This is a genomic window from Hamadaea tsunoensis DSM 44101 (assembly GCF_000428945.1).
Classification (GTDB): domain Bacteria; phylum Actinomycetota; class Actinomycetes; order Mycobacteriales; family Micromonosporaceae; genus Hamadaea; species Hamadaea tsunoensis.
Genome location: NZ_AUAX01000045.1, coordinates 1 through 40,853 on the forward strand (window position 1 = coordinate 1; position 40,853 = coordinate 40,853).

Annotated in this window: 35 protein-coding genes and 1 pseudogene; 18 read left to right on the forward strand and 18 right to left on the reverse strand. The window is 71.1% G+C overall.

Features of this window, described 5'->3' with window-relative positions; genetic code table 11:
• On the forward strand, positions 1–349 hold a 349-nt coding region (locus G401_RS0137190; RefSeq protein ID WP_027346475.1), incomplete at its 5' end, for an IS30 family transposase.
• Between the two features lie 80 nt (positions 350–429).
• On the opposite strand, the gene G401_RS0137195 is transcribed toward G401_RS0137190, so the two are convergent.
• From G401_RS0137195 to G401_RS0137210, 4 genes are all read right to left on the reverse strand, one after another.
• The gene (locus G401_RS0137195; protein WP_027346476.1) at positions 430–2,355 is read right to left on the reverse strand and encodes a M48 family metallopeptidase; all 1,926 of its coding nucleotides are present in this window, start codon (positions 2,353–2,355) and stop codon (positions 430–432) included.
• A 3-nt stretch (positions 2,356–2,358) separates the two neighbouring features.
• Entirely contained in the window at positions 2,359–2,955 is a 597-nt protein-coding gene (locus G401_RS0137200; RefSeq protein WP_211240955.1) for a LemA family protein, read from the reverse strand.
• 75 nt (positions 2,956–3,030) lie between these two features.
• Entirely contained in the window at positions 3,031–3,639 is a 609-nt protein-coding gene (locus tag G401_RS0137205) for a malonic semialdehyde reductase (RefSeq protein WP_027346478.1), read from the reverse strand.
• The gene (locus G401_RS0137210; RefSeq protein WP_027346479.1) at positions 3,636–4,166 is read right to left on the reverse strand and encodes a flavin reductase family protein; all 531 of its coding nucleotides are present in this window, start codon (positions 4,164–4,166) and stop codon (positions 3,636–3,638) included. The genes G401_RS0137205 and G401_RS0137210 overlap by 4 nt, the downstream gene beginning before the upstream one ends.
• 168 nt (positions 4,167–4,334) lie before the next feature.
• On the opposite strand from G401_RS0137210, the gene G401_RS0137215 reads away from it, so the two are divergent.
• Positions 4,335–4,733 (forward strand): VOC family protein, encoded by a 399-nt coding sequence (locus G401_RS0137215; protein ID WP_027346480.1) that lies wholly within the window; start codon positions 4,335–4,337, stop codon positions 4,731–4,733.
• An 802-nt stretch (positions 4,734–5,535) separates the two neighbouring features.
• On the opposite strand, the gene G401_RS0137220 is transcribed toward G401_RS0137215, so the two are convergent.
• The 3 genes from G401_RS0137220 to G401_RS0137230 form a co-directional block, all read right to left on the reverse strand.
• Positions 5,536–8,235: an AAA family ATPase gene (locus G401_RS0137220; RefSeq protein WP_034594292.1), complete on the reverse strand. Its 2,700-nt coding sequence runs from the start codon at positions 8,233–8,235 to the stop codon at positions 5,536–5,538.
• A 73-nt stretch (positions 8,236–8,308) separates the two neighbouring features.
• A complete protein-coding gene (locus G401_RS0137225) occupies positions 8,309–10,498 on the reverse strand; it encodes a M4 family metallopeptidase (protein ID WP_027346482.1) in 2,190 nt (729 codons plus the stop codon).
• Between the two features lie 144 nt (positions 10,499–10,642).
• Entirely contained in the window at positions 10,643–11,635 is a 993-nt protein-coding gene (locus tag G401_RS0137230) for a DUF4037 domain-containing protein (protein ID WP_027346483.1), read from the reverse strand.
• 104 nt (positions 11,636–11,739) lie between these two features.
• On the opposite strand from G401_RS0137230, the gene G401_RS0137235 reads away from it, so the two are divergent.
• Complete coding sequence (locus G401_RS0137235) at positions 11,740–12,777, forward strand: serine hydrolase (RefSeq protein ID WP_027346484.1); 1,038 nt, start codon at positions 11,740–11,742, stop codon at positions 12,775–12,777.
• A gap of 217 nt (positions 12,778–12,994) precedes the next feature.
• Here G401_RS0137235 and G401_RS51080 read toward each other — a convergent pair whose 3' ends face one another.
• Positions 12,995–14,284: a lysylphosphatidylglycerol synthase transmembrane domain-containing protein gene (locus G401_RS51080; protein ID WP_157546745.1), complete on the reverse strand. Its 1,290-nt coding sequence runs from the start codon at positions 14,282–14,284 to the stop codon at positions 12,995–12,997.
• Positions 14,285–14,400: 116 nt separating this feature from the next.
• On the opposite strand from G401_RS51080, the gene G401_RS0137245 reads away from it, so the two are divergent.
• A complete protein-coding gene (locus tag G401_RS0137245; protein WP_034594283.1) occupies positions 14,401–14,667 on the forward strand; it encodes a DUF2630 family protein in 267 nt (88 codons plus the stop codon).
• Here G401_RS0137245 and G401_RS0137250 read toward each other — a convergent pair.
• Complete coding sequence (locus G401_RS0137250; protein WP_027346486.1) at positions 14,655–14,876, reverse strand: DUF2277 family protein; 222 nt, start codon at positions 14,874–14,876, stop codon at positions 14,655–14,657. The genes G401_RS0137245 and G401_RS0137250 overlap by 13 nt on opposite strands.
• Before the next feature lie 17 nt (positions 14,877–14,893).
• On the opposite strand from G401_RS0137250, the gene G401_RS51085 reads away from it, so the two are divergent.
• From G401_RS51085 to G401_RS53840, 3 genes are all read left to right on the forward strand, one after another.
• A complete protein-coding gene (locus tag G401_RS51085) occupies positions 14,894–16,324 on the forward strand; it encodes a beta-N-acetylhexosaminidase (protein ID WP_051367817.1) in 1,431 nt (476 codons plus the stop codon).
• Positions 16,325–16,360: 36 nt separating this feature from the next.
• Positions 16,361–16,735, forward strand: a complete 375-nt coding sequence (locus G401_RS0137260) for a DUF2784 domain-containing protein (protein ID WP_027346487.1) — start codon at positions 16,361–16,363, stop codon at positions 16,733–16,735.
• 189 nt (positions 16,736–16,924) lie between these two features.
• Positions 16,925–18,904: a hypothetical protein gene (locus G401_RS53840; protein WP_051367819.1), complete on the forward strand. Its 1,980-nt coding sequence runs from the start codon at positions 16,925–16,927 to the stop codon at positions 18,902–18,904.
• Between the two features lies 1 nt (position 18,905).
• Here G401_RS53840 and G401_RS0137270 read toward each other — a convergent pair whose 3' ends face one another.
• The 4 genes from G401_RS0137270 to sigK form a co-directional block, all read right to left on the reverse strand.
• On the reverse strand, positions 18,906–20,600 hold the full coding sequence (locus G401_RS0137270) for a molybdopterin-dependent oxidoreductase (protein ID WP_034594286.1): 1,695 nt from the start codon (positions 20,598–20,600) through the stop codon (positions 18,906–18,908).
• Positions 20,597–21,217 (reverse strand): fasciclin domain-containing protein, encoded by a 621-nt coding sequence (locus G401_RS0137275; protein WP_027346489.1) that lies wholly within the window; start codon positions 21,215–21,217, stop codon positions 20,597–20,599. The genes G401_RS0137270 and G401_RS0137275 overlap by 4 nt, the downstream gene beginning before the upstream one ends.
• Positions 21,218–21,313: 96 nt before the next feature.
• Complete coding sequence (locus G401_RS0137280) at positions 21,314–22,012, reverse strand: anti-sigma factor (RefSeq protein WP_027346490.1); 699 nt, start codon at positions 22,010–22,012, stop codon at positions 21,314–21,316.
• On the reverse strand, positions 22,009–22,581 hold the full coding sequence (sigK, locus tag G401_RS0137285) for an ECF RNA polymerase sigma factor SigK (RefSeq protein WP_027346491.1): 573 nt from the start codon (positions 22,579–22,581) through the stop codon (positions 22,009–22,011). The genes G401_RS0137280 and sigK overlap by 4 nt, the downstream gene beginning before the upstream one ends.
• Before the next feature lie 146 nt (positions 22,582–22,727).
• Here sigK and yaaA point away from each other — a divergent pair, with 146 nt between their 5' ends.
• From yaaA to thrS, 8 genes and pseudogenes are all read left to right on the forward strand, one after another.
• Positions 22,728–23,474 (forward strand): peroxide stress protein YaaA, encoded by a 747-nt coding sequence (yaaA, locus tag G401_RS0137290; RefSeq protein ID WP_027346492.1) that lies wholly within the window; start codon positions 22,728–22,730, stop codon positions 23,472–23,474.
• Between the two features lie 650 nt (positions 23,475–24,124).
• Entirely contained in the window at positions 24,125–24,535 is a 411-nt protein-coding gene (locus G401_RS0137295; RefSeq protein ID WP_027346493.1) for an RlpA-like double-psi beta-barrel domain-containing protein, read from the forward strand.
• A 1-nt stretch (position 24,536) separates the two neighbouring features.
• Complete coding sequence (locus G401_RS0137300) at positions 24,537–25,115, forward strand: cell wall protein (protein ID WP_245602051.1); 579 nt, start codon at positions 24,537–24,539, stop codon at positions 25,113–25,115.
• 48 nt (positions 25,116–25,163) lie between these two features.
• Positions 25,164–25,964 (forward strand): MauE/DoxX family redox-associated membrane protein, encoded by an 801-nt coding sequence (locus G401_RS51095; RefSeq protein ID WP_051367821.1) that lies wholly within the window; start codon positions 25,164–25,166, stop codon positions 25,962–25,964.
• Positions 25,965–26,219: 255 nt separating this feature from the next.
• Positions 26,220–28,523, forward strand: coding sequence for a sensor histidine kinase (locus G401_RS51100; protein WP_084558053.1), 2,304 nt, complete (start codon positions 26,220–26,222; stop codon positions 28,521–28,523).
• A gap of 84 nt (positions 28,524–28,607) precedes the next feature.
• A complete protein-coding gene (locus G401_RS0137315; RefSeq protein WP_051367824.1) occupies positions 28,608–29,033 on the forward strand; it encodes a roadblock/LC7 domain-containing protein in 426 nt (141 codons plus the stop codon).
• Positions 29,030–29,989 carry a TAXI family TRAP transporter solute-binding subunit gene (locus tag G401_RS0137320; RefSeq protein WP_027346496.1) on the forward strand — a complete coding sequence of 320 codons (960 nt, stop codon included), beginning with the start codon at positions 29,030–29,032 and terminating at the stop codon, positions 29,987–29,989. The genes G401_RS0137315 and G401_RS0137320 overlap by 4 nt, the downstream gene beginning before the upstream one ends.
• 164 nt (positions 29,990–30,153) lie before the next feature.
• Positions 30,154–31,383: pseudogene (thrS, locus tag G401_RS0137325) on the forward strand (threonine--tRNA ligase); the annotation flags it as partial.
• A gap of 106 nt (positions 31,384–31,489) precedes the next feature.
• Here thrS and G401_RS53845 read toward each other — a convergent pair.
• The 3 genes from G401_RS53845 to G401_RS0137340 are packed head-to-tail and all read right to left on the reverse strand — an operon-like array spanning position 31,490 to position 34,047.
• Complete coding sequence (locus G401_RS53845; protein WP_051367828.1) at positions 31,490–32,194, reverse strand: hypothetical protein; 705 nt, start codon at positions 32,192–32,194, stop codon at positions 31,490–31,492.
• Positions 32,191–33,201 (reverse strand): lactonase family protein, encoded by a 1,011-nt coding sequence (locus G401_RS0137335; protein WP_027346498.1) that lies wholly within the window; start codon positions 33,199–33,201, stop codon positions 32,191–32,193. The genes G401_RS53845 and G401_RS0137335 overlap by 4 nt, the downstream gene beginning before the upstream one ends.
• Before the next feature lie 9 nt (positions 33,202–33,210).
• Positions 33,211–34,047 (reverse strand): helix-turn-helix transcriptional regulator, encoded by an 837-nt coding sequence (locus G401_RS0137340; protein ID WP_027346499.1) that lies wholly within the window; start codon positions 34,045–34,047, stop codon positions 33,211–33,213.
• Between the two features lie 102 nt (positions 34,048–34,149).
• Here G401_RS0137340 and G401_RS0137345 point away from each other — a divergent pair, with 102 nt between their 5' ends.
• A complete protein-coding gene (locus G401_RS0137345; protein ID WP_027346500.1) occupies positions 34,150–34,914 on the forward strand; it encodes an SDR family oxidoreductase in 765 nt (254 codons plus the stop codon).
• Between the two features lie 174 nt (positions 34,915–35,088).
• Here the strand turns inward: G401_RS0137345 and G401_RS0137350 are convergent, their stop codons facing one another.
• Positions 35,089–36,483: a chitinase gene (locus G401_RS0137350; protein WP_157546746.1), complete on the reverse strand. Its 1,395-nt coding sequence runs from the start codon at positions 36,481–36,483 to the stop codon at positions 35,089–35,091.
• A gap of 364 nt (positions 36,484–36,847) precedes the next feature.
• On the opposite strand from G401_RS0137350, the gene G401_RS51110 reads away from it, so the two are divergent.
• Positions 36,848–38,074, forward strand: coding sequence for an ROK family protein (locus G401_RS51110; RefSeq protein WP_245602053.1), 1,227 nt, complete (start codon positions 36,848–36,850; stop codon positions 38,072–38,074).
• Between the two features lie 107 nt (positions 38,075–38,181).
• Here the strand turns inward: G401_RS51110 and G401_RS0137360 are convergent, their stop codons facing one another.
• Positions 38,182–40,032, reverse strand: coding sequence for a ricin-type beta-trefoil lectin domain protein (locus tag G401_RS0137360; protein WP_027346502.1), 1,851 nt, complete (start codon positions 40,030–40,032; stop codon positions 38,182–38,184).
• 299 nt (positions 40,033–40,331) lie between these two features.
• On the opposite strand from G401_RS0137360, the gene G401_RS0137365 reads away from it, so the two are divergent.
• A partial coding sequence (locus tag G401_RS0137365; RefSeq protein WP_027346503.1) for an extracellular solute-binding protein occupies positions 40,332–40,853 on the forward strand: 522 nt, incomplete at its 3' end.

The window sequence follows — 40,853 nt, forward strand, 5'->3', positions numbered from 1 at the left end:
AGTCCTCACCGTCATCCGCGACCTGTTCCGCCGCCTGCCCGAACACCTGACCAAAACAGTGACCTGGGACCAAGGCGTCGAAATGGCCGAACACCACCACATCCAACTCGCCACCGACTGCCGGGTCTACATCTGCGACCCGCACTCACCCTGGCAACGCGGCACCAACGAAAACACCAACGGCCTACTACGCGACTACTTCCCCCGCGGCCGCTTCGACTTCCGCACCATCGACCAAGCCGGCCTCGACGTGGTCGCCGACCAACTCAACCGGCGACCACGCCAAACCCTCGACTGGGACACCCCCACCGAACGCCTCAACCAACTCCTACTTGCACCCACCGGTTGAAACCACCGGGGCAATTGCCCGGAATGCCAGTACATTCGCGCAAGATCGTCGAGAAGTGGGGGTCGAAAAAGTGGGAAGGGTCAGGAGGGGGAGAGGGCGGTCAGGGGTGGGAGCGGCGCGTGCAGGAGCGAGCAGACCGTGCGGAGGAGTTCCGACTCGGCCACCGTCAACCGGCCGTCCTGGCCGATGACCGCCACCGCCGCCTGGACGACCAGCGACTTCTCCGCCGGGGCGAGGGCGTCGAGCCGGTCCCAGACCGCTTCGAGTTCCACGACACCACGCGGCGGCGTGTAGGCGGCGGGCTGTCCGGGCAGCGCCACGGCGGCACCGGCGGCGTACGCGGCCGACGCGTCCTCGGCGGACGAAGCGCCCTCGGCCGCCAGCACGGCGAGGAGGGTCGAGACGGCCGGCACGGACTCCGCGATCGAGCGGGATCCCATGCGCCACTGCGACTTCGGGCGTACGGCGTCCTGCAGGTCCGACAGCAGCAGCCGGGACAGGCAGTACTCGAAGGCGGTGATCCGGCCGTCGGCGTGGATCATCGCGAAGACGTTCTGCAGGAACGCCTCCTGCTGTTCGCGGGGCAGCCCGCGCAGAGCCGGGAAGGCGATCTGCGCCAGCGGCAGCCGCAGTTGCGGGTCGAGCGCGGCGAGGACGCCGCCCTCGTGCCAGGCCGCTTCGGCCAGCCGCTGACCGGCGTGCTGGGCGAGCACCGCGTGCTGCGCCGCGCGCGCCTCGGGGTCGGCCGCCAGCATCAGGCCGAGCAGCACCGGCGCCGCCGTCGCGGTGGACCGCGCCCGGTCCAGCACCGCGTCCGGAATCTCGCCCAGGATCTCCGACGCCCGCTGGTACGCCTCGTTCGTCGGCGCCGCGATCTGGCCGACGACGCCGGCCGAGTCGACGCGTACCGGGCGGGGCTGGGCGGGGACGGGCTGGGCCGGCGCGGACGCGAAGCCGAGCGCCACGTCCTCGGCCAGGCCCGACGGCGGGCTCGCGGCCCACTGCCGGGACAGGTTGTCCAGCTGGCCCGGGTCGAACGACGGTTCGAGCACCTTGATCCGGTCCAGCAGCGGCGGGTGCGTGGCGAACAGCGAGCTCGCCTTGTGGCCGGAGCCGAAGAGCATGTGGCCGACCTCGTCCCGGCGGGCGCTCTTGATCTGCGAGCCCTCGGTGAGGCCGGCGATCTTCTTCAACGCGCCGGCGATGCCGGCGGTCTGCCGGGTGAACTGCACGGCCGAGGCGTCGGCGAGGTACTCGCGCTGCCGTGACACCGACGCCTGGATGATCTGCCCGGCGATGACGCCGATGAATCCGGCGACCAGGAGCGCGATGCCGATGAACGGCAACGGGTTGCCGCCGCCGTCCTTGTTGTCGCGGTTGCGGTTGCCGCCGCTCAGGAAGCCGAACTGGAGCATCCAGCGGCCGACGACGGTCAGGAACAGGATGCCGAACAGCAGGCCCATGAGCCGGATGTTCAGGCGCATGTCGCCGTTGACGACGTGGCTGAACTCGTGGGCGATCACGCCCTGCAGTTCGTCGCGGTTGAGCCGCTCCAGGGTGCCGCGGGTGACCGCGACCGCCGCGTCTGACGGCGACCAGCCGGCCGCGAAGGCGTTGATGCCGTCCTCGTTGGGCAGCAGGTACACCTCGGGTACCGCGACGCCGGAGGCGATCGCGATCTCCTCGACCACATTGCGCAGCCGGCGCAGCTGCGGGTCCGTCGTGTCCTGGGGCACGAGCACGCCGCCGAGCTCCAGGGCGACCTTCCCGCCGCCGCCGCGCAGGCTCGCGGTCCGGAAGAGGCTGGCCAGCCCGATCGCCGCGGCGGTCAGCACGCTCACGGTGACGGCGGTGCCCGCCAGTTGCGCAGGATCGTCGTACGCGCGGAAGGCCACGACGGCGACGATGTCCACGACCAGGACGATGCCGATGACGGCGGCGACGAAGAGCAGCACGAGCCGCGCCGACATCCGGCGTACGCGCTGCTGGCGTGCGAAGAAATCCATCGCTTAGAACTGGACCTTCGGCGCCTGGCGGGCGGCCGGGTCCTCGGTCTCGAACAGGGCGGCCGGCGTGAAGCCGAACATCCCGGCGACCATGCTGGACGGGAACACCTCGCGCTTGTTGTTGTAGCCCATGACCGAGTCGTTGTACGCCTGCCGCGCGAACGCGACGCGGTTCTCGGTCGAGGTGAGCTCCTCCGACAGCTGCATCATGTTCTGGTTCGCCTTGAGGTCGGGGTACGCCTCGGCGACGGCGAACAGTCGGCCCAGGGTCTGCGTCAGCATGTTCTCGGCCCCGCCGAGCTGCTGCATCGCGGCCGGGTCGCCCGGATTCGCGGTCGCGGCGGCCTGCGCGGTGACCGCACCCGTACGCGCGGCGATCACTGCTTCCAGCGTCTCGCGCTCGTGCTTGATGTAACCCTTGGCCGTCTCGACGAGGTTCGGGATCAGGTCGTGGCGCCGGGTCAGCTGCACGTCGATCTGCGCGAACGCGTTCTTGTACCCGTTGCGCGCCCGGACGAGCCCGTTGTAGATCGAGACCAGCCAGCCGACGATGACGACCAGGATCAGAACCAGACAAACGGCACCGATCGCATATTTCATGAGCACTTCCTCAGCTCGGGGCCCGGTCTTCCGACCAGAACTCGGGTCCTAAGCCTAGGCTGCCACGTCCAGCCGTCATACTTCAGCGACTACATCGGCGTACTCCCAGCGTGGGAGGCGTTCGCTCCAGGCGTCCGGTCCCGGCCGGCCGATGTTGACGACCAGCAGGGACCGCCAGCCCGACTCGGCGAAGAACTCGCCGTCCACCCCGGCGTTGTCGAATCCGGCCATCGGTCCCGCGGCCAGCCCGGCAGCGCGTACGCCGAGAATGAAGTAGCCGGCCTGGAGTGTGGCGTTGAAGCGGGCCTGGGCCTCGGCCACCGACTGCTCGGTGTAGTAGTCCTTGACCCAGGGCTTGTGCGGGAACAGGGTGGGAAGCTCGGCGGGGAAGCCCGGATCGGCGGCGAGGATCGCGACGAGCGGCGCGGTCGCGGTCTTGTCGCGGTTGCCGCTGGACAGGTGCGGCAGCAACCGGGTCCGCGCGGCCGCGCTGCGGACGAGCAGAACCCGCAGCGGCTGGCTGTTGTACGCCGTCGGCCCCGAGCGGATCAGGTCGTGGATCGCCTGGACGTGTTCGGGCCCGACGGGCTCGTCGGTGAAGCTGTTGGCCGTACGCGCGGCCCGGAACAGCAGGTCCTGGGCCGCGGTGTCGAGGGCGAGCGCGGCCGCGACGGCACTGGTCACGCGTCGGCCTCGCCGATCCGGTGGTAGCCGCCGTCGTGGTAGAGCAGCGGCGCGGCGTTCGTGTGGTGGCCGGTGATCGGCCGGGCGAGCACGATCGCGTGGTCGCCGACATGGACCCGGTCGATCACCTCGGCCACCAGCGTGGCCGCGACCCCTTGCAGCAGCGGCATTCCGTACGGGCCACGGCGCCACGTGGCGGTGTCGGCGAACCGGTCGATCCCGCGGGTCGCGAAGTTGCGCGCCAGCGCCCGCTGCCCGGCGGCGAGGACGTGCACGGCGACGTGCGGCGCCCGCTCCACCGTCGGCCAGCTGGTCGAGTCGCGGTCGAGGCAGAAGGAGACGATCTGCGGCCGCAGCGACACGGAGGTGAAGGAGGTCGCCGTGAAGCCCACCTGCGGCAGCCCGGCGGTGGGTGGCGCGGTGACGACGGTGACGGCGCTCGCGTGCCGCCGCAGCAGGTTCAGAAAGAGGTGAGGGTCGATGCCTGCCGGGCTGAGCCCGGCGTCAGGTTCGGCCGTGAGGGTCATGAGACCAACGCCTCCTCGTTAGGGGTACTTCCGACCCTAGCAGGGCGAGCGCTCAATGTCACCATATCCTATGGGAGTACTAGGATATGGGATTCTCTCCTTACCTATCTTCGATGGATGTCGGTCTCCCGGGAACCCCTGAATCCGCGGCGGCCTACCGTGGTGACCATGACATCGCGCGTACGCCAGCTCCGCCTCGTCGTCACCGCCGACGATTACGACGCCGCCCTCCGCTTCTACCGGGACGTCCTGGGTCTGGAAGAGGAGGCCGCGTTCAGCTCCGAGGGCGGCCACGTCACGATCCTGGACGCCGGCCGGGCCACGTTGGAGATCGCCGACCGCCGGCACGCGGACTACATCGACTCCGTCGAGGTAGGACGGAGGGTCGCGGGCCCGATCCGGGTCTGCTTCGAGGTCGCCGACGCCGAGGCGGTCACCGACTCCCTCGCGGACGAGGGCGCGACCGTGGTCGCCGCGCCGGTGGAGACGCCGTGGAAGTCGCTGAACGCGCGGCTCGACGGCCCGGCCGGACTGCACCTCACGATCTTCCAAGAGCTCGAGCAGTGAAGGCGCATTAAAGATCCTTTTTAAGATCTTTTGTCCTGGGTTCGTCGATCTCACCTCCGCTCCTCCCGCGGGAGACCGCTCCGGCCCCTCCGCTGCGCTCCGAGGCCTCCACTGCCAGGTTTCGCGGGCGACGCATCCTTCGCCGTCGCCCGGTCACCGTCCACGAGGGACTGTTGCGACGATCTTGCGCGTATGTCCCGAATTTCGTACGTTGTATCTGGAATGCCCGAACATTCGGCTCTTCACCCGTATGTGTGGGTGCTCCGTCGCGGACGCGTACCGCCGCGATGATCGAGGTGGGTTTCTGGTCGTGCGGCGAAGATCGAGGTGGCGTTCCGGCTGTCCTGGCGACCAGAACCCCGCCTCGATCTTCGTATCACGACCGGCAACCCACCTCGATCATGCAGCCAGACCCTGAAGGCCAAGGGCCGTGGGACACCGTTTCATCCGGGCGACGGTAGACGGCAGTGCATGGCACGAATCGCCGGCGCATAAGCGTGCGGTGTTCGCCGCCGACCGGCAGCGGGCAGTGCCCACCAGCCTTGATCATGTCACTTATATATGTCGAAATCCGGTCGCCGCAACATATATGAGTGACATGATCACGGCCGAGCGGTCCACTTCGACATATACGCGCGACATGATCAAGGCCGGCGGGGCGATCGGCCGATCTACCCCCGGAACTGCCAGGCGTACGCGGACCGCCCGGCCGACGCGACCCACACAAGCCACCGGAGTGCCGAACATTCGCGCAAGATCGCCGGAAGTGGCGGGCGCGGGCAGGGCGGGGGAGGGGGATCGGTCAGGGTTCGCGTTGGGCCAGTTCGGCGCGGCCGCTGACCCCGAACCGGCGGTACAGGCGGGTCAGGTTCGCCTCGACGGCCTTCACCGACAGGTGCAGCGACGTCGCGATGGTCCGGTTGCTGGCGCCGTCGCGGAGGAGTTCGAGGAGGCGGCGGTCGAGGTCGCCGATCGGACCGTCGGCGGGGTCGAGCTGGTCGAGCGCCTCCTGCGTGTGGACCAGCCAGGGCGCGCACCCCGCGTCCTCGAAGATCCGGACCGCGTCGGCGAGCGCGGCCCGGGCGGCGGCGCGGCGGCGGGCCCGGCGTTCCAGGGCGGCCAGCGTCAGCCCGCACCGCGCGATCTCCAACGGGTACGCGTGCCCCGGCGCCATCAGCGTACGGAGGCGTTCGGCGGCTGCCCGCGGATCGCCGGTGGTCCCGTCCAGCAGCGTCTGTACGCGTTCCAGCCCCAGCGTGACGATGTGCCGCCCGTGCCGTTCGGCTTCCCGGCGGCCGTCGGACAGGACGGCGGCGGCGGACGCGTACTCGCCGGACAGGACGAGGGCTTCGGCGAGGTCGGCGTGGAACAGGATCATCGCCGGATCCAGGTAGCCCAGGTCGCGCAGGAGGTCCCGGCCGAGGGCCAGCCGCCGGGCGGCTTCGGCGGGGCGGCGGCGGATCAGCTCGACGCGGCCGAACAGGATGTGCGCGTACGCCTCCCATTCCGGGTCCTGTGTGGACTCGGCGGTGGCGGCGGCCGTTTCCAGGGCCTCGATGGCGACGTCGAGCGTGCCGGTGTTGAGGGCGGCGGCCCCGCGCAACGTGAGGCCCGCGGCGGGCGGCAGGTCGATGTCGGCCCACAGCATGGCGGCCAGCGCCCCGGCGTCGGCGGCGTCCCGGCAGCGGCCCGCGCGCTCGTAGGTGGACGCGGCGATGTAGAGCACCCGGCCGAGGTCGCGCGTACGCCCCGCCCGTTCGACGTCGGCCCGCAGCTGCTGGATGGTGGCGATCGCACCGGCCGTGTCGCCCCGGCGGAGCAGGACGACGGTCTGCGCCTGGCGTACCCAGACGATGGCGTCGCTCAGCGGGCGGCCCTCGGCCAGCCGGGCGGCCTCCGCGAGCGCGGACAGCGTGCCGCCGGTGTCGCTCTGCATCTCGTTGGGCACCAGCACGCCCAGCGTCTCGATGAGCACGTCCACGTCGCCGCAGGCGCGGGCCAGCCGCAGCGCCTCGTCCATCTCGGCGACCGCCGCGTGGAAGCCGCCGACCCGCGCGATCGTCTCGACGCGTACCCGGGCCACGCGGGCGGTCAGGACCAGGTCGCCGGCCGCGTCCACCGACGCCGCGTCCAGCAGCTCGTACACCGCCTGCGGGCCGGCCCCCTCCAGGTCCGCGAGCAGCAGCCGGGCGCGTACCCGGGCGGCCGGGTCCGCCGTGCGCAGGATCGCGGCGCAGTCGGCCCGGGCCGCCGCGCCCAACCCCGCCGACACGGCGTACGTCGCCGCCTCCAGCAGGCGCTGCACGGCCAGAGCCTCATCCGTCGTACGCGCTGCCGCGAGCCTGCTGAGCGTCGCGGCCGTGCCGGGGGCGCCCCGGCCGGCGGCCAGCTCGGCGGCGTGGGCGATCTCGTCGGCCAGGGCCGGATCCCGTTTCGTGGTCGCGAGTGCCTGATGCCGGGCGCGTTCCACCGGATCGGCGACCAGCCCGGCGAGGCGGGCGTGGGCGGCCTGCCGGGCGCGGGGCGGCGCGTCGCCGTAGACCAGCTCGGCCAGCAGCGGGTGGCGGAAACGCAGGCCGCCGTCGGGCTCGCCGACGAGGATGCCCGAGGCCAGCGCGGCGGACAGGCCCGGATCGCGTTCGCGGAACAGCTCCCGGCCCGGTCTCGCCGCCGCGGCGACCTGCAGCAGCACCGGGCGGGTGGCGGCCGGCAGCTCGCCCAGCCGCTCGGCGAGCAGGCCGCGCAGCCGGTGCGGGACGGGCAGCGGGTCGAGGTCGTCGACGCCGCCGGTCGGCCGGCTGGCCCGCGCGAGTTCCAGGGCGAACAGCGGGTTGCCGCCGCTGGCCGCGCAGATCCGGTCGAGCACCGCGTTCACCGGCGGCTCCGGTACGCGCGCCCGCACGACCTGGGCCACGGCCGAGGCCGACAGTCCACTCAGGACGATCTCGTCGACCGGTGCCGGGATCAGTCCGGCCCGGTCGTCGCCGGACTCGGGCTCGTTGACCGACAGCTGGGTGGCGATGACGCGTACCCGGGAGTTTTCCAGGCGGCGGGCGGCGAAGGCGAGAACCGCGGCGCTGGCCGGATCGACCAGCTGGGCGTCGTCGATGACCAGCAGGACCGGCCGGCGGGCCGCGAGCCCGCGCAGCAGCTCGACCACGGCGACGCGGATCGCGAGCTCGTCGGTGGCGGTGGCCGGGGTGACCCGCAGGAGCGCGCTGTCGAGGGCCTGGCGCAGGTGGTCGGGGAGCAGCTCGGCGGGCTCGGTGGACAGCGGGCCGAGCAGGTCGAGAAGGGCGAGATAGGGCAGGCCCGCCTCGGCGGCGGTCGGCTGCGTCCGCAGGACCAGGTCGCCGGCGGCCGCGGCGTGCTGGGCGATCGCCGCGAGCAGGGTGGACTTGCCGATGCCGGCCGGCCCGCGCAGCAGGACACCGCCACCTTCGGCGATGCGCCGCAGGCCACGGCGCAGCTCGTCCTCCCGCCCGACGAAGATCGATGCCACCGGCAAAGTCTGCCGCGAATCGCGCCCGCGCGCGACCACCTTACGGGTCGCGCGCGGGCCTCGACGGCGTCGATCAGCCGAGAGAAACGTCATCGAGCAGGAAATCGGTCGCGAGGTACTGGTCCTCGGTGCCGAGGAACTTGACGGTGACGGTCTGGCCGGCGTACGCGGACAGGTCCAGCGAGCGCAGGACGTAGCCGCCACCGGCGTTGGCGTTGCTCCAGGTCTGCTTGGTGACCCCGTTGACCTGGACCTTGAGGGTGTCGTACGCGGTCGAGCCGGACTCCGCGGTGGTCACCGAGAGGTAGTACCGCAGGGTCCCGCCGGCCGGCACGGTGACGGTCTGGGAGATGGACTCCGAGTACGCGTACCCGTAACCCAGCAAGTAGGCGAAGTAGCTGCCGCCGTGCGCGGTGCCGCCGTAGCTGCCGTTGGAAATCGTGTAGGTGTTGCCGGTCCAGCCGGTCGTCCCCGACTCGAAGCCGCCGTTGACGATCGCGTTGCCGCTCGGCGGCGGGCTGCTCGTCGGGCTCGTGGTCGGGCTGCTCGTCGGGCTGGTGCTCGGGCTGGTGCTCGGCTGCGGGCTGGCCGACGGGCTCGTGCTCGGCTGCGCGCTGCCGGTCGGGGACGGCAGGGCCGAGCCGACGCTGACCGCCGCCCACGCAACCGAGACCTGCCAGTACTCGACGCTGCTCGCGCCGTACAGGTCCTTGGCCGCGTTGAGGGTGGCCGTACGCGCGCTCGCGTAGTTGGTCGTCGACGTCATGTAGACCGTCAGCGCCCGGTACTCGATCGCGGCCGCCTTGTCCCGGCCGATGCCGGCGACGGTGGAGCTGTTGCAGGTGACGCCGTTGTGCGAGCGGCCGCCGATCGTCTTCGCGCCGCTGCCCTCGGACAGCAGGTAGAAGAAGTGGTTGCCGATGCCCGACGAGTAGTGCACGTCGAGGTTGCCGACGCCCGAGTACCAGCAGCCCTTGGAGGCGCCGTCGAGGGTCGGGTCGTCCATCCGCCGCAGCGCGCCGGCGTTGCCCACCGACCAGTTGATCTTCTCGCCGATGTAGTAGTCACCGGGGTCGGCCGAGTTGTTCGCGTAGAACTCCACGACCGTGCCGAAGATGTCGCTCATGGACTCGTTGAGGCCGCCGGACTCGCCGGAGTACTGCAGCCCGGCCGTGTTCGACGTGACACCGTGGGTCAGCTCGTGGCCGGTCACGTCCAGCGACACCACCGGGGTGCTGCTGTTGGACGAGTTGCCGTCGCCGAACACCATGCAGAAGCAGCTGTCCTGCCAGTACGCGTTGAGCAGGTTGCTGCCCACGTGCGCGTACGCGGTGGCGCCCACGCCGTCGCCCCGGATGCCGGAGCGGCCGAACGTGGCCTTGTAGTAGTCCCAGGTCTTCGACAGGCCGTAGTTCACGTCCACGCCGGCCGTCGCCCGGTCGGTCTTCGCGCCGTTGCCCCACACGTTGTCGGAGTCCGTGTACAGGGTCGCCCCCGACGACGGGCTGTTCTCCGAGGCGCCGTGCGAGTCGTAGATCTTCGTGTTGCCGCGTACCGGGTCGGTCATGGTGTAGGAGCCGCCCGACTGGGTGGTGTCGAGCGAGACCTGGCCGACCAGCAGGCTGTTGCCGGTGCCGGTGACCTCGTGGATGAGCTCGTAGTTGTCGATCACCGAGCCGCTGTCCGCGTCGGTCACGACCATCTCCCGGGTCAGGTGCCCGGTCGCGTCGCTACCGTCGACAGTGGACCGGTACGCCAGCCGCGGCACGCCGGTCACGGCGTACACGACCAGGTCGGCCTGGGTTCCGCGGTGCTTCTGGCCGTGCCGGGCGTGGCCAGGAGCGGCGGCCAGGGCCTGCTGGCGCGTGATCTTCGGCGTCTCCGAGGCGAGATTGATCGACCCGGCGTACGCCCAGTCGCTCGTGCGGATCGAGCCGTCGGCCCCGCGGTGCACGACGAGATCGCCGCCCACCACCGGGATGCCCGCGTAGGTGCGGTCGTAGCGAACGTGGCGGCTGCCGTCCGAGTCGACGGTCACGTCCTTGGCCACCAGGCGTTCCCGGGAACCGAGCCCCAGCGCCTTCGCGACCTGCGCCGCCTCGCTCCCGGCCACCCGCAGCGCCTCCCCGCGCTGCTGGACGGACAGGAAGCGGGGCGCGACGGTCGCCTCCCGCGCGGCGGTCGTGGTGGCCTGCGCCAGCCCCACCCCGCCGAGTGTCAGCACAGCGGTCGCGGCGACCGCGACCACGGCTCTGCGTGACATGTCGTGTTCCTCTTCCGGGCCCGGGTCAGGGGGTTGGCGTCCACGTCTGTGAACGGCCGGTGTACGGGCCCGGAAGGAACGTAGAACCGTATCGACGGTTGTCAGAAGCAGGGCAAGGGGCGGTCAAGGGTCCCGCAGGGGAGATCACCTATCGGCGGTAGGGGAACCCCACGACGCGTACGCGGCGCGCAGCGCGGCCCGGTTCTCGGGCTGGCTGAGCACGTTGTCGCTGTCGGCCCACTGGTCGATGGGGCCGAGGTCCACCGGCAGGCTGCGCAGCCGGGGATCGCGGATGCCGGCCCGGTGCCGCTGGACCAGATCGGCCCGGATCGTCCGGACCGGACGGTCGAAGAAGGGTTCCGTCGCCGGGGCGCCGTTCAGCCGGTCGGCCACCGCGCAGATCGCGGCCTCCCGGTCCCGCCAGTCGTCGGCGAACACGCCGCTCAGGTCGAGTTCGACCGGCAGCAGCTTCTCGCGCCACTTGGCGTACGGCGGCCATTTCCGGTGCAGCAGGTACGCCAGCCGCATCAGATCGCCGCCGATCCGCGCGCTGATCAGGCGCGACTGCGTCTCCTGCCCGGTCGTCGCGCTCCGCCCGAGCATCGGCAGCCGCCCGCCGATCCGGGCCCACGCCGAAGCGACCACGTAACACTCGACCTCGGCGGGGTACCAGGCGAGCCGCTCGCGCAGCGGGGCCAGCCCCTGGGTGGCGTCGACGAAGACGGTCCCGGCGGTCACCTCCAGCACGGCCTGCCCGGTCAGCATCAGCCAGTCGATCGGCCCCCACGGCGTACGCGGATCCAGGGTGAGCCGGTCCCGCGCGAAATCGTCCACTGTGTCCACGGACACCCGGTGGGACTCCGACTGGTCCCACGTGACCGGGAAGCGTACGGGGTGGCCGTCGAACTCGTCGGGCAGCCGCTCGTCGAGCAGCGCCCGGATCTCGGCCACGGCATCGGGTTCGTCGACGAGGATGGTGAGCCGGCAGCCCCAGTCGTGATCCCGGCTGCGGTCGTCGTCCGTGCCCAGCACGTCCGAGCCGGACCCCAGGCGGCCGGCCGCGTACGCGTACCGCTCGATGATCGGGGCGACGACCTGGTCGTGGAAGGCTTGCGCCAGTTCGGTTCCGTTACGCACGCACCAGTATGCAACGTTTCCCGGCCGGGGGGCGTCATGACTATGGCGGGCTGGATCATGCCCGGTCCGCCGCCTCACGGGGTTCACAACCAAAGGAGAAGCGCGTGACCGCTCAGTTGAGCCGCCGGACAGCCCTCGCGTTGGGTAGCGTCGCAGCCGGAGCCGCCGTCGTCGGGACGGCCTCACCCGCTCTGGCAGAGGAGGGCACCGTGCCCGCTGGGACGACCACCACCCCTGTCCCGTCGACCAACAAAGTCACCACTGCCATCGGCCGGGCGTACCGGACCGCCGCCACGGCCGCCGGGGGCACCTGGAACTCCTTCATCACCGTCGCCGGGTCGGACGGGGTCGTGCGGACCGCCGTGGACACCGCGGCCGACGTGGTGGTGGAGGCGTACAGCGTCAACAAGATCGCGGTCGCCACCGCGGTACTGGACAAAGTGGACCGGGGCCTGCTCAGCCTCGACCAGCAGATCGAGGTCAGCTCGGCCATCGTCATCCCGGGCGGCGACGGCATCTTCTCGCTCGACGGCGCGTACCCGAGCCTGGTGACGGTCGGCCACGCCCTCGCGGCCCTGCTCACCGTCTCCGACGACACGGCCGTACGCCTCTGCGGACTGGTCGCGCCCGCGCTGGAGATCAACCAGATCCTGGTCGACAAGGGCTTCCCGCTGACGCAGGTGCAGCCGGTGGCCAACCCGAACCGCTTCTACCTGGGCACGTCGACCGCGCGCTCGACCCACGGCATCCTGCAGGCCCTCGCCGCCGGTACGCTCCTCAGCCCCTCGTCGACCGAGTACCTGCTCACCGTGCTGCGCTCGCCGATCGCGTTCACGGACGGCATCCGCCGGACGATGTCGGGCGACGAGCGGGCCCGGATCGCCACCAAGGCGGGCTGGTTCGACGACGGCGGCCGGGGCGAGGCGGGCATCGTGTTCGACGCGTCGGGTGCGCCGTCGCTGACCTACGCGATGTTCTCGTTCGGCCAGGCGGACCCGGCGAACTTCGGTGCCACGCACCCGGCCGTGCAGGCCCGGGCCACGATGGGCCGCCAGTTCCTGGACATCCTCGGTGCCGCCGCCGGTACGCCGCTCGCGATCAAGCGGAAGGCGCCGGTCCGCCGCCTCACGAACGGCAACTGACCGTCCCCCTCCCCTCGATCGGACGCCGTCCGATCGTCCGGGGTGCGCCCGTCAAGGTGCGACGATCTTGCGCGAATGTCCCAAAATTCGCGGCTTATGCCGGAATAGCCCGGACATTCGCGCAAGATCGTACGAGAAGGCCGGGGCCCCGGGGCGGGGCGGGGGCGTGGCGAGTGGGGGCGTGGCGAGAGGGGGCGGGGCGGGAGAGGGCGGGGCGTCAGGGGCGGCGGCGGCGGCAGGTGCGCGCCGGGGTGCGGACGTGTTCCGGGCCGGTGGGCGGGATCGGGAACGTCGGCAGGACCGCCGCCATCGAGAACGCCGCCGGGGTCGCGAACATCTGGGTCACCCACACCGAGGGCTCGTGCCGGGCCGCACCGAGGCCGGCGACCTCGGCGGACGGGGCTTCCGTGGTGGTGGCCGCGGCCAGGCCCAGGGCGGCCGGCCGGCGGTCGACCGTGAGGACCGGTCCGTCCGGGACGGGGGCCGCGCCCAGCCCGGCGCCGACGCCCAGCACGTCCTCGGCTGCTCCGTCCTCGCCCGGTGCGTCCACGGTCGTCTCGGCGGTGGCCGGACCGGGGGCCGCGGATCTGGTGAGGCGGCGCATGCCCGCCCAGGCCACGAGGCCGATCGGGATGATCAGCCAGCACGACAGGACGCGGTACCCGAGCACCGCCACGGCCGCCGAGGCGTTGCTGGCCCCGGCGCCGACGAGACCCGCGAGCAGGCCGGTCTCGATGACGCCGATGCCGCCCGGGGTCAGCGGGATCTGCCGGATGACCTGCACGGCGAGGTAGGTCGCGGCGACGGCCGTCACCGGCAGCGAGACGTGGAACGCGTGCAGCACCGCCACCAGGCAGATCAGGTCGAACAGCCAGTTGACGATCGCGAAGTACAGCGCCGCGAGCCAGTGCCGCGGTGCGATCTGGTGGGCCGCGGTGACGAGCGGTTCGAGACGCGTACCGGGGCGGGGCCGCCACAGGCGCCACACGAGCGCGACGACGACCGCGGCGGCCAGCGTGGTCCCGGCCAGCAGCTTGATCGGCACGACCCCGGAGACCGCGCCGCCGATCAGGTAGAGCACGCCGAGACCGACGAACGACATGAGCCCCGAGAGGATCATGACCGCCATCGCGACCGGCTTGCTCGCGCCCTTGGCCCGGAACTGCTGGAACGCCCAGCCGGCCGAGACCGCCGAACCCGCGGGCAGGCTGATCGCGATGGCCGAGCGGCTGACCGTGAGGGCCATCGAGAACGGCATCGACATGCGTACGCCGAACGCCTTCAGCAACCGCCGCTGCTGGCGGGCGAACATGCCCAGGGAGGCGAGTTCGGCGAGGGCGGCGACGGCCATCCAGCCGGTCGAGGCGGAGTGCGCGGCGAGCACGACATCGCCGAGATCGGGAACTTTGCCCCGGAGTACGAAGTACACGAGTGCGGCTGCGGCGAAGTAGAACGCCCACCGCAGGTATTTGCGGACCGGGCGTGCCGCCACGGCCGCCTCACTCACCACGCCAGCGTCCTCCGCCCCCCGGCCCGCTCGCAAGATCGGATGACGCGAAACACATCCCCTGGCAGACTGAGCAGCGTGGCGGGACCACGCTGAGAACGCGACAGGAGTGCCTGATGGCCGAGAGCCCGAAGCAGATGACCGACGACCAGATCCTCGCCCACATCAACGAGCTGGAGGCCGAGGAGCGCCTGCTGCGCCAGAACCTGGGCGCGGGCCGGCTGAGCGTCGAGGAGGAGCAGGCCCGGCTGGCCGCCCTCGAGGTCGAGCTCGACCGCAGCTGGGACCTGCTGCGCCAGCGCCGGGCCAAGGCCTCGGCGCACCAGAACCCCGACGACGCGCAGGAGCGCCCGGCCGTCCAGGTCGAGAACTACGAGGGCTGACGACCGGCGCGTACCTGCAGGGAACCCAGGAGTTCGGCGGTGGCCCGGGTCACCGCCGCAACGGCGGCGTCGAACGCCTCGGCGTTGTGGGCGGCCGGCGCGCGGAAGCCCGAGATCTTGCGGACGTACTGCAGGGCCGCTGCCCGGATGTCCTCCTCGGTCACGAGCTCCTGGAACGGCGGGCGCAGGGTCTTGATGCTTCGGCACATGCCCCGATTATCTGCCTATGATCACGCGCATGCTGCCCCGCGCGCTGCTGCCCGCCCCCACCCGCGTCACCTGGCTGGAGGGCAGCTGCGCCCTCACCGGCGTCACCGCCCCGCCCGCGATCGCCGAACTCGCGTACGAGCTGCTCGGGCTGTCGTCCGGGCCCGGCCTCACCGCCCGGATCGTCGACGATCCGAGCCTCGGGGACGAGGGCTACCGGCTCAGCGCCCGGCCCGAGGGCATCATCGCTGAAGCCGCCGCGGAAGCCGGCCTGCGCTGGTCCCTGCAGACCGTGCGCCAGCTGCTCTCCCCCGGGGAGTACGCCATCCCCGCGGTCGAGATCGAGGACATCCCGAGAATGGGCTGGCGGGGGGCGTTGCTCGACGTCGCCCGGTGGTGCCATCCGATCGAGTTCGTGCACAAGTTCGTCGACGAGATGGCGATGCACAAGCTGAACACGCTGCATCTGCACCTGACCGACGATCAGGGCTGGCGGTTCGAGGTCAAGGCGTACCCGCGGCTGACCGAGGCCGGCGCCTGGCGTCGCGAATCGAGCCTCGGCCCCGGCCGGGACGGGAAGTTCGACGGTCGTCCGCACGGCGGCTTCTACACCCAGGAACAGCTGCGCGACCTGGTCGCCTATGCGGCCCGGCGAGGCGTACGCGTCCTGCCGGAGATCGATCTTCCCGGGCACATGCAGGCGGCCGTCTGCGCGTACCCCTGGCTGGGAAACCTGGACGAGCAGCTGGAGGTACGCACGGCCTGGGGCATCTCGGAGCACGTTCTGAACACCGACGACGCGACGCTCGACTTCGCGCGGACGGTGCTGGACGAGGTCGTGTCGGTGTTCCCGTTCGAGTACGTGCACCTGGGCGGGGACGAGGTGCCGCTGACCGAGTGGCGGGCGAACCCGCGGGCCCTGGCCCGGGTCGCGGCCGAAGGGCTCGGCGGCGTGCACGAGCTGCTCGGCTGGTGGACGGCCCGGATGGGCGAGCACCTGGCCACCCACGGCCGCAGGATCGCCGGCTGGGACGAGCTCGTGGACGCGGCTCCGCCGGCCGACACGCTGATCTTCGCCTGGCGCGGCGCCGAGCGTGTCGACGCGGCCCTCGCGGCGGGGCATCAGGTGATCGCGGTTCCGCAGGAATACGTCTACCTGGACTGGCCGCAGACCGACGATCCGCGCGAGCCGCTGGCCATCAGCCAGCCGCCGACCCCGCTGGAGCGCGTCTACGGGTTCGATCCGCTGCGTCCGGGCGTCCTCGGTACGCAGGGAATGCTCTGGAGCGAGTACACGCCAACCCCCGACCTGGTCGAATGGCGGGCCTGGCCCCGGCTGGCGGCGCTCGCCGAGGTGGCGTGGTCCGGGCGTTCAGCGGATTTCGAGGAGCGGCTCGCCGCCCATCTGCCCCGCCTCGCCGCCATGGGCGTCAATTATCACCGATTCTGATCACCCGTACGCCGCCGGGCGCTTTACGCTGATCACGTGGCGTACCGGCTGCTGGCCGAGGCGACGATGGTGGTGCACTTCGTCGTCCTGGTCTACCTGCTGATCGGCGGCTTCCTGGTCTGGGTCTGGCCGTGGGCCATCGTCCCGCACCTCGCCATGGTCACGTGGGGCGTGAGCAGCACGGCTCTTGGCTGGCACTGTCCACTCACGATGCTGGAGGACTGGGCGCGACGGCAGTCGGGCGGTCCCGGGCTCACCACCGGCTTCATCGACCACTACATCACCGGCGTGCTGTACCCCCAGCGATATGTGGCCTTGGTGCAGATCTTCATCGGCCTCGTCGTCGCGTTCTCCTGGGCCGGCGCCTACGTTCGGTGGCGTCGCGTACACGCACCGTCCTCACTCGTTTGAGGGATGAATTCGCCCAGCTCATAGGGTTTTGGCCGCCCCGATGTGCCAGGGTTATCAGCATTGATGGCGATTTGCTTGGTTATGCCGCCGCAACTCTGTGATGTGGATCACCAAGAGAAGCTGGGCAGTCGCGTTTCCCCTGGTTAAGTTCGACCGATGCGCCCCCAGCATGACCCCCAGGATTCATCCGTGTCGTCATGGCTCGACGCGTTGCGTACGCCGTCGCCCCGCGAATCGGAGTGGGCCGACGTCCCGTTCTGGGAGCCGCCGGCAACCGCGCCGGATCCGGCGGAGATCATCGACTCGACGGCTGAGGACCTGCCCAGCGTGGGCAGCGGCTGGGAAGAGCCCGCGGCCGGCCCGCTCGACAGCACCGAGCCGGTGGTGGCGTTCGTCGAACCGGGCACCGCCGCGGAGTCCGGCGTCGAGTCGCGGGGAGCTGCCGGCGGCACCGGGCCGGTGTCCGAGCCTGCTTCCTCCGTCGAGCCGTCCGGGATGTCGGCTGGGGCGCGCCGGTCGCGCTCGGCGGACGCGACCGTGGTGTTCGACCGGGTCGGGCGGCTGCCGGCGCAGCGGCCCGCGGGCAAGCCGGGCCAGCACCGGCTAGCCAAGGGAACCGCCGCCGAGAGCGCTCCTTCCCCGGAGCCGGTCAAGGGCGCTTCCCCGAAGGGGGCAGCCCAGGAATCCGCCAAGAGTGCTGGGGGCAAGGACTCCGCCAAAGGTGCTTCCGGCAAGGGTGCTTCCGGCAGGGAGAAGGACGGCAAGGGGCGCGCGAGTCTGCCGTCCGTGTCGCTGCTCTCGCCGTCCGGGTTCTTCACGACGCTGCCGCCGGGCGTGATCCCCCCGGTGCCGGCGAAGCCCAAGCCGACCGCGAAGAAGGCGGCCCCGCAACCAGCCTCCCAACCGGCCCCCCAGCCGGCGAAGGACGCCCCACAGGCGATCACCGCGCCGGAGAAGCACGCCGAACTGCCGTCCGCCGAGCGGCCCGCACTGACCGCCGGAGACGCGCTGCGCCGCACGACCGGCGCGCACCGGGCGGTCACCGGGGACGCGCGGCGGTCGCGCTCACTGGCCGACACCGGGCCGCGGCGGGCGATCGAGGCGGCCCCCGGCGTGCCGGACCGGCCGGCGATCGAGGCAGCGGGCGCGCCTGCGGCCATCGAGAGCACCGGTGCGGCCGTCGAGAGCGCGGGGGCGCGCCGGGCCGTCGAGGCGGCGCGTGAGCGTACCGGGTCGCATCGGGCCATCGGCTCGTCCACGTCCTCGTGGCAGGCACCGGAGAAGAAGAACCGCGCCAAGGGCCCGGGCCGGCACTCCGTCGAGGCGCTGAGCTTCACCGCCGAATTCGAGGCGATCGCCCGCGAGACCACCCGCGAGTTCGAGGAGACCGCCGAGCGGATGGGCGTCGAGCCGACCCGGCACCTGCGCGCGGCCGGCCCGCTCACCCCGGGCCTCGCTCCGCTGCGGGCCGTACGCGGCTCGGCGAAGATCGGCCGGCTCGTGGCGCTCGGGCTCGTGGCCCTGCTGGGCGTGGGCGCGTTCGCCGCCCGGCCGAAGCACGAGGATCCCGACGTGGCCGCCCGGCTGGCCGCCGACCGCAGCGCCGCCACGGCCGCGGACCGGTCGCTCGACCGGACGCCGGCGTCGGCGAGCGCCAACCCGATGTCGACCGCGGCCGCCACGACCAAGCCGTCCGCGTCCGCGTCCGCCTCGCCGAAGGCCGGCCCGACCAAGGCTCCGCTCGTCGCCGGGCTCGACCGGATGCAGATGGACAACGCGCAGACGATCGTCCAGGTGGGACAGAAGCTCGGCATCCCGAAGAGGGGCCTGATCGTCGCCATCGCGACGGCGATCCAGGAGAGCAACCTCTACAACCAGGCCAGCTCGGCGGTGCCGGAGTCGCTCAACTACCCGCATCAGTACTCGTCGGTCGACTACGACTCGGTCGGGCTGTTCCAGCAGCGTACGAGCATGGGCTGGGGGACCGTGAAGCAGATCATGGACCCGGTCTACTCGGCGACCAAGTTCTACAACGCGCTGAAGCAGGTCTCCGGCTGGCAGGGCATGGCGATCACCGTCGCCGCCCAGACCGTGCAGGGCTCGGCGTTCCCCGACGCGTACGCCCAGCACGAAGGGGTCGCGACGACGGTCGTGAACGCCCTGACCTGATTCAGGACACCATCACCGAGAGGGTGTGCCAGCCGGTCGCCCCGTCGGGGAAGGGCGTCTGGCGCTTCTCCGGCTGGACCGCGCCGGTCGTGTCGGTCGCGCGTACGCGCAGGCTGTGGCCGCCGGTCCGGGCCTGCCAGGTCAGCCGCCACTGCACCCAGGTGTCGGTGGACGGGACGGGCAGCAGTTCGGCCGGCATCCACGGGCCGTCGTCGGCCTGCACCTCGACGGCGCGGACACCCCGGTGCTGCGCCCACGCGACCCCGGCGACGGTGACCGGCCCGGCGGTCAGCCCGGTCGCGAACGGAGCGGGCTTGTCGATCCGGGAGCCCGTCTTGACCGGGGCCCGCCGTGCCCAACCCCGCTTCACCCAGTACGCGTCGTAAGCGTCGAATGTGGACAGTTCCAATTCCGTCACCCACTTGCAGGATCCGGCGTACCCGTAGAGGCCGGGGGTGAGCATGCGTACCGGGTAGCCGTGCTCGGGCGGGAGCGGCCGCCCGTCCATCGCCACGGCGAGCATGCCGTCGCGGCCGTCGAGAAGGACCTCGGTGGGCGTACCGATGGTCATGCCGTCCACGGACCGGGCGACGACCTGGTCGGCGCCGGCCCGCACGCCCACGGCCCGCAGCAGCCCCGCCACCGGTACGCCCAGCCAGCGGGTCGTGCCGATGTACGGCCCGCCGACCTCGTTGGAGACGCAGTTCAGGGTGATGTCGCGCTCGATCAGGCCGCGGTCGAGCAACTGTCCGAAGTCGAGGGTCGTCGGGTGGTCGACCAGGCCGTGAACGGTCAGCCGCCAGCGGTCGACGTCGATCTGCGGGACGGTGAGCGCGGTGTCGACACGGTAGAACTTCCCGGCCGGCGTGTAGAAGTCCGGCGTCGTGACGCGCGGGCCGGCCGGTTCCTTCGGCGCCGGAAGCGCGAGGTTCTCCCGCGAACGGGCCGCGGCGCCGCCCTTCGCCCGCTGGATGACCCCGGCCGCGCCGCCCGCGACGACCGCGGCTCCGCCCACGACCCCGGCCGCCACCAGAAACCCCCGCCGCGACCCGCCGCCCTTGACCCCGCCGCCCTTGACCCCGTCGCCCGCGGCCCCGTCGCCTGCGGGCGCCCCGTCCTTGATCCCGTTTGGATCAGGGAAATCACCCGAATCTTGGCCCAAGATTACGTGCGAATCCCTGATCCAAACGGGATCTTGGGGACCGGGACCGGGGGCGGGGGCGGGACCGGGGGCGGGGGCGGCGGGAGCGGGGGGAGCCGGTAGGCGGGGGCGGAGGTAGGCGAGGGCGGCTACCGCGACCACGCCGGCCACCAGTGCGGGAACCACGTCGAAGGGCTGGGCCGCCGGGCGGGTCAGCGCCGCGAACACGCCGACCGCGCCCAGCAGCCCCATCGCGCACAGCCCCGCGAGTGGCCGGCGCGACGCGAGCATCCCGGCGAGCATCGCCAGGATCACGAGCACGATCCCGATTCCCAGGAGCAGCAACGGTTTGTCGCGCGTACCGACGGTGCGGACGGCGTACTCCTTGACCGGGGTCGGGGTCGCGTCGATGATCGTGCCGCCGATCGTGACCAGCGGCGACGACTCCGGACGGACGATCGCCGCCACGAGCAGCGCCGACGCGAGCCCGAGTCCGGCGGCGAGGAGACCGCTCAGGGCGGCGTACGCGCCCCGAGCGGTCGGGATCAGTCTCATGACGGCATCAGGACGCCGTCGACGATGTAGACGATCGCGTTCTGCGTCTGGACGTTGCCGCAGACGACCGTCGCCGTACCGTTGACCTTGAAGTTCTCGCCGCTGCCCGTGACCGTCAGGTTCTGGCCTTCGAGCGTCTTGTGCGTACCGGCGAGCTGGTCGGGCGTGATCTTCCCGGCCACCACGTGGTAGGTGAGGATCTTCTTCAGGGTGGCCTGGTCGGCCAGGACCTTGTCGAGATCCGCCTTCGGGATCTTGGCGAAGGCGTCGTTGGTCGGCGCGAAGACCGTCAGCTCGGGCGCGCTGTTCAGCGTGTCACCGAGGTTGGCCTTGCCGACGGCAGTGACCAGGGTGGACAGCGCGGGATTGCCCGAGGCGGCGGTCGCGACCGGTACCTTGGCCATCGCGTCGAAGCTGCCCGGGTTGGACGCGTCGGTCGGCACCGAGGAACACGCCGGGCCGAACGGCTCGCTCATGGAGCTGGAAGCCGACGCCGACATGGCGGGCGCGGCGCTCGAGCCGGTGGCCTCCGTGGCGGCGTTGGAGCTGCACGCGGCCAGGGCCACGGCGGCCGCACCGGTGGCGAGTACGGCGGCGAACTTGCGCTTCGTGTTCATGGATCGGTCCCCTCTGGTGCTGTGATCGTGCTGACACCAGGTATTCGGGACCGATCCAGGAAAGGCTGGGTGCAAATCCCAGCAATCTCCAAAAAATCAGGTCATAGGCACTTGAGCCACCATGGGCAGCGTCGGCTTCGCCGAGCCCCCCGCCGGCTCCACGGTCATCCCCAGCACGTCCGTCCCGCGTATCCCGTCCAGATAGCGCGTGGTCGAGGTCGCCCCGGCCGCCATCGTCAGCGCAGGCTGCTGGTGCTCACCCTGGATCATCCACAGCTCGTACGCCTTGCCGGTGCCCGGATCCGTAGCGTCGCTCACGACCACGACGGCCGCGTCGTTGGCCGGGGACATCACCACCGTCATCTTCCCGCCGCCGGTGATGGCGCTGACGCGTACCGTCGCGTCCGGTGCGGACAGGACCTTCTCGATGCGCTCGGCCGGGCGTACGCGGAAATCTTGAATGGCCCAGGTGACACCCGCGGTGAGCAGGACGAGGACCGCGGCGGCGGCGGCGAGCATGGCAGTGGTGCGATGCCGCCAGCGCGGCGCGGGCGGGCGGCGCGGCGGGGTCTGACGGGTCTGCCGGACGCGGGACAGCACGTGCGCGCGCAACCGCGGCGGCGGCACGGACCAGGTGTCGTCGGCCAGCCGGGCGGCGGCCTCGCGCAGCTCGGCGACCTCGGCGGCGCAGCTGGCGCAGGTGGCGAGGTGGCGGTCGAACACCGCACGGTCGGCGTCGTCCAGCGCGTCCAGCACGTACGCCCCCGTGAGCAGGTGGATGTCGTCGGTGGTCATCGCGCCACCTCCACTCCGAGGCAGTCACGCAACCGGATCAGCCCGTCCCGCATGCGTGTCTTGATCGTGGGCAGGCCGGCGTCGAGCAGCTGGGCGACCTCCCGGTAGGTGTACCCGCGGTAGTACGCCAGCGTGATCGCCTCGCGCTGCAGATCGGTGAGCGTACGCAGGCAGCGCCGGACCAGTTGCCGTTCGAGCCGCCCGTCGACCTCGTCGGCCACCTCGTCGGCAGGGGTGGCGGCGGGCGGCGGGGCCAGCTTCTGCACGCGGTCCGCGGCGGCCTGCTCGGCGCGTACACGGTCGACGGCGCGGCGGTGCGTGATCGTGAAGATCCATGCCGTCGCGGAACCCTTGCCGGCGTCGAACCGGCTGGCGGTCCGCCACACCTCGACGAGCACCTCCTGCGCCACCTCCTCGGCCTGGGCCGGATCGCGCAGTACGCGTCTGGCCAGCCCGAACACGCGGGGGGAGATCAGATCGTAGAGGCGGGCGAAGGCGTCCTCGTCCCCCCGTGCGACCAGGCGCAGCAGGGCCGCCGGATCACCCGGGGCCGTCGCGTCGGCCCCCACCGGCGCGGAGTCGTACGCGGACTCGTACGCCCCCGTCGCGGGCTCATGCGCCACCCGGAGTCGTCGTTTCTCACTCGGCATACCTCGTATTCGGCGCGGCCGGTCGCCCGGATGGGTCCGCGGGACCTCCGGACTAAGCTGCTGACGTGCTCGTTCTCCTGCCACCTTCGGAGGGCAAGGCCGCCGTTGCGACCGGACCCGCCCTCGACCTCGCCGGACTGAGCTTCCCGGAGCTGAACCGGGCGCGGACGCGTACGCTCACCGCGCTGGTCAAGCTGTGCGCCCGCAAGCGGCCCGGCCCGGCCCTCGAAGCGCTCGGGCTCTCGTCGGGCCAGACCGGCGAGGTGGAGAAGAACGCCGGACTCAAGGACGCGCCGACGATGACGGCGGCGGAGCTCTACACCGGCGTCCTCTACGACGCCCTCGAACTCGCCACGCTCCCGCCCGACGCGTCGGCCGCCGCCGCCGACGCGATCGTCATCTCCTCCGGCCTCTGGGGCGGCGTACGCCTCACCGACCGCATCCCGTCCTACCGCTGCTCGATCGGGGCGAACCTGCCGCCGCTGGGCGGGCTGGCCGCCTTCTGGCGCAAGCACCTCTCGCTGCCGGCCGACGGCCTCGTCCTCGACCTGCGCTCCTCCGCGTACGCGGCCATGTGGACACCGCCGGCCGACCGGACCGCGACCGTGCGGGTGCTCCACGAGCGGGCCGGAAAGCGTACGGTCGTCAGCCACTTCAACAAGGCGACCAAGGGCCGGCTCCTCCGCGACCTGCTGATCGCCGGAGTACGGCCGTCGACCCCGGCGGAACTGGCCGGGGCGCTGCGCGACCTCAAGTACACGGTCGAGGAGGCGCGGCCGGGCGCCCTGGACGTCATCGTCCACGAACTCTGACCGTCACGGGCCTGCTCGAAGGCCTGCTCGAAGGCCTGCTCGGGGGCATGATCATGAGGAGCGCCTTGATCATGTCGCGTCCAATCGGCAAGGAAGCGCTCTCCCGCCGAATGGACGTTACTTGATCACGTCGAGGCGCCCTCCTGCGCCGGAATGGCGCGACATCATCATGGGGAACCTCGCCGAGTAGCTGTGGGCGGGGTGGCCGGCGGTGATCGAGTACCCGGAAGCTGTAGAAGTGGATCTCCATTGCTTGATCAAGAGCCGGGGATCTGCAAAAACGGGCCGTTTCTGACAGTATCCGGGTACTTGATCAAGCCGACGCCCCGCGCGCGCCCACAACCGCCCCCAAGATCCCGCTTGGATCAGGGATCTCCACGTAATCATGGCCCAAGATTCGGGTGATTTCCCTGATCCAAGCGGGATCTTGGGGCCGGGGCCGGGGCCGGGGCCGGGGCCGGCGCTGGGGCGGGGGCCGGGGCCGGCGCTGGGGCGGGTGTGGTCGTGAAACATGGGTGAAACGTTTGAACGGGGGGAGAAAGTTCCCCGTGAATCATTGACGAACTAGGATCTTATACTCATCATTATGGACAAGTGTCGATGGGCCTATCGCACCCCTTCCTGATCCCCCGTCCGGAAAGGAGTAGCCCATGACCGGGGTCTACGGAGAAGTGTCCTGGTTCTGCTGCGGCAGCTCGTGGGGCCCGTGCGGCACCGCCGGCCACGGCGCCTGCGGCACCTGCAACTCGGGCAGCTACCAGCACGCCTGGCCGAACACGTCGGACGCCTGCCACGCCATCACGAACCCCGAGGCGTGCGGCACCAGCCTGTCGCGGCGCGGCTGCGGCTTCAAGCACTACACCACCAACCGCTGCACGGGCGCCAAGATCGGTACGACGATCGCCGACTGCGGGCCGCAGACGGACCTGTTCTGCGGCGAGACGTCGTGCTGCGGTTCGGTGTGCGGGTCGAATCGGCTGATCGACCTCACTCCCGCCGCCTTCAGCGCCATCGCGAGCCTGTCCAACGGGCTGCGGCCGGCGTACGTGGATGTGGTGTGAGATGGACCGTCGCGCTCTGCTCACCTCGGCCGTCCTGGCCGGCGCCACCGCGTTCGGCTCGCTCGCACCGGAGACGGCGTTCGCGCAGGCCGCCGCGCAGCCGGTCCAACCGGGCGAGAAGGACCCGAACTTCGCCGAGGGCCGGGTCACCGGCCTCGTCGACACGATGCTGATGGTCACCGGCTCGGACAACACGTTGTGGCGCATCAGGATCACGCAGGGGACGAGCATCTGGAAGCTGCGTCCGACCACATTGGACAAAGTCGCCGTCGGGGACGGGCTCTACGCCCGCGGCGCGCGGCTCGCCGACGGCACGCTCGCCGCCGACGCGGTCTGGGTGAACATCGTCAACCTCCAGGTGCACATCGCCGCCCTCAGCCGCAACACCATCCACTTCGACCACCGCGGCAAGCGCGTCGTCGGGCACGTCGTACCCGGCACGTCCGCGGCGGTCTACAACGGGACGCCCGCCATCGGCGACATGTCGATGGTCCAGGTCGGCAAGCACGCCCAGGTCATCGGCGCGTGGCTGCCCGACACCAACGAGATCGAGATCGCCACCCTGCACACTTCCGCCTAGGCACCCGGCCGGGTGCGGCCGGCCGGTCCGCTCACTCGAGGACGGACCATGACTTCGCTGCAACCCATCCTGCTCGCCGCGGTCCTGCTCTGGTCCGCGCGGCTCAAGACTTTCAGCAAGTACGCCGAGTCCAGCGCCCGGCGTTCGCCCCTGGCCCGGCTGCTCGGCGACCGGCGGGCCGTGCCGGCGTACCGGGGCGTGGGGGTGATCGAGGCGGCGGTCGCGGTGCTGCTGCTCGTCCGGCCGTCGATCGGCACCTGGGCGTGCGCCGCTCTCGGCGTCGGCTTCGTCGCGTACCTGGCGTACGGGCGGCTGTTCGCGAAGGAGGCGTCCTGCGGCTGCATGTCGGCCCAGCCGTCGCCGATCCGGGCGCGCAGCTTCCTGCGGGCGTTCCTGGTGATCGCCCTGGCGCTGGTCCCGGTCCCGGTCTCGCTCGCGGGCGCCGGCCTGGTCGTCGCCGAGGCGCTGCTGTTCGCCGCCCTGTCGACCGAACTGGACCGGCACTGGCTGGTGCCGCTGCGCCGGCTCAAGGCCCGGTGGACGCATCCGCTCGCGTCGCCCGGCGACTTCCCCGTTCCCGTCGCGTCGTCCGTGGAACAGCTCCAGCGCAGTTCGGCGTACCGGGAGCTCGCCCCGAGCCTGCGCTCGGACCTGCGTGAGCATTGGGACGAGGGGGAGTGGCGGCTGCTGCTCTATTCGGTGACCCACGCGGGCGTGCCGGCGTCGGTGGTGTTCGCGGTGCCGCGGCTGCGGTACGCGCCCACGGACGTACGCGCGGCCGTCGTGGCGGAGTCGGGGGAGACCCTGGCCACCCTCCACTCCGCCGCCCAACCCGAGTACGCGATCTGAGGTGGAATTCCTTGCGGCCGGCCCCGCGCGGATGTTGACGAGGCGTGACGAAGCCATCGTCCGTTCGTGCGGGGCGGCCTGCCGGAGTGGGTGGACAGAGGTGGACGAGCCGGAATCAATCCGTGGAATGTGTCGGGTATTTGAACGGCCGATGGCGTGACCGTGCCCCGATGGGGGGTTGTGAAGCTCACCGCTCGGCGCGACTCTCGTGGATGGCCGTGTATCGCGTGGCCACGGGGCCGGGGGGAGGGTGCAATGGCTCGCAGCTCCGCCGGGCCCGGTGCCGCCCGGGCGGATGTGCCGGGACACGCCCGGCGCAACCTGTTCCGCTCGATCCGCATCCAGCTCATGCTGCCCGTCGTCATCGCGACCCTGGCGCTGTGGGCGTTCGGCCTGGTCGAGACCCGTCAAGCCGTCGCGACCTCGCGGGCGGCCGGCAATTCCCGGATCCTCGCCGGCGCCCTGACCGCCACCGTGCGGCTCAACCACCAGCTCGAGCAGGAGGTCGCCGAGACCTCGGACCTGTTGCTGCGCAACGGAAAGGGCGAGCAGCTCCTGGTCGCCCAGCAGGCGCGGACCGACGCGGCCCTGGCGGCGTACCAGTCGGCGAGCGAGGCCGCGTCCCGGGTGTCGTCGACCGTGGCGGCCGCCTTCGACCGGGCCCGCAACGAACTCGCCGGCCTCGCCCGCATCCGGGACAACGCGCTGCATCCCCCGGCCAGCCTGGCCAATCCGGACGGCAACTCGCCCGAGGTGGTCTACGACGAGCTGACCCAGTCGCTGGTCTCGGTGGCGGAGAGCATCTCGATCGAACCGGTGTCGCCGGAGCTGATCGCGAACGCGCGGGTGGTCGCGATGCTGGCGGCGGCCGAGCACCGCGGCGCCCAGGAGCGGGCGCTGCTGCGCGACGTCTTCGCCCGCGACCGGTTCATGACCGGCGAACTCGCCCGGCTCGGCCAGCTGCGCGGGTCCGAACTGGACCGCCTGGCCCAGATGCGCAGCATCGCCGACCAGCCGGTCAACGCCCGCTACATCGAGCTCGTCAGCGGCACCGACGTCGACCAGGCCCGGATCATCCTCGATGCCGCGCTGCAGGCCGACTCGAAGCCGTCGGCCCTCGACGTCGACCCGGACACGTGGTACATCGCCCAGACCAACGCCCTGCGCCGGCTCTTCCTGTTCCAGATGGAGATCATCACCACGCTGGAGAACGACGCCGCCCGGATCGAGGCGAGCGCGCGCAACCAGTCGGTGCTCACCTCGGCGCTCACCGCGACGGCGGTGTCGGTCACCTTCACGGCCGCCGTGCTGCTGGTGTCGCGTACCAGCCGGCGGCTGCGCAGCCTGCGGCACACGGCCCAGACCGTCACCGCGGCCGAACTCCCGGCGGCCATCGCGGCGGTCACGGCGGCCCCGAGCCCCGACACGGTACGCGCGGTCGCCAGCGCCTCGGCCGACCGGGCCGACGCGGAGCTGGCCGCCGGCCGGGACGAGATCGGCGAGCTGGCCGGGGCCGTCGGCGCCCTGCACCGCCAGGCCGTACGCCTCGCGGCCGACCAGGCCCTGCTGCGCCTCGACGTGGCCCGGATCTTCGTCGCGCTGTCCCGGCGCGGCCAGACCCTGGTGCACCGGCAGTTGCAGCTGCTGGACGAGTTCGAGCGGATCGAGACCGACCCGGACACGCTCGGCCGCCTCTTCCAGCTCGACCACCTGGCCGCGCGTATGCGCCGCAACGAGGAGAACCTGCTCGTGCTGGCCGGCGCCGACCCGGGGCGTACGTTCGCCGCGCCGCAGCTGCTCAGCGACATCGTGATGGCGGCGGCCTCCGAGATCGAGGAGTACGACCGGATCGACGCGTCCGCGGTCACCGAGGCGTGGGTCGACGCGTACGCGGTCAGCGATCTGGTGCACCTGCTGGCCGAGCTGCTCGAGAACGCCGCGATCTTCTCGCCGCCGTCGACCCGTGTCCAGGTGTCCACGCACCGGACGATCGACGCGCTGACCCTCACCATCTACGACCACGGCATCGGTATCCCTGCCGAGCAGCTGAACCGGATCAACGAGCAGCTGGTCCAGCCCGTGACCCTGACCAGCGAGCTCGCGAGCCGGATGGGCCTGCTCGTGGTCGCCCGGCTCGCCCAGCGCCTCCAACTGCGCGTCGAGCTGCGCAGCGGGGCCAGCACCGGCACCGCCGCCGTGGTCAGCCTGCCGCCACGACTGCTGGCGCCCGCGCACATCGTGCGCCAGCGGCTGGCGGACAAGCAGCAAGCCGAGTCCCGGACGGCCGCGGAGATCCCGCTGCCCTCGATCGGCACCGTCTCCACCCTGCGTACGACCCCGGTCCGGGGTCGCGCTCCGGTCGCGATCGCCGAATCCGGTCTGCCGCAACGGTCACCGGGTGGCGCGCTCGCGCCCGACCTGACCGAGTCCGGCCCGCCGGCCCGGCCGTCCCTGGCGCCCGGCGTACTGGATCCGGAACTGGCCCGGGCCCGGCTGTCCAGCCTGGCCTCCGGCCTTGCCGCAGCCCAGCGGCAGGTCGTTCCGCCGCCCTGGCCCTGAGGCGGCCTCCACCCCGCACCGATCCCCACCATCGCCCGCAGCCGGCCCCGGCCGCGCGGGTGACGCACAGATTGCGAATGACTGATGTCCGAACTGACCGACCGCATCGCCCCCACCGATCCGGCCAACCTCGACTGGTTGCTGACCTCGTTCGCCCGCCGGGTCCCGCACGTCGTGTACGCGCTGGCCGTCTCCGTCGACGGGCTGACCCTCGCCAGCACCGAGGGCCTGCCGCCGGACGAGGCCGACCAGCTCTCCGCCATCACCAGCGGCCTCGTCAGCCTCGTCGTCGGGGCGGCCCGGTGCCTGAAGACCGAACGCGTCCGGCAGACCGTCGTCGACATGGATGGCGGCGTCCTGCTCGTCATGGCGGTCGGCGACCGGGCGCAGCTGGCCGTGCTCGCCTCGCCCGGCTGCGACCTCGGCCAGACCGGCTACGAGACGGCCCTGCTCGCCCAGCGGGTCGCCGCCGCCCTCGAACCCGGCGCGCGCGTACCGGGCCAGCTATGAGAACTCGTCTCGCCGCCCTGCTCGCCGTGGTGCTGTTCGCCGCGGGCGGGTGTGCCCAGGCCAAGCTGGCGCCGCAGCGCTGGCACGGCGGCGAGATCACGATCGGCACCGGGCCGACCAACGGCGTCTTCAACCAGCTGGGCGGCGGGTACGCCGACGTCATCAACCGGCACATGACCGGCTTCGAGGCGACGGCGGTGCCGACGAACGGGGCGGGGGAGAACCTGACCCGGCTGACCAAGGGCGACGTGGACGTGGCGTTCACGTTCGCCGACGTGGCCGCCGACGCCGTGAGCGGCACGGGCGCGTACGCGGGGACGCCATTGCAGATCCGGGCGCTGGGCCGGGTCTTCAACAGCTACACCCACCTCGTGGTACGCAGGAACGCCGGGATCACGAAGATCGAGGACCTCCGCGGGAAGCGCGTCGGTACGGGACCGGCCGGCTCCGGTACCGAGGAGGTGGCGCTGCGGGTGATGGCGGCCGGGAAGGTCGGCCTCGGCGACATCACGCGTACGTCGGCGTCGCTGAACGGGATGACCGACCTCATGCAGCAGAACAAGCTCGACGCGATGTTCTACTCGGCCGGCCTGCCGACCGTCGGCATCACCGCGATGATGAGCCGGCTGCCGGGCCAGCTCGCGCTGCTGCCGCTCGACGGCATCCTGCCCGCCCTGCAGAAGGCCCATCCGGGCGTCTACACGGCCGGTGTGATCCCCAAGGCGGCCTACAACCTGCCGGCCGACGTCGCCACGATCGCGGTGCCGAACATGATCGTGGTGGCCGCCTCGCTGCCGGACGACATCGCGTACCAGCTGACGAAGATGCTCTTCGAGTACACCGACGAGCTGGAGGCGGTGCATCCCGAGGGGAAGAACATCCACAAGGACGTCGGCGCTCAGACCGACCCGGTGCTGCTGCACCCGGGCGCGAAAATCTATTTCGCGGGCGGCTGAGATCGCGTTATGGTGGTGGCATGAATCCTCAGCAGAGCACGACGACGCCGGACCTCCCGGCGTTGTGTTGATCTGCTGACCATGGCTTTCAACGGCTCCGGGCCTTCGCCCGGAGCCGTTCGGCTTTCCGGAACGGGCCCGCGCCGCCCGCATCCAAGGAGAGCGTCATGTCCGACCACCGGCGGCTCGGCCGCGAACTCGAACTCTTCCACTCCGACCCGCTCGTCGGCGCCGGCCTGCCGATCTGGCTGCCCGCCGGGGCCGCCGCGCGGCACGCGGTCGAGGAGTACATCCGCGAGGCCGAGCGTCTCGCCGGCTATCAGCACGTCTACTCGCCGCCCCTGGCCAAACGCGAGATGTACGCGCGCAGCGGGCATCTGGCGAAGTTCGGCGACGACATGTTCCCGCCGTTGTCCAGCGGCTCCGATATGGACGATCACGACGAGGGTGAGCCGCTGATGCTGCGGCCGAGCCTGTGCCCGCATCACGCCATGGTCTTCGCCAGCCGGGGCCGCTCCTACCGCGAACTGCCTCTGCGGATCGCCGAGATCGGCGGCATGTACCGGGCCGAGCGCTCCGGCGTCCTGGGCGGGCTGTCCCGCGTACGCGCGATCTCGCTCAACGACGCGCACGTGTTCTGCCGGCCCGAGCAGGTCGGCGACGAGGTGGCCCTGGTACTGGGGATGATCCGCGAAGCCCAGTCCGTGCTGGGCTTCGCCGCCGACGGCTACCGCCTCTCGCTGCGCGGGGACTCGTTCCTCGGCGAGCCCGAGGTGTGGGACGAGGCCGAAGGGCTGCTCCGCGACGCGCTCGACGCCTGCGGCCTCGCCTTCGAGGAGGCGCCCGGCGAGGCGGCCTTCTACGGACCGAAGATCGACGTCCAGATCTCGGACGCGGCCGGGCGGCCGTTCACCCTCGCCACCATCCAGGTCGACTTCGCGCAGCCGGAGCGGTTCGATCTCGCGTACACCGACAGTGACGGAGTCAAGCGGCGGCCGGTCATGGTGCATCGCAGCGTGATCGGGAGCCTGGAGCGGTTGTTCGCCCACCTGATCGAGGTCCACTCGGGAGCCTTCCCCGCGTGGTACGCCCCGGTGCAGCTCGCGGTGGCGCCGGTGGGCTCCGACCAGGCGTCGGTCGCGCACGCCTTCGCTTCCGGCGCCCTGCGCGCGGGGTTGCGGGTGGAGGTGGTGGAGGACGGATCGCTGGGATCGCGTATCCGGGGGGCCGTGCAGCGGAAGATCCCCTACGTCGCGGTGATCGGGGCGCAGGAGGCGGCCGACGGCTCGGTGTCGTTGCGCCTGCGGGACGGGCGGTCGGTACCGGCCCAGCCGGCGGCCTCGGCGCTGTCCCACATCCTCGACGTGGTCGCCACCCGCTCCCTATCCCTCTGACCCCGCCTTTCCGACGATCTTGCGCGAATGTCCGGACTTTTCGGGCATTCGCCGCGATTTTTGGGACATTCGCGCAAGATCGTCGGAAAGGCGGCTCGGGAGCGGGTCAGCGGGAGGAGAGGTAGCGGAGTCCTTTGCGGAGGTACGCGCGCGGGTTCGTGTCGACGTGGCTCGACCACGCCACGGGGTCGTCGCGCAGATGTGCGTGGTACGCCAGCCCGTACCCGAACATCGGCTCGGTCAGGTAGCCGAGCCGGGACGCCTGCCACCCGGACGATCCGGCGCCGAACTGCAGGGCCGCGTTGGCCGCGAAGATGCCGAAGCCGAAGAAGATCGTCGCGAGATCCGTCAGCGGCTCGTGGTCCCGGCGGTCGGGCGCGATCCGGCCCTCGCCGAGCAGCCGGTGGTGGCAGAACTCGTGCGCGATCGTGGCGACGAGGGCCATCGGCCGGGCGAGCTGGCGTATGTCGATGCTGATGACGCCGAGGCCGTTCTGGATCCGGTACTCGCCCGCGGCGCTGCGGCTCGTGCGGTACGCCCCTGGCAGCCCGGGCGCGGGGTCGTCCGGTTCGGACAGTTCCACCGCGAACGTGGTCGGGTCGACGCCCATGCGGCGCCGGACGAACTCGACGACCCGGCGCAGATCGTCGACCGAACCCGTGTACGTGCCCGGGAAGAAGTCATCGGTGGGCAGGATCAGCTGGCCCCGCAGGGCGGGTTCGCCGAATTCGCGTACCAGCCAGTCGAGGGACTCCTCGATCCAGACCTGCTCCTGCGGGCGTACCGGGCAGCGGGCCGGGAACAGCCTCATGACAGCGCGGGCAGGATGCACGCCGCGCCGGGCACCTCCGCCACGACCGCCGGCGACCGCGGGATTCCGGTCGCCGGGTCGATCCGCAGGGCGGTCACGGTGTTCGAGTCCTGGTTCGCGACGTAGACGAAGTCACCGACGATCTCGAAGTGCCGGGGCCACGCGCCGCCGGTCGGGACGTCGGCCAGCGGGGTCAGCGTCTCCCCGGTCACGGCGAACACCGTGAGGCAGTCGGCGCCCCGGTTTCCCATGTAGACGAACCGGCCGTCGGCCGAGCACCGGATGTGGCTGGGATAGTTCGTCTCCACCGCCGTCACCGTCCCCGGTACGCTGCCCAGCTCGGACAGCCCGCCGGGCCTGACCCGGCAGACGCGTACGCTGGAATCGAGCTCGCCGGCGACGTAGGCGAGACCGTTCGACGGGTGGAAGGCGATGTGCCGCGGGCCGCAGCCGGGCGTGAGCGGGCTGGCGCCGAGCGGCTGGACGGCGCCGTCGGAGCTCAGCGCGTACTCGTGGACGGTGTCGGAGCCGAGGTCGCTGACGAAGAAGGAGCCGCGCTCGGGCCGGTACGCGATCTGGTGCGCGTGCGGGCCGGCCTGCCGCTCCGGGTGGGGGCCGCTGCCGCGCAGGGTGAGCAGGTCGCGGCGGGCGGCCAGGGAGCCGTCGGCGGCGATCGGGTGCACCGAGACGCTGCCGCTGGTGTAGTTGGCGATGATCAGGAATGATCCACTGGGGTCGACCACGAGATGGCACGGGTCCACGCCGCCGGTCCACTCCTCGCCCAGCGCCACCAGCCCCGTCTCGGTACGCGCGAACGCCAGCGCGCCCCCTGTGGACTCGCTCACGGCGTAGAGGCGGTCGCCGGCGGGATTCCACGCGAGGAACGAGGGATCGACTGCCGTCGTCCTCGTGAACGTCTCGACGAGCGCGCCGGTGATCGGGTCTGCATCGAAGACGGCGATTCCCTCGCCGGGTTCGGACGTGTAGCCGCCCACGTAGATCAGCATGCGGCCAGCTTAGTGGGCGACGGTGTCCGGCGCCGTGGCGGTCCAGCTGGCCAGCAGGCCGAGCCGCTCCGCGCTCGCCGATCCGGCCGCCGCCGTGAACACCACCAGCATCTGCTCCGCGTCGCCCGCCGGTGCGAGCGTCTCGTAGGCCAGGTCGAGGTCGCCGACGATCGGATGCCGTAGGAGCTTGCGCCCGAACGTCTTCTCCTTGACCTCGTGGCGCGCCCACAGCTCGCGGAAGAGATCATCCTTCATGGACAGCTCGCCGACGAGCGCCGCGAGCTGCGGATCGTCCGGCCTGCGCCCCGCCGACAGCCGCAGGACCGCGACCGTCTCGGCCGCGACCCGCGGCCACTCGCGGTAGAACCCGCGCGCCGCCGGGTCGAGGAACGCCTGGTAGGCGGCGTTGCGCCGGGTCCACGTCGAGAAACCCAGCACCGCGTCCGCGAGATCGTTCCAGGCCAGCACGTCCATCCGGTGCCCGAGCACGAAGGCCGGCGCGTGCGTCATCAGCTCCACGACCCTGTGCAGACCTTGGCGTACGCGTTGCGGGCCGGCCTTGATCCGAGGACTCTTCACCGGGCGTACCAGGTTGCGCAGGTGGGCCCGTTCGGTGTCGTCCAGCCGCAGGGCTCTCGCGATCGCGTCCAGGACCGCGTCCGACGCGCTGGGGCTGCGGCCCTGCTCCAGGCGTACGTAGTAGTCGACGCTGACCCCGGCGAGCTGCGCGACCTCCTCCCGCCGCAGTCCCGGTACGCGTCGCCGGCCGTATTCGGGCAGCCCCGCCTCGGCCGGGTTCAACCGGGCGCGGCGCGTACGCAAGAACTCTCCGATTTCCTGATCCACCTGATCAGTGTGCCCGGTCGCCCGCGGCTGAACCTGGTACTGCCAGACCTAGGTTGAGTTCGGCCCTGGGTACACCCTGGGAACCGGCAGATGCTTCTCGGCATGACGAACTACGAGAACCTCAGCGGCCGCGTCGCGGTCGTCACCGGCGCGGCGAGCGGCATGGGTGCCGCCACGGCCGACCTGCTCGGCGCCGCGGGCGCGAACGTCGTGCTGCTGGCGCGCCGGGCCGCGGTCATCGCCGAGCGGGCCGAGAAGATCGTGGCGGACGGCGGCCGGGCGCTGGCCGTGGCCACCGACGTCACCTCGCCCGAGGCGGTCGCGTCCGCCGCCGAGCGGATCCGCGCCGAGTTCGGCCGGGTCGACCTGGTGGTCAACAGCGCCGGGGTCATGCTGCCCAACCCGATCGAGGACGGCCGGTCCGACGAGTGGCAGCGGATGATCGACACCAACTTCACCGGCGTCCTCAACGTGATCCGGGCTTTCACGCCCGACCTGCTCGCGGCAGCGGCCGACGGGAAGCCGGCCGATCTGGTGAACATCTCGTCGATCGGGGCGCACGTCGCCTTCCCCACGTTCGCCGTCTACGGCGCCACCAAGGCGGCGCTGACGCACCTGTCGGCCACTCTGCGGACGGAGCTGGGGCCGCGCGGCGTACGCGTGACGAACCTGGAGCCGGGGCTCACGGACACGGAGCTGTCCGACCACATCTCGAACCCGGAGATCTCCGGAATGGTGGGGCAGATGTTCGACGCGCTCGGCGGCCTGTCGGCGGCGGAGATCGCGGACCTGGTCGGCTACATCGTCAGCCGCCCGAAGCACGTCAACCTCCGCCAGGTCATCGTCCTCCCGACGGCGCAGGCCTAGTGAGTGGCCGACGACAGCAGGTCCCGCTCACGCCGGGCCGCGTGAGGCGGAAAGCCGTGACCCGCGGTGTTCGGCAGTGCAAGATCTGCAAGCGCTTGCGCTTGAGGATCTCTGCGCTGACGGGCACCGCATAAGGGGTCGCGGCTTTCCGCCTCACCCGGCAACTCGGCCTAACTACCCTTGGTACTTCGCGATGACTCGGGTGAAGTCCCAGGCGTTCTGGCCGATGCCGCTGCACGTGTCGTCGTTCGGGTAGCCGCCGCCGGCGCAGGGCCGGTCGCGGTTGGCCGACCAGAACGTGAAGCGGGCGAGGTGGTGCTGCTGCGCGTACGCGAGCATGGTGTTGAAATCGGCGACCGTGACGGTCTCGTTGGCGTCGGTGATCCCGTTCATCGACGAGATTCCGGAGTGCCGGTACGCCTGGTCGTCGGTGTAGCCGTAGCCGTTCTTGACGGCGTTCTTGAGGCCCTCGGCGGCCTGGACCGTCAGCGAGCCCATGTTCTGGCCGGCCGCGCCGAAGTCGAACGGCATGATGGTCCAGCCGTCGACGGTCAGGCCGGACGCGTGCGCCCTGTTGATCATCGACGTGTCCGGGCCGGTGCGGTCGCTCGGGAAGGTCACGTACACCGTCAGGTTGGGGTTGTTGGTCTTCACGGTCTTCAGCGCGTCGATCGTGCGCTGCTGGAGCGTGGCGTTGTTGTAGACCGTGCCCTCGATGTCGATGTCGATCGCCTTGAGCGAGTACGCGTTGATCACCTGCTGGTACGCGCTCGCCAGCGCCGAGGCGCTGCTGCACGTCTGTTCCAGCCACGGTCCGCTGGCGCCGCCGAAGCTGATGGCGACGTCACCGCCGGCGCCCCGGATGTTGTTGATCGTGGTCTGGTCGGCGCCGCCGGTGAGCGGCCGGGAACCGTCCCACAGCGGCGTACAGGCGCCGTTGGACAGCATGAACGCCATCGTGAACCACTTGACCCCGGTGGCGGTCATGATCGTGCGGGGGTCGGGCAGGTTGCCCCAGCCCAGGTACGCGTACGGAGCCGCACCCATGGCCGGGTTGCCGGTCGGCGGCGGGGTGGTGGTGCCACCCGGCAGGGTCCACTGCTGGTTGGCGCTGCCGGCGCAGTCCCAGATCTGCAGCCGCGTCCCGTCGGCCGAGCTGGGCCCGGTCGCGTCGAGGCAGCGGCCGGAGCCGGTGTTGACGAGCTGCGTACCCGACTGGGTCCATTTCTGGGCGTTGGTGCCGTTGCAGTCCCAGAGCTGGATCTTCGTGCCGTTGGCCGTGCCCGCGCTGGTCACGTCCATGCACTTGCCGAGCGCCCGGAGCGTGCCGTCCGTGCCGGTGGTCCACGACTGGGCGGCGGTCCCGTTGCAGGTGTACAGCTGGATGGCGGTGCCGTTGGCGGTGCTCGCCGCGGCGACGTCCACGCACTTGCCGCCGTAGCCGGTGATGGCTCCGGTGGCGGCGGACGCCGGGGTGGCCACCGTGAGCAGCGCGCCGGCCATGGCGACCGCGAGCACGGGTAAGGCCACCCGCCGGCGGATACGGGCCGCCGGTAGTTTGTCGTTCATGAGGATGCTCCCAGGGGGCGGTGTGGGGGAAACCGATTTCGATGAGCGCTCGCGCGAAGAGCGGGAGTGCGGTCGGTTGAGCGCTCGCGCGAAGAGCGGGAGTGCGGTCGGTTGAGCACTCGCGCGAAGAGCGGGAGTGCGGTCGGTCGCTCGACGGGCCGGCCGGGCAGTGCCGGTACGCGAGCGAGGGTGCAACTTCGCGGGGAGCCTGGCCCGCCGGGCGAGGTGACCGTCGGCAGAACATCCACGCGCCTCTACTTCGAGACTTATTTCATACCATAAACTCGAAGTGTTCGGGCATCCTGATCTTCCAGGGCTGGTAAGGAGTGCGCACATGGTGGCAAGACGCGCGACGGTGAGGGACATGCGCCGGTCCAATCGCGCCGTGCTGCTCTCGAAGATCTACCTCGACGGCCCGCTGAGCAGGCACGAGCTGACCCAGCTGACGGCCCTCTCGCCGGCCAGCGTCAGTACGCTCGTCGCGGAGTTCCTCGACGAGGGCATCGTCGAGGAGGCCGGCTCGGTCGAGTCCGACGGCGGGCGGCCGCGCGTACTGCTGCAGGTGGCGCCGACCTTCGGGCACGTCATCGGGGTGGACGTCGGCGAGACCCGGGTGACCGTCGAGCTGTTCGACATGTCGATGGCCGCGCTCGCCAAGGCCGACTACCCGATCGAGCGAGCCTCACTGGCCCCGCAGACCACGGTCAAGCACATCCTCGACGGCATCGCGGCGGTCTCCGCCCAGGCCGGCGTCGACCCCGGCGACATCCTCGGCGTGGGCGTCGCCGTCTCCGGCGTCGTGGACTCCGGCGACGACGGTCTCGTCCACGCGCAGACGCTGGGCTGGGACGGCGTACCGCTGCGGTCGATGCTGCGGGCCGGCACCGACATCCCGATCCACATCGACAACGGCGCCAAGACGCTCGGCCAGGCCGAGATGTGGTTCGGCGCCGGCCGGGGCGTCCAGCACGCCGTCATCGCGCTCGTCGGCTCCGGCGTCGGCGCGGCCGTCGTCGCGGGCGGTGCCAGCTACCGCGGCTCGCGGAGCTCCGCCGGCGAATGGGGGCACACGACGATCGCGTACGGCGGCCGCCAATGCCGTTGCGGTGCCAAGGGGTGCCTGGAGGCGTACGTCGGCGCCGAGGGGATCCTGGACCGCTTCCGGGACGCCAACTCCGGCCGGGTCGCCGAGGGCATCGACGAGGAGTCCGCGATCGGTGCGATCATCGCGGCCGCGGAGTCGTCGCGTACGGCGGAGAAGGTGCTGACCGAGACGGTGGGCTACCTGGGCGCGGGCATCGCCACGCTGGTGAATCTCTTCAACCCGGAGCGGATCGTGCTCGGCGGGTGGGCCGGGCTCGCGCTGGGCTCGCGCTGGCTGCCGGAGATCCGCGCGGCGGCGGGGGAGCACGCGCTGCGGCGGCCGTTCTCGCAGACCGAGATCACGCTCTGCCAGCTGGGCCCGGACGCGGTGGCGCTGGGCGCGGCGACCCTGCCGGTGGCGAAGCTGCTGTCCGACGGCGGCGTCCGCGCCGCCCGCGGTGACCTCGACCCCGTCCGCGGCCCCCGCGTCCGCCTCATCACCGCATAACCCCAGCGCGGCCCCCTCCTAGCGACGATCTTGCGCGAATGTCCGGGCATTCCGGGCGTACGCCGCAGAATGCGGGACATTAGCGCAAGATCGTCGGGATCAGGGTGTTACGGGGTGGTCCACTTCTGGTTGGCGGCCACGGTGCAGTCCCAGATCTGCAGCGGCGTGCCGTCCGCGGAGCTGGGGCCGGTGGCGTCGAGGCATTTGCCCAGCGCGCGGATCGTGCCGTCGGTGCCGACCGTCCAGGATTGGGCGCCGGTGCCGTTGCAGTCGTAGATCTGGACCTTCGTGCCGTTGGCACTGCTGCCCGAGGCCACGTCGAGGCACTTGCCCAGCGCGCGGATCGTGCCGTCGGTGCCGACCGTCCAGGTCTGCGCGGTGGAGCCGTTGCAGGTGTAGAGCTGCACCTGCGTGCCGTTGGCGCTGTTCGCGCCGGCCACGTCGACGCACTTGCCGCCGTAGCCGCTGATCGCGCCGACGTGCGAACCGCCGCCGCCGCCCGAGCCCGGCGTACCGGCCCAGGTGAAGGTCGCCGACGTCTTCGTGGGCAGCGAGTAGGTGAAGGACTGGTTGCCCCAGTTCACCTTGATCGACTGCGTGCTCCCCGTGCTGTTGTACGCGATCAGAGCCTTGCTGCCGTCCGGGTTCTTCCACGCCACGTTGGGTACCGAGGTGTTGGCGGTGGAGTCGATGCGTACCGCGCCGGGCTTCACGAACTTGGTGAGGTGGCCCATCGTGTAGTACTCGATGGTGTAGTCCACCTGCCCGCTGCGTGAATCTCCGTTGTGGACGGTGACGAGGCCGGTGCAGGTGCCGCAGCCGCCGTTGTGCGGGCCCATGTTCTGGTCCACGGCGAGGCTCCACTTGATCCAGCTACGGCCCCAGTTGCGGGTGTAGTCGATCAGGTTGCGCATGTCCTCGTCCTGCTGGTTGGCGATCCACGTGCCGCCCGAGTGCTCGGTGTCGTACGCGTTGATCCCGTTCTGGTTGTGCACCGTCGTCTGCTCGGTGACGTTGCCGCCGTAGCCGTGCCACGCGATGCCGCCGAAGTTCGGGTCGTTGCGGATGGCCGTGTCGTTGACGAGCGGGGCGACCCACGTGTCGTAGGTGTCCCAGTTCCAGTCGCCGACCAGCACCTTCGTGTCCAGCCCGTTGCTGTGCAGGGCCGGGAAGAGGCCGTTCTTGAGGAAGTACTGGATGCCGGCCGTGTTCCACTGCATCGACGGGTAGCCGGCGCAGCAGGTCGGCTCGTTCTGCGGGGTCACGTAGTCCACGTGCACGCCCTGTGCGGCGTACCCCTGGATGTACTTCGCGAAGTACTGGCCGTACATCGTGTAGTACTGCGACTGCAGCCAGCCCTGGCTGAAGTTGTTGTTGTCCTTCATCCACGCGGGCGCGGACCACGGCGAGGCCATGACCTTCAGCTGCGGGTTGAGGCTCTTCGCCTGCTTCGTCAGGGCGATCACGTCGACGTCCCGGTTGAGCGAGAAGTCGTTGATGTCGCAGCACGTGTCGTCGTACGAGTAGCTCGACCGGGCCAGGTCCGACGAGCCGAGGACGTTGCGGGTGAAGCTGACGCCGATGCCGTTCGTCGGGCTGTAGAGCTTGGTCATGACGTCGTTCTGAGCCGACTGCGACAAGGCGCCGCTGCCGTGGATGAGCCACGCGGCGGTGTCCGTGAACGAGGCGCCGGCGCCTTCGAACTGCTGGTAGGTGGTGCCCTCGTTGACCGTGATCGTCTGGTTCGCCGAGCCGCTCGTGGCCGCGAAGGCGATCGGCGTCTGCTGCTGCAGGCCCCGGGTGACGGTCCGGCCGCCGGAGTCCGAGGTCGTGGTGAGCCAGATGTTGACCGCTTCGCCGGCCGCGTACGCACCGGGCGGGGGTGCGAACGCCACGGCGGCGAAAACGATGAGGAGCGCCGCACCGAACGGGCGAGCCCCTCTTCTCCGGAAGGACATGCGAGTATGCCTTTCTTCGGGATGGGCCAGTGCCGTCCCACGCCGTTCCGGCCGGCGTCTTGGCGTCGGCGATGGGGCGTACCTCGCGGGAAACCCGCAGCTCGCGGGCACGTCACTGGGTCGGCCGTCGATCGCCCTGCCCGGCGTACATCAACGGCAGTCAACTGATGGCGAAACTGTAAACACGGTGTTCTGAACAAGTCAACGCTTGACAGCCAGGTTGATCAGAACTTAAATCGCATCACGAAATAAGCCCTGACACGTCCCCGTCCCCGGGCTGCCCCTGAAGGGAAGTATTGATGCGCACCATGCATAAGGTCGGCATCGCGGTGATCGCCACCGCACTGGCCGCCACCACCGCCGCGTGCGGTTCGAGCAACGACTCCGGATCCAGCTCCGGTGGCAAGATCAAGCTGACTATTTCGACGTTCGGTGAGTTCGGGTACAAGGATTTGTACACCGAGTATCAGGCGTCGCACCCGAACATTGAGATCGTGGAGCGGGTCACGAAGACCGAGGATGCGCAGAAGAATCTGGCGGCGCATCTGGCGACGGGTTCGGGGGCCGCGGATATCGAGGCGATCGAGGAGGGCTGGATCGGTCAGTTCACCGCGCAGCCGTCGAAGTTCTATAACTGGGCTGATTATGGTGGCTCGGAGATCAAGTCGCAGTGGCCGGCGTGGAAGTGGCAGCAGGCGACGGCGGCGTCGGGTGAGACGATCGGTCTGGGTACGGATGTCGGTGGTATGGCGATGTGCTACCGGCGGGATCTGTTCCAGCAGGCGGGTCTGCCGGCGGATCGGGATGCGGTGTCGAAGTTG

What these genes read in the sequence shown, in the direction of transcription:
- G401_RS0137195 (WP_027346476.1), bottom strand. Translation starts at nt 2,355, where the DNA reads ATGGATTTCTTCGCACGCCAGCAGCGCGTACGCCGGATGTCGGCGCGG.
- G401_RS0137200 (WP_211240955.1), bottom strand. Translation starts at nt 2,955, where the DNA reads ATGAAATATGCGATCGGTGCCGTTTGTCTGGTTCTGATCCTGGTCGTC.
- G401_RS0137210 (WP_027346479.1), bottom strand. Translation starts at nt 4,166, where the DNA reads ATGACCCTCACGGCCGAACCTGACGCCGGGCTCAGCCCGGCAGGCATC.
- G401_RS0137215 (WP_027346480.1), top strand. Translation starts at nt 4,335, where the DNA reads ATGACATCGCGCGTACGCCAGCTCCGCCTCGTCGTCACCGCCGACGAT.
- G401_RS0137225 (WP_027346482.1), bottom strand. Translation starts at nt 10,498, where the DNA reads ATGTCACGCAGAGCCGTGGTCGCGGTCGCCGCGACCGCTGTGCTGACA.
- G401_RS0137245 (WP_034594283.1), top strand. Translation starts at nt 14,401, where the DNA reads ATGGCCGAGAGCCCGAAGCAGATGACCGACGACCAGATCCTCGCCCAC.
- G401_RS0137250 (WP_027346486.1), bottom strand. Translation starts at nt 14,876, where the DNA reads ATGTGCCGAAGCATCAAGACCCTGCGCCCGCCGTTCCAGGAGCTCGTG.
- G401_RS51085 (WP_051367817.1), top strand. Translation starts at nt 14,894, where the DNA reads ATGATCACGCGCATGCTGCCCCGCGCGCTGCTGCCCGCCCCCACCCGC.
- G401_RS0137270 (WP_034594286.1), bottom strand. Translation starts at nt 20,600, where the DNA reads ATGAGACTGATCCCGACCGCTCGGGGCGCGTACGCCGCCCTGAGCGGT.
- G401_RS0137275 (WP_027346489.1), bottom strand. Translation starts at nt 21,217, where the DNA reads ATGAACACGAAGCGCAAGTTCGCCGCCGTACTCGCCACCGGTGCGGCC.
- G401_RS0137280 (WP_027346490.1), bottom strand. Translation starts at nt 22,012, where the DNA reads ATGACCACCGACGACATCCACCTGCTCACGGGGGCGTACGTGCTGGAC.
- G401_RS0137295 (WP_027346493.1), top strand. Translation starts at nt 24,125, where the DNA reads ATGACCGGGGTCTACGGAGAAGTGTCCTGGTTCTGCTGCGGCAGCTCG.
- G401_RS0137300 (WP_245602051.1), top strand. Translation starts at nt 24,537, where the DNA reads ATGGACCGTCGCGCTCTGCTCACCTCGGCCGTCCTGGCCGGCGCCACC.
- G401_RS51095 (WP_051367821.1), top strand. Translation starts at nt 25,164, where the DNA reads ATGACTTCGCTGCAACCCATCCTGCTCGCCGCGGTCCTGCTCTGGTCC.
- G401_RS51100 (WP_084558053.1), top strand. Translation starts at nt 26,220, where the DNA reads ATGGCTCGCAGCTCCGCCGGGCCCGGTGCCGCCCGGGCGGATGTGCCG.
- G401_RS0137315 (WP_051367824.1), top strand. Translation starts at nt 28,608, where the DNA reads ATGTCCGAACTGACCGACCGCATCGCCCCCACCGATCCGGCCAACCTC.
- G401_RS0137320 (WP_027346496.1), top strand. Translation starts at nt 29,030, where the DNA reads ATGAGAACTCGTCTCGCCGCCCTGCTCGCCGTGGTGCTGTTCGCCGCG.
- G401_RS53845 (WP_051367828.1), bottom strand. Translation starts at nt 32,194, where the DNA reads ATGAGGCTGTTCCCGGCCCGCTGCCCGGTACGCCCGCAGGAGCAGGTC.
- G401_RS0137335 (WP_027346498.1), bottom strand. Translation starts at nt 33,201, where the DNA reads ATGCTGATCTACGTGGGCGGCTACACGTCCGAACCCGGCGAGGGAATC.
- G401_RS0137345 (WP_027346500.1), top strand. Translation starts at nt 34,150, where the DNA reads ATGACGAACTACGAGAACCTCAGCGGCCGCGTCGCGGTCGTCACCGGC.
- G401_RS0137350 (WP_157546746.1), bottom strand. Translation starts at nt 36,483, where the DNA reads ATGAACGACAAACTACCGGCGGCCCGTATCCGCCGGCGGGTGGCCTTA.
- G401_RS51110 (WP_245602053.1), top strand. Translation starts at nt 36,848, where the DNA reads ATGCGCCGGTCCAATCGCGCCGTGCTGCTCTCGAAGATCTACCTCGAC.
- G401_RS0137360 (WP_027346502.1), bottom strand. Translation starts at nt 40,032, where the DNA reads ATGTCCTTCCGGAGAAGAGGGGCTCGCCCGTTCGGTGCGGCGCTCCTC.